The organism is Pseudoalteromonas sp. 2CM39R (genome assembly GCF_023161845.1).
In genome coordinates this window covers 1-57,671 of sequence record NZ_JALNTM010000030.1, presented here as the reverse complement: position 1 = coordinate 57,671, position 57,671 = coordinate 1, and the positions used below count along the sequence as shown (strand labels likewise).

Below are 57,671 nucleotides of genomic sequence, written 5' to 3'. Positions count from 1 at the left end.
TACCAGTCAACCACTTGGTTTGCAAACCAGGTTGACTCCTTATTGCTTAAATTCAAAATAACATCTTTACTTGCTGAAGCTCATTGCGGCCAAGTCTATTGCAGTTAGTTAGGCCAAGCAAGCCGAAGAAGCTCTGCTCTGTCTAAATTGCTCGTACATGGTCGCAATATTAATCCCGAAAGATAAACAGCCCCTGACTATTGTACTCAAGGCGCAGGTCAGGGATAATACGCAACCTTTTTCTATAGTCAGTATTTTAATCAGGCCAAAATATATGAGTGACTCAAGTAACCCAAACCTCGAGCAAGCAAAGCAAGAGGGTAAATACATCCGCACGATTCGTAGTTTCGTTAAGCGCGAAGGTCGCCTAACAAAAGGCCAAGCGGCAGCCATCGAGAAGTGTTGGCCAACTATGGGCCTTGAGCACAAAAATGGCATGCTAAACCTAGCAGAAGTGTTTGGTAACGATAACGACGTGGTACTAGAAATCGGTTTTGGTATGGGCAAATCGCTAGTTGAAATGGCTAAAAACGCACCAGAACTTAACTTCATTGGTATTGAAGTTCACCGCCCAGGTGTAGGTGCTTGTTTAATGGATGCCGATGAAGCTGGTGTAACAAACTTACGCGTATTCGAGCATGATGCGGTTGAAGTACTTGCTGACTGTATTGCCGATGAAAGCTTATCTAAGCTGCAATTATTCTTCCCTGATCCATGGCATAAAAAACGTCACCATAAGCGTCGTATCGTACAACCTGAGTTTGCACAAAAATTACGTAGCAAATTAAAAATTGGCGGTGTTTTCCATATGGCGACTGACTGGGAAAATTATGCAGAGCATATGCTTGAAGTAATGCAAGTGGCTGAAGGCTACAAAAACCAATCAGAAACTAACGATTACGTTCCTCGCCCAGATTCACGTCCACTGACAAAATTTGAGCAGCGCGGTCACCGTTTAGGTCACGGCGTATGGGATCTAATGTTCGAGCGTACTAAGTAATAAAAGGTAAAAGCAGCATGAGTAAGTTAACCAACCCAAGTTTATTATTGCTTCGTAATGAAGACGAACTTGTTGGGCAATCGATTTTAGTGGTTAACTTTGAGCAAGATGGCTTTTTACGCGAACTTAAAGCGCTAAATCCCGACGCAAAAATTACTGCGTTCAGTTATAACCACGCAAATGCCATGTATGCCAGCAAAATAGCCGGTATACATGCAGTGGTTGATCACACTATTCCAAATAATAACTACGATTTAGTTATCTACTATTACCCAAAAGCAAAGCCAGAAGCACAAATGTGCCTTGATAACATTCGTGCTGTTTGTCATCAAGATGCGCAACTATTTGTAGTGGGTGAAAATAAAAGCGGTGTTAAATCAGCAGAGAAACAACTTAAAGACCACTGTGGTTTTAGTAACAAAATCGATAGTGCCAAGCACTGTATTCTGTATTTGTTCTCAGAGCTTACGCTAAATGATAACTTTGCTATCAGCCGATACCACAAACAATTCCAAGTAAAAGCTGGCGATATTGAATTTACTGCGATCAGTGTACCAGGCGTATTTAACCACGGTGCGCTTGATGTAGGCACTGCGGTACTTCTGAATAATGCGCCAACTGTTAGCAAGGGTAAAGTACTCGACTTTGCTTGTGGCGCAGGCATTATTGCTACTTACTTAGGTTTAAAGCAGCCTGAGCTTGAATTTGTATGTAGCGATGTAAGTGCTCTTGCAACTTACGCCACTGAGCAAACACTTGCGTTAAATGACCTCAAAGGCCAAGCAATTTTGAGTGATGGCTTAACTGATATTAATGGTAAATTTGACCTAATCATCAGTAACCCACCGTTCCATACGGGGATTGCCACAGATTACACCATTGCCGAAGCATTTCTTAGCTCAGCAAAGCTACACTTGAGCAAGCAAGGTAAATTGACCATAGTTGCAAACAGCTTCTTAAAATACCCACCGATTTTAGAAGCACAATTTGGCCAATACAGTACAGATTTCAAAAATACTAAATTTGCCGTTTACTCAGCTAAATAAAAGTTGAGTAAATAGCTTATTCGTAGCAAAAATATTTTTTAAAATATTTAGTTACTTTCAAATGTCTTTGCTAGACTAAACTCTTACTAATAACAAAAATTCTGGCCTTCTATAGCGCATGCCGATATTTTCGACACAAACAAGTATTCGTAAAGCGTTGACCAATGCGGTAATGCTAGTCACTGCATTATGCTTGTCTTTGTCTATTTCTATTTCAACTTATCTAGACGTAAAAGAACAAAAAGCGCTGATTGTCGATAAAATCTCTATCCTATCGAAAATAATTGCCTACAACGCCCAAATCACTGTGTTATTTGACGATAACGAGACCGAATCTGAGCGCTTAAAGTCATTTGAATCTGTGCCGCTTATTAAAAACATCCATATTTATTCAATCGATGAGTTATCAAACGAGCCAGTATTTTTTAGTAGCTTTAATGCCAACCGAACCCCACCAGTACCCATTAAGGTTGGCAGTATAGATAACCTATTAGAGCCACGCTTTACGGATAAAGACATAGAGCTAATAACGCCTATCGTATACGAAGGGGATACCATAGGTTACGTGTATATTCGCGGTGGCTTAGACAGGTTAAACCAATATATTAATCGTAAAATTATCATTGATATTTTACTCACCCTATTCGTTTTAGTACTGGTGTATTTTGTTGCTAGACGTATTCAAAAACGCATTGCAAACCCTATTGATGAGCTAAGTAACCTACTGCAAGACGTGTCGAAAAACCATAACTATGATACTCGCGCACAAAAAACCAATATTGATGAAATAAACCAGCTAGCGGGCAGCTTAAATATCATGCTCTCGCGTACTCAAAAACAAATTGAGCGCCACGAAAAAGACAAACAAGAAATAAAACAACTTAACCAAAGCCTTGAAGAAAAAGTAAATCAACGCACAATCGCATTACGTGAGGCTAACCAAGAGCTGCTCAATACCCTTGAGCGTATGCACCAATACCAAAACCAAATCGTCGAAAATGAGAAAATGGCGTCACTGGGGCAAATGGTTGCAGGTGTTGCTCATGAGGTTAACACGCCTATTGGGCTAGGTATTACAGGCTCAACCCTGTTACGTGACAAGCTGGCAGAAATTCACGCGCAGTTTGAACAAAAAACTTTAACTTCAGCACACTTAAAACGCTTTATTAATGACGGCATTGAAAACCTAGATCTTATCTATCGCAATCTTAATCGTGCAGCAGAGCTCGTATCTAGCTTTAAGAAAGTGGCTGTTAATCAAGATGTAGAAGTCAGCACCAAAATAAATTTAAATGATTTATTAAATGATGTGGTGATGTCGATGCGCTCAGAGATTCAATATCGTAATCCTAAAATTACGATTAACTGTAGCAATGACGTTAGTATTGAAACCAAATCGGGGCCGTTACAACAAGTACTACAACAGCTGCTAAGCAACTCTGTTATACATGCATTTAGCGATAGCCAAGATAATGAAATCACCTTTAATGTTGATCGCAACGAAAGTAGCTTGAGTATTCACTACTTCGATAACGGTATTGGCGTTGAGAAATCAATTCGCAAACGTATTTTCGACCCATTTGTAACTACTAAACGTGGTGAAGGTGGCAGTGGTTTGGGCATGCACCTAGTTTATAACTTAGTGACTCAAGCACTTGGTGGTAGCATCGTATACGATGAACTAGCTGACGAAGGGGCTCACTTTATTATTACTCTGCCATTGCAAGAAGGTGCAGCGTAATGAGATTAGTGAGTTGTATCTTATTAGCTTTGCTTGTTGTATGCCCTGCATTTGCCAAATCACCGGACCAAGTTAAATCAGCCTTTTTGTATCAAATTGCTAAGTTCACGAAGTTTAATGACCAAGTGAACCCTCCCCCTATTTCATTTTGTTTTTATGACTTAGATAAAGGTCCTGGAGCGTTCCTTAAAGATAGAAATGAACTGCAAATTAACAAAAAACCAATTAACGTTATATTAGTGAAAAAAACCCAGCAAATTTCTGAACTTTCTCAAGTTTGTGATATCACATACATTGATGAAACATTAGAAAATGATATACTTCCACTTTGGACCGATACAATTTCATTGGATACTTTAACAATAGGTGAAAGTATCAGCTTTTTAGAAAATGGCGGCATAGCCTCTCTGGTTCAAGAAGGAAATAAAATCCGACTGTATATCAATAAGCAGCACGTATTGCAGCATAACTTTAAAGTGCAATCTCGATTGTTAGCTATGGCTAAGTTTTATCCAAATTGATTTTACTTGTTAACAATTGGATCTAATCCTATAATCTCTAGTATTCGGTTTTGCTTGATAATACCGAATTTTTGTAAATAAAATTTCCGAAAAGGTTAATATACAATGCAAACGCCAGTCATTCTGATCGTAGAGGATGAAGACGTAACTCGACTAAACCTCGTTAGTTTATTTGAAGCTGAAGGTTACAAAGTTATTGAAGCCATTGATGGCGATGATATGCATGACAAGCTTACAAATAATGATGATGTGAACCTTGTAGTTATGGACATCAACCTACCAGGTAAAAACGGGCTAATCTTAGCGCGTGAATTACGTCAAAAACGTAACGTTGGTTTAATTTTCTTAACAGGTCGTGACAACGACGTTGATCGCATTTTAGGTCTTGAAATTGGTGCTGATGATTACATCACAAAACCATTCAACCCTCGCGAATTAACTATTCGTGCTCGTAACCTTATTTCGCGCACAGCCCTTGGTGGCGAAGAAGCGAATATCGAAACAAATGGTGTTATCACATTTAACGGTTGGGAACTTGATGAAAATAGCCGTTGTTTAACATCTCCAAGCGGCGACGCTAAACGTTTACCTAAAGGTGAATACCGCGCGCTACGCTTAATGCTTGACTCACCGGGTCGTATCTTCAGCCGTGAGCAATTAATCAAGCACATGACTGGCCGTGAGCTTCGCGCTAACGACCGTACTGTAGACGTAACAATTCGTCGTATCAGAAAACACTTTGAAAGCGATAACAGCACATCTGAGCTGATCAGCACCATCCATGGTGAAGGCTATCGTTTCATTGGTAAAATCGACAGCTAATTTGAATTAATCTTCTAACTGTTGTAAGAATAATCGAAGGGCGTCAAGCCCTTCATTTATTTTAACTGCAAGTTCATCAAGCCACTGTTGTAACTCTTCACTACTTTCTTCAAGCGCGCCGTGTTCCATCTTCTTAGCATGTAACTGCACATCGTTTAAGCCTACGGACCCTGCTGCACCTTTTAATTTATGCGCCACCGATTTGTACTCTTCTCTATCATCTGCCGCTAACGCATCTCCAAGCTCAGTTTGGTACTGAGGGTTTAGCTTATTAAATAACTCACAGCTGCGATTAAAGATAACCAGCCCCATTGAGCCTACAAAGTCTTCGATGGTTTCTATATCGAGAAGCTCAACGCGAATACCCGATAAATCTTTTTCAGTCACGGCTTTGATTGGCTCAGGCTGACAGTTTTGTTGCTGCTTGATATCAAATAACTCACCGAGCATTTTATCGAGTTTTGTGGTGTTGATAGGCTTAGCGAGTGCGCCTTGAATGTTAATACCAGCAAGCTCTTCTTCGGCGCTACGCACGTTGGCAGTCAAGGCAACGATTGGTAAGTTATCAAAGTGTTCATCGTCACGAATTTGACGAGCAACTTCATCACCATTGATATCTGGTAATTGCATATCAAGTAAAACTAGGTCTAAGTCATCTTCTGTGTAGACAAACGACAGCGCATCCTCACCAGTTTCAGCCCAAATAACTTCGTGGCCACGCTGCTCAAGTAAGTTAGTAGCAATTTCAGCATTTAGCGGCACATCTTCTACTAAAAGAATGTTTAAGCTACGTACCGCATAACTTTGCTCGGTAGGCGCAATACAAAGCTTAAGCGGTATTTCAACAACAAAAACACTGCCCTCACCTTCAGTACTGCTGACATTAATTTCACCTTTCATTGCGCTAACTAGTGCTTTTGTTACCGCAAGGCCGATACCTGAGCCAATAGCATTAGTGCCGTTGATGTCCGGTGCTTTGTAGTACATGTCAAAAATACGATGCAGCTGCTCTTGTGGAATACCTTGACCCGTGTCGCTTACACGCATCACTAACCACGGACCATCAGCACGATTCTCACGGCGGCATTCAAGCTCTACATGGCCTTGCTGAGTGAACTTAACGGCATTGTTGATAAGGTTCCAAACAACTTGGCGTAAACGAGTTGGATCAAGGGACGCGTAAACATCCAGTGTGCCTTTACGTTTAATATTAAACTCAAGGCCTTTTTGTTCAGCAATTAAGCCTGCAAAATTCACTACGTCATTAATAAAGTCGGCCACATTGACTGAGTCAGCAACAATATCGAGCTGCTCACGGTCAATTTTATCCAAGTCGATAATATCGTTAAAAATATTGCCAAGGGTTTCAGCACTTGAAAACACCGTGTTACACCAACTTCGTTGCTGTTTATCGAGTTCAGTATCAAGTAGCATGCGGGTTAAACCCACAATACCGTTAAGCGGCGTTCTTAATTCATGGCTTAAAGTTGCAATGAATTTCCCTTTATCTTTGTAAGCTGCTTCAAGGGCTTGTGCTGCCTCTTTACGACTGGTGATATCACGGCCAAAGGCAAGTAAACCTATGTACTCACCTTTTTCATTAATAAAGGGTAACTTACGCATTTCAAACCAGCGCTTTTCACCATCAACAGGGTATTCAACGTCAAGCGTCAAAGCTTGGTGGGTTTGAGATACTTTTTTGTCGGTGCGCAGAACTTCAGGTAAATAATCACTCGGGTAGATTTCTTCGACACTTTTGCCGATTAACTCATCGCTGCTTTTACCTATCACTTGTTCAAACATTTTATTACAGCCAGCAAATACACCATTGTTATCGCGGTAATAAAATAAATCGGGAGATGAGTCGACAATAGAGCGTAATAGCATGCCTTGTTGCGCAAGCTCTTGTTGGGTTTTCTTACGCTCGGCGATTTCGCGTCTGAGCTCTTCTATTGCTCTGTGTTTGGCATGAAACGCCATTTTACGCTCATCAATCTCTTCGTTTAAGCGACTGATATTGTCTTTTAGCGTTTGGTTGAGCAGTTTTTCTTGTTTAGTTGCGCTATCTAGGTAGCTATAAGAGGCTTCTAATTGGCGAATTGAGTTAAGCAGTACAGTTATTAAAATCGGCGATACCACCGCAGTGAAGAACATCACCGCTAAAACATCAACTAAAGTTACCGTTCCAACTGCTACATAATAAAACATGCACGATAAGATCAGCGACATGACCAATAATAAGGCATAACAGGCAGCGGCAGTTTTAAACTCACCGTACTTAGAAATAAAGCTTGAGAGAGTGCGAGCCCACGGACTCAAAGAAGAATCAATCATATATAAAGCTTAGGCACATAATCGAAAAAAAACAGCATAGCTAATTTTATCACTATTCCTTTAGAAATATTCATATTGTGCGATAAACATAGAATTTTTTCATCAACGCCGCTTTTTTATATTTTTTCATGTAAAATACCGCGCTTTAATAATTGCAAAGAATGAGTATTACCATGCAAACCACAATGCCAGATATTGCTGATACGGCTCCCGCCTTACAAACAGGTAAATTAGACTGGGTTGGCATGGGCGAAATTGAACTTCCTTTCATTTTTGAAACTCGCAATATTGCCCCTGTAAATGTAATTGCCAAGGCACGCGCTTTTGTAAACTTGCATAAAGAAGACGCCAAAGGCATTCATATGTCGCGTTTATTTTTAGCCCTTGATACCTTATCAACCGAGCAGCAAGTTAATCCACAAACTCTCAAGCAAGCACTTGATGCCTTTATTAGCAGCCATGATGATTTAAGTGACCAAGCACAAATCGAATTCAAATTTGAGCTACCTCTGCGTCGTAAATCTTTATTAAGTGGCAAAGTAGGTTGGAAAAATTACCCTATTCATCTAATCGCTAAGATCAACCAAGGCATTGTAAGCTTTGAGTTAATGGTTGATGTTACTTACTCGTCTACATGCCCATGTTCAGCGGCTCTTGCTCGTCAATTAATTCAAAATGCCTTTAGCGAAAAGTTTGCAGAGCAAAATATTGATAAGCAAACTGTTTTAGAATGGCTAGGCACAACAGACGGCATTGTTGCTACACCACACTCACAGCGTTCAATTGCAAACGTGAAAGTAAAGCTCGACAGCAAAATTGACAGTTTTGATGTGGTTGGCTTAATTGATGCTTTAGAAGCTGAGCTAAAAACGCCTGTACAAGCGGCAGTTAAACGTGAAGATGAGCAAGAGTTTGCCCGCTTAAATGGTCAAAACCTCATGTTCTGCGAAGATGCTGCACGTAAAATTAAAGGTTTACTTGAACAGCAAAACTACGAAGATTACTGGCTGCAAATAAACCACTATGAATCACTTCATGCCCACGACGCAGTAGCTATCGCTGTTAAAGGGGTTGCTGGCGGATACACGGCTTAAAAATTTCGGGTGACTCCACACACTTAGGCACGCTAATTGCTATTAATTTTCAGTGTCAATTTGTTGTTGTGGAGTTACCGTATGGAATTCGCTTTATTATCAATTTTAGTATTAGTCGTAGTAGCCTCTGTTGTTGCGTCAAAGTTTACCGATGAAGGCGGAAACCCTTATCCTTTCACTCGTAAGCAAACTGTTTTTACGCAAGTTGAGAGTGCTTTTTTACATCTTCTAGAACGTGCTGTAGGCGACCAATATAAAATCGTCAGCCGCGTTAAACTCATTGATTTAATCGACTGTAAGCAAGGCTTATCTATCAAAGCTAAGCGTGCTGCAATGGCTAAAGCCAAAAACAAGCAGTTAGATTACGTGCTTATCGACAAAGACAAACTTACTATTGTTGCCGCAGTTGATTTAGTCAATAACACCAACCGCGACGGCCATAAAGCACAACGTGACTGGTTTGTTAGTGGCGCGTTAGAAGCGGCAGGCATCCCGCATATTCGCATGAAGGTAAAATCAGGCTATCAACCAAGAGAAGTGCGTGACGCAATCATGTTTAAGCTTGGTAAACCTGCAGCTGCACCTGCAAGACCTGCACGCAACCGCATTACTAAACCTGCGGTATTATCACCATCACAAGCAAAAGCACACTCTACGGCGCTTGCAGAAATATAACCTGTCATAATATTGGCAAAAGCAGACTTTAAGGTCTGCTTTTTTGTTTGTTTTAGACATTTTTAGGTATAATCATCCTATTCAATCTAAGGAATCAAATATTATGCACGTTGGTATTATTGGCGCGATGGAGCCAGAAGTAAAAATCTTACGCGAAGCGATGGCAAACCCAAGCATCATGACTAAAGCTGGTTTTACCTTTTACACCGGTGAACTAGCGGGTAACACAGTTACTTTAGTTCAATCTGGTATTGGTAAAGTAGCTTCTGCAGTAGCAACAACACTACTAATCGATAACTTCAGTCCAGATTGTGTGATCAACACAGGTTCTGCAGGTGGTTTTGAGCCATCGCTAAATGTAGGCGATGTGGTTATTTCTTCAGAAGTTCGTCACCACGATGTAGATGTAACTGCATTCGGTTACGAAATCGGTCAAGTACCACAAATGCCAGCTGGCTTTGCTGCGCACCCTAAACTGATTGAAGCGGCAGAGCAAAGCGTAAGTCAAATCAGCGATGTTAAAACCATGATTGGCCTAATTTGTACTGGTGATTCATTCATGTGTGACCCAGTACGAATTGAAAAAACACGTGCTGAATTCCCAACTATGCTTGCAGTAGAAATGGAAGGTGCAGCAATTGCACAAGCTTGTCATGTGCTAGAAACACCATTTGTTGTTATTCGTTCAATGTCTGATATTGCTGGCAAAGAGTCGCCGCAATCATTTGAAGAGTATATCGAAACGGCATCTATCAACTCATCTAAAATGGTTGTTGCTCTTTTAGAGAAGCTAACATCGGTGAGTTTATAAGGTGATTGCAAATATTGTTCAAAACCATTTGGACATTATTGTATTTTTTGTAGCGCTCTTAGCTGAGCGCTTCTTTCCTTTGGTTAGTTGGTATCATCCGAATACCTTTTTAACCGTTATTTTCTCTGCCCTCAGCGATCGTTTATACAACCCAACGAACCCCAAAAGCTATCAATATTTAGCCTCAACCTTGGCTTTTACTCTCACCATTTTAGTGATAGTGACATTGGTAGTGCTGTTTTTAGAGTTTGCTTTTTACCCTGAGCTATTAAATGGCTTAATTTTATATTTATTACTCAGTAGCCGCGCTCAAGAGAAGAAATCATTACGTATTGCCAGATTACTCAAGCTCAACCAAAAAGCGACGGCTAGAGAGCTACTAGCTAGCCTCGTTGCCCGTGATGTCTCACGTTTATCAGCCCCAGGCATTTGCAAAGCAACCATGGAGTCACTGGTGCTACAAAGTGCGCGGCATTATTTTGCCGTTATATTCTTTTATCTACTTAGCGGCGCTATCCTTGCTTTGGTTTATCGTTTACTCACATTAATTCATCAAGCATGGCGAAAAAACCTAAAACCAAACAACCCATTTTTGGCTCCCATTGCTAAGTTACTGTTTGTATTGGAGTGGTTACCCACTCGATTAGTTGCATTAACGATTGCAGCAACCAATGCCAGTAAACAATGTATTCATTATATAAAACACTATGGCAGACACTTTTATCAAACCAATACAGGATGGCTGTTAAGTGTTACATCGGCTGCTTTGCAAGTGCAGTTAGGCGGCCCTGCCCTTTACCAAGGTGAGCGCTTTAATAAAATGCGTGTTGGGACCGATCGCTTACCAGATGCCGATGATATTCCTGCTTTAGTGAATCGCTTAAATCAAGCGAAAGCATTTTGGTTACTACTGATAGTCGGGATTGAAGTAATTAGCCTTTTCACAAACTAGTCAAAATATAAGCACAAAAAAACCAGCCGCAGCTGGTTTTTTATACCAATTAGCTTTATTAAGCTAAGGTGATTTTAGCAAACTTACGTTTACCTACTTGGTAAATCTGTGTTGTGCCTTTAGCAACTTCAAGCTTAGTATCTGTTACTTTCTCTTCACCATTAATCTTTACAGCACCTTGTTTAATCATACGCATTGCTTCTGACGTACTAGCTACAAGGTTAGCTTCTTTTAATAGATTAGTAATAAACACAGTGTCTTCAGCAATTGTTACTGTCACTTCTGGGATCTCATCTGGTAATGCATTCTTTTGGAAACGCTTGATGAAATCTTGATGAGCACCTTGGGCTGCTTCTTCACTGTGGAAACGTGCAATCATTTCTTTTGCAAGTTCAATCTTGATGTCACGCGGGTTTGCACCGTCAGCAACACGCTGTTTAAGCGCAGCAATTTCTTCGATTGATAAAGCACTTAATAAGTCATAGTAACGCCACATTAGATCATCGCTGATAGACATCACTTTACCAAACATGTCGTTTGGCTCATCAGTAATACCAATGTAGTTTCCTAATGACTTAGACATTTTTTGAACGCCATCAGTACCTTCAAGCAGTGGCATCATAAGTACTGTTTGTGGCTTTTGACCTTCGTCTTTTTGTAATTCACGACCCATTAATAGGTTAAAGCGTTGGTCTGTACCGCCAAGCTCAACATCAGCTTCTAATGCAACTGAGTCCCAACCTTGTACCAGTGGATATAAAAATTCGTGGATAGCAATCGATTGACCGTTGGCATAACGCTTTTTAAAGTCATCACGTTCTAGCATACGTGCTACTGTTTGACGCGCAGCCAGTTTAATCATACCTGCTGCACCTAAGTTCTCCATCCAAGCAGAGTTGAATGCAACAGTTGTTTTAGCAGGATCAAGAATTTTAAATACTTGCTCTTTATAGGTTTCAGCATTAGCTAAAACATCTTCACGAGTTAACGGTTTACGCGTTACGTTTTTACCCGTTGGATCACCAATCATACCGGTGAAGTCACCGATTAAGAAAATCACTTCATGACCTAGGTCTTGGAAGGTTTTCATTTTGTTGATAAGAACTGTATGACCTAAATGCAGATCAGGCGCAGTTGGATCGAAACCCGCTTTGATCTTAAGTTTCTTACCAGACTTTAGCTTTTCGACTAATTCGTCTTCAATTAATATCTCTTCTGCACCGCGTTTTATCTCAGCTAGAGCGGTTTGTAAATCCACTGTGTATTACTCCAAAAATTCAGCTACCGGGGCGTGGTGGCCTGTCAGGGTTATAAATATAGAGCTAAAAACTTTAAAATTTAGCTAGTTAGCACCAAAAAGCGACACTAGAAAAAAGCCTAACTTAAATAGTTTAAGAAACAGCCCTGAAGGCAGCGCGCATGATTGTTCTTTATACCGCGTTATTGCAATTTAATGAAGGTACTTTAGTTAACTAATATAGATTTAGTTTAACCATAGGCATCTGCTGCAATTTTAACCAAAAAAGTTTAACGCGCTGAGCAATTCTAGCGTAAAATAGCGCCAGTTTAAATCTACAAAACACTGGTATTTGCTCTATTTTAGGTATATCCTGCGATATTAGTATTTAAATTTCTTGACAGCAGAAAAGGCACGATATGGTTCACGTAGTGCACAAACTTCCCAAAAAACACAAACTGCTTATTCTCGGTTTGGTTTCTGCTATTGTTGGCTTGGCATTATTGCCTTCTGAAAAAGCCACCGCTTCAAAGGATAACAGTGCAAAAGCACTTGAAATTGGCAAACGCTACGAATTACAAGTTAAAGTTGATGATAACGAAAAACTAACTGAGCTTAATTCACAGCAAGCAGCAGCAAAACTTCCAGAATACGAGCTTATCGACCATGAAGTACGAAATGGCGATAATTTAGCACTTATCTTTAAACGTGCGGGCTTCTCAGCGCAAACATTACACAAACTAGTTAACACCAACGCTGAAACTCGTAAGTTAACAAAAATTCACCCAGGCGAAATCTTAAGCTTTGCAACAGCTGAAGATGGCTCTCTAGCTCAGCTACGTTATGTGATCTCAAAAACAGATACCTTATACGTTACATTAAATGACGAAGGTAACTACGACACTTCTATCGATAGCAAAGAAATCGAAACGCTAAGTAAGTCGGCTGGCGGTGAGATCTCTAATAGCTTTTGGACGTCAGGCATTGCAGCAGGTTTAAGCGAGCGTCAAATTATGAATTTTGCTGACATCTTCGGTTGGGATGTCGACTTTGCTAATGACATTCGTAAAGGTGACCAATTTGGTCTCATTTATGAAGCTCACTATGTTGATGGTGAGTACATTGGTGATGGTAAAATTATTGCCGCAGAATTTATTAACCAAGGTGAGCGTTATACCGCTATTCGCCATACCGATGGTAACTTCTACACACCTGAAGGCCGTAGCATGAAAAAAGCCTTCTTACGCGCACCTGTTAACTTTAAGTATATTAGTTCAAGCTTTAACCCGCGTCGTTTACACCCAGTGACCAAAACGGTAAAACCACATAACGGTATCGATTACGCAGCGCGTACCGGTACACCAGTGGTATCATCGGGTAATGGTAAAGTGATTAAAGCAGGCTACAGTAAATACAACGGTAATTATGTATTTATTAGCCATGGCACACAGTATGTGACTAAGTATTTACACTTAAACAAAAAGATGGTTAGAACTGGTCAGAAAGTGAAACAAGGCCAGAAGATTGGTACTGTTGGTGCGACAGGTCGTGTGACGGGCCCACACTTACACTATGAATTCTTAGTAAACGGTGTTCACCGTAACCCTAAAACGGTCAAACTACCTAAATCAGAGCCTCTACCGCGCGATGAGTTAGCTAAGTTTAAACCGATTGCTGATAACTTCTTAGCTCAATTACAGCGTAACCGTGAGTTACAATTAGCGTTAAATAAGTAGTTAAGTAAACATGTAAAAGCCGCTTCAATTGAAGCGGCTTTTTTGTGCCAAATAAATCCGGCTAAAACTATTATAGACTTTACTAAAATCAGTACTGAAGGCACTGCGGGTTAATACTATTATTACCTTAAAAGAACATAAATAAGTTGAATAATCAGCGAAATCATCACCAGTGGCCAAATATACTTTGCATATTTTGTCGCGCCATCAAGCCCCATTTTAGACTGATACTTTTCAAGTAGCGGTATTAGAATAACCAAAGCAACAAAAAGGCATAATAAGATAATAAAAACATTCATGGCGGCTTTCTTAGTTGTTGAATATTAAGGTTTACTATACCTAATTTAAGGGCAAAAAAAAGCGCAGTAAAATTACTGCGCCAGTCGGTTGGAAGTAAATCGACTTAGCCAACAATCGCTAACAAAATACCTGCTGCAACGGCACTTCCTAATACCCCTGCTACGTTTGGTCCCATGGCATGCATTAACAAGAAGTTATGCGGGTTGCTCTCAAGACCTACCTTATTAACCACACGTGCTGCCATTGGTACCGCTGACACACCGGCTGCGCCTACTAATGGGTTTATTGGCGATTTTGAGATCTTATTCAGACCTTTTGCCATAAACACCCCTGAAGCTGTGCCAATTGCAAAGGCTAAAGCACCTAACACCAAAATACCAATTGTTTCTACGGTTAAGAACTTATCGGCTGCAAGCTTTGAGCCTACCGCTAAGCCTAAGAAAATGGTGGTAATGTTGATGATTTCGTTTTGTGCACTATTACTTAAACGATCAACCACACCTGATTCACGCATCAAGTTACCTAAGCAGAACATACCTACCAGCGGTGTTGCCGCAGGTAAAAACAAGATAGTTAAACTAAGCACCATTAACGGAAAAACAATTTTCTCTTTTTTCGATACTGTACGAAGTTGCGGCATTTGAATTTCGCGCTCTTCTTGCGTTGTTAGTGCGCGCATAATTGGCGGCTGAATAATTGGCACAAGTGCCATGTATGAATAAGCCGCTACAGCGATTGCACCAAGTAAATCAGGTGCCAGCTTAGATGCTAAGAAGATAGCTGTTGGACCATCTGCTCCACCAATAATGGCGATGGCCGATGCATCCTGTAGCGAAAATTCAAAGCCAGGAATAAAGTTAAGTAGAATTGCACCAAATAAAGTAGCAAAAATACCAAACTGCGCAGCCGCGCCTAACAGCAACATACGCGGATTTGCTATCAGGGCACTAAAGTCTGTAAGCGCCCCCACGCCCATAAAAATCAAAAGTGGGAATACCCCAGAGTCAATCCCGATATGGTAGACGTAATACAAAAGGCCACCCGGCTCAGATAACCCAGCAACTGGGATATTAGTTAAAATAGCCCCAAAACCAATAGGTAATAATAACAGTGGCTCAAATTTACGTGCGATTGCGAGATATAATAACCCGCAACCTACCGCAATCATTATTAATGCAGGAAAGGTAAAGTTAGCAATACCTGTCGCATGCCAGAGGTTTAAAACACCATCCATCCTCTGTCTCCTATGCTAGCGCGATTAGCGCATCGCCAGTGGCAACAGAGTCGCCCTCTGCTACTAATACTTCAGCTATTGTACCTGAGTGTGCGGCGCGAACTTCTGTTTCCATTTTCATCGCTTCCATAATGATAACCACATCACCTTCATTTACTGTTTGGCCAGCTTTTACCTTCACTTTGAAAATATTGCCTGCTAACGGCGCGTTTAAGGTTTCGCTAACAGACGCTGAAGCTGACTGAGGTATTAACTCACTGTCTTTTAGGGTTACTTCTTTGAGCTCACCACCTTGCGCTACAACTACATCGTAAACTTTGCCATCAACTTTAACGCTGTATTGCTCTGCTTTTGCAGGGCTTGTAGAGGCTGGCTTAGTTTCTGACTTAGCAACTTCACCCGTTGGAATTGCTTCAAACGCATCAGGGTTGTTACGGTTTTTAATAAACTTAAGGCCGATTTGAGGGAATAATGCGTAAGTAAGCACATCATCAATCACGTCATCAGCAAGCTCTAAACCTTGCTCCTTAGCTTCACTTAATAACTCTGCTTCAAGCTTCTCAAGCTCAGGCTCAAGCTTATCAGCAGGACGGCACGTAATTGCTTCAGCCCCCTCTAGTACACGCTCTTGTAGCTCTTTATTCATTGGCGCTGGTGTTGCACCATACTCGCCTTTGAGTACACCCGCAGTTTCTTTAGTGATGGTTTTATAACGCTCGCCAGTCAGTACATTAAGTACCGCTTGAGTACCAACAATTTGCGACGTTGGTGTAACTAGAGGAATGTAACCTAAGTCTTCACGTACACGCGGGATCTCAAGTAATACTTGATCAAGCTTATCAGCAGCACCTTGCTCTTTAAGCTGATTTTCCATGTTAGTTAACATACCGCCAGGTACTTGGGCTAGTAAGATACGACCATCAACACCTTTAAGGCTGCCTTCAAAAGCAGCGTATTTCTTGCGTACATCACGGAAGTAAGCGGCAATTTCTTCTAACTCATTTAAATTAAGACCGGTGTCACGCTCAGTGCCTTCTACAATTGAAACAATAGTTTCTGTGGCACTATGACCATAGGTCATACTCATTGACGAAATCGCCGTATCAAGCATATCGATACCCGCATCGATTGCTTTTTGGTAAGTTGCAGTACTTAAACCTGTCGTCGCGTGGCATTGCATTGCGATAGGAATAGATACAGTTTCTTTTAAGCCTTTGATCAACTGTTCGCAATCATATGGCTTTAATAAACCCGCCATATCTTTGATACAAATTGAATGACAACCAAGATCTTCTAGTTGTTTTGCAAGCTCAAGCCACATATCAAGCGTATGGACTGGGCTTACTGTGTACGAAATAGTACCTTGGGCATGAGCACCTACTTTAACAGCAGCTTTAATGGCAGTTTCAAGGTTACGCACATCGTTCATCGCATCGAAAATGCGGAAAACATCAACACCGTTTTTGTGGGCACGCTCAACAAACTTTTCGACTACATCATCAGCATAATGACGGTAACCTAAAAGATTTTGTCCGCGAAGTAGCATTTGTTGCTTAGTGTTTGGCATTGCCGCTTTTAGCTCGCGAATACGTTGCCAAGGATCTTCACCTAAATAACGGATACACGAGTCAAACGTCGCACCACCCCATGATTCAATTGACCAATAACCCGCATTATCGAGTTTTTCTGCCATGGGTAGCATGTCGTCTAAGCGCATACGCGTTGCCAAAAGAGACTGGTGTGCGTCACGCAATACTAATTCGGTTAATTTTAATTTAGCCATGTTTAAGCTGCCCCGTTATTTTTGTTTATTTCGAAATTGAGCAATTGCAGCGCTGATTGCTGCAATATGTGCCTGTGGCACACCCTGTTGAGGTTGAATTTTTGCTGTACGCGTAGGTTCTGCAGTTGCAGGATCATCAAATCGACCCACTACCTTTGACATTAAAGTGACTGCTGAAATCAAAATAGTCAGAAAAACAAACACGCCTACCATGCCTGTCACCATCAAACTGGCCGCAGTGGTGAGTAATCCACCTATATCCATACGACTCCCCTCGCTTACTTAAAATAAAAAGTTATTTTTGTTAAATAATTATGCACCAATAATAACAAACAAAATTCATTTGTATAGCACCATTGTAAATTGGTAAAACCAATTAGATTTAAAATAACATGACGCACATATAATTAACACCCTACTATTAGCGCATTTAAAGCCCCGTTATAGATGATATAAATAGTCAATATAGCCAGACGTTATATGTTCAGCTATTAACCAATCATAGTAAAAAGCCTAAAAACCACGCACAACAAGGTGTTAGAGCTATCCCCTTAAAATAAAGTTAAATTGGTCTTACCAATAATCACAGAAATACTCTTTTTCTTAATTCAGCTCAATATGAAAAAATATCACTATGAATAAGTTACATGCTTACTCGTAAAAGTTACCAAATGATGAACCCTCTCAAGAACAACAAAAACACTCAACCCGTTGAAATATATAAAATAAAACTTATGGCACAGAACTCGCTTCAGTTACATCGAACTTAAGAAAATTTAAATAGCCAAGGAGACCACTATGTTACGCTGGACAATTACTTTTTTAGTTATCGCGTTAATCGCAGCAGTGTTAGGTTTTGGCGGTATCGCAGGAGCCGCTGCAGGCATCGCTAAGATTATCTTTTTTATATTTTTAGTATTACTAGTTATTTCGCTGGTATCAGGAGCACTTAGAGGTAGTACCCCTAAGTAGTTAAAAGCAGATAACCACTTACTTTATTTTAAATTTACAAGGAATTTCATTATGAAAAATTCAACTTTAAAAGCCGCTACTATCGCCCTATTTTCAGGTTTATTCATCATGGGTTGTGAAGACAACTCTGCTGAAGACGCAGGTGAGCGTATTGATGAAGCAATTACTGATACACAAAATGCAGTTGAAGATGCATGTGAAGAAGTAAAAGAAGGTGTTAACGCAGAAGAAACTAACTGCTAATAACACACCTAACTTAAGAAAAGCGGCCAAGTGCCGCTTTTTTGTGTATGTAAGTTAGCGAGTTAGCGACTCTAGGCTGCAAGCTGCTTGTGTCAAGCAGTTTGCTAACTTTCCTCTTTCCCCTAGAAGCTCGTAACTTTACTCTTCCCCTAGAAGCTCGTAACTTTACTCTTCCCCTAGAAGCTCGTAACTTTACTCTTCCCCTACAAGCTCGCAACTTTACTCTTTCCCCTAGAAACTCGATAACTTTACTCTTTCCTCTAGAAACTCGCTAACTTGTTGGGTTAATCTGAAAGCTGATAGCTATGAGTGCGTTGGGTTTCGCTCCGCTCTACCCAACCTACGTTATTACTCACAAGACGTTGTGAGGGGCTTGTTTGTCGATACACTCGCTATATGCCACTGGCCGTCGGTAAAACTCACCTTTGCGACATCACTTACAGCAAAGTCACCAGGTACATTTAAGCGCGTTAAGTTGCTCGCTAACTGCTGCTGGCAATATGGGCCGGTATCGCCATGCATTACAAGTACAGGTTTATTGGTGTGCTTTGCGAAGTCGCTGATGGCATCTCGGTATATTTTAAATGCATCACAATTAGAACGTTGTGATTCACTGCAAGTGGGTTTACTGGTCGGGTGGTAAATATCAGCCTGAAAACCAAATACATAGGCCTTAGCATCTTGCTGAACAAGCGCTTGTTTTAACCAAGTTAAGTTGTACTTATCACGCTTGTCGGCGGCATCAAGTGCTGCGTTTTTGTCACTTTTTAAAATTTGCGAGCGACCATTAAAAGTACCCGGTATATGCAAAGTGCGAAACTCAATGCCATCAAACTGCCAGCGAGCATTTTCTAGCATTTCAGTTTGGGTTGCATAACCCTGAAGTTGCTGTGCTTTTTTTGTATAAGCATCATCGAACATCAAGCCTTTAACAAAGCTTAGCCGTTCAAGCTCATCAAAACGCACCGATAGCTTTTCTCGGTCGCAATCGGTCCATTCATTATCACCTGGGGTATAAATAAAAGGCTGTGTGGTCAACGACGTCAATAACGCTTTATTACTTTGCAAAAGTTTATTCGTGCAAGCAAGCGCTCCTGATTTCATATCACCTAAGTGCATTAAAAAGCCATGAGGTGTTGCTGCGATTGCCTTGGTGATTTTTCCGCCTTCTGCGAGATTGATTTCATCAATCGGGGTGTATGGCATATCGCCCATAACTAAAAAAGTATTTGTGGTCATTGCAAGTGCTAATGACATTGAACTAACAAACATACAACTTACACCTTTAAAATACACATATCTTAAGCTCTCACAATGACAACTAAATGAAAACCAACTACAGAAGATTTTTTCTATCAATGTTAAACTGCCGCCAGCAAATAAAGTGAGCCCACAAATGACTTTAAGTACAAGTTACAAATTAGATAAACCGTATTATTACGAATGCTTTGATGAGTCTTTACCTTATTCATCTCAAGCCAAACCTAAATACTCGTTGTTGGTATTATTAATAACCTTAGGCTTGTTGGCTTTTTATCAATTAGATAATCATTATTTAGGCAGCTTTATGATTATGCTTGCCGTGGTTGAGTGCTTATCTTTTTATTATAAACGCCCATGGTGGGTCGCAAGACAAATGATGAGTCGTGCATCGGGTAGCGAAGTGACTGTCGTATTTGATGATGAAGGCGTTAAAGCAGAAAACCCGCATAAAAGCTACCAATTAAGCTGGCAACAAATTAGTGAGATTATTGAAACTGAGCGAGGTTATATTTTAAAGGCTCAGCGCGGTATGCAATATATTTCTAAACAAGCGCTAAATGATGAAATGACAGCAGAACTAAATAAAAGAGCCACTCAGTGAGTGGCTCTTAAAAATATCTGTCGCTGATTAAACGTTGCCCGGATTTGGGTTAGATTTCTCTGCTTGAATTCGCATGTAGATTTCTTCACGATGTACTGATACATCTTTAGGTGCATTTACACCAATGCGAACTTGATTTCCTTTAACACCAAGAACAGTAACTGTTACTTCGTCACCGATCATAAGGGTTTCACCTACTCTACGAGTTAGTATTAGCATTCTCTTGCTCCCATGTTCCAAAAAATTAAAAGATTCCGCGTCAAAAACATTCTAATGAAATATAGACTTAAAAGTAAGTAAAAACTCTAGATCTTATTCATTTTCAGTTAAAAAAACTTTGTGTAGCGCACGTACAGCCAGTTCTAAATACTTTTCGTCAATTAAAACTGATATCTTTATTTCTGATGTCGATACAAGCATCACTTTGATGTTTTCATCGGCAAGGGCATTAAAAAATAAACTTGCCACACCAGAGTGAGATTTCATCCCTACACCTACTGCAGACACCTTGGCAACATTGCTGATCCCTTTAATAGATTCTGCGTTGATACCATCTTGGTTACTGGTCAAAATTTCAAGCGCTTGCTCAAAATCATTTGTGTGCACAGTAAAAGCATAGTCTATTTTTTCAAAGTTATGATTAACTTGATTAATCATATCTATTTCGATGCCGAATTCTGCAAAAAGTTTCAAAATTTTTGCAAGGTTTTCCGTTCCTTGGTGCACACCATTAACGTAAATCAGACTTTCGTCACGATTAAAGGCGATACCCGACACAATGTTTGCTTGCACATCCGGCTCCTCAAAACTGATCAAGGTCCCTTGATCCGGGTTAAAACTCGATAACACTCTGAGCGGTATATTATATTTTCCTGCAGCTTCGACACTACGAATATGCAGCACCTTAGCCCCAAGACTGGCCATTTCGAGCATTTCTTCGAAGGTGACATGGCTCATACGTCGTGCATTTGGTTCAATGCGAGGGTCAGTGGTGTATACCCCATCAACATCGGTGTAAATTTGACATTCATCGGCATTGATAGCGCCAGCAATTTCAACCGCAGAAGTATCAGTACCACCGCGACCAAGCGTGGTGATATTGCCTTCAATATCGCGGCCCTGAAAGCCCGCTATAATGGCAATCCGGTTATGTTCAAGTTCATGCTTAAGACGAGTCGCAGCAATCTCTTCAATACGCGCTTTGCCAAACATATTATCAGTGCGAATGTTGACCTGATCAGCAAGTAAGCTTACCGCTGAGTGGCCACGTTTGATGATAGCCATTGCCAGCAGAGAAACTGACACTTGCTCACCGGTAGTTAGCAATACATCAAGCTCACGAGCACTAGGGCGAGAATCGATTTGTTTAGCGAGTTTAATTAGACGGTTAGTTTCTCCCGACATAGCCGAGAGCACCACCACAACTTGATGGCCTTGTTGCTTGGTTTTTACAACAAGGTCGGCGACTGCCTCAATTCGCTCTATTGAGCCAACTGAGGTGCCACCGAATTTTTGGACGATAAGTGCCACTAGTAGTTAAGAACGCTCAGATAACCAACCAGTTACACTTTCTAAGGCTGCAGCTAGGTTCTCTGGCTGAGTACCACCAGCTTGTGCCATATCAGGACGACCACCGCCCTTACCGCCTACTTGTGCAGCCATGTGATTTACAAGCTCACCGGCTTTCACTTTACCTGTTAGGTCTTTAGTTACACCTGCAATTAGGCTTACTTTGTCGCCATTAGCTACGCCAAGGGCAATAACACCTGAGCCAATCTTCGTTTTCAGGTCATCAACCATGCCGCGTAGCGCTTTAGACTCAGTACCGGCAACATCAGCAACAAGTAGCTTAATACCGTTCACTTCAACAACAGAGTCAAGTAACGATGCACCTGCCGCACTTGCTAGCTTGTCGTTAAGCTGTGCAATTTGCTTCTCAAGGCCTTTTGATTTCTCAAGTAATGCAGTTACTTTTTCAAGTACTGTGCTGCTATCACCTTTTACTAGTGCTGCAACATCGTTTAGTTGTTGCTCTTGCTCACTTACATAAGCAACCGCTTCAGCACCTGTTACCGCTTCAATACGGCGGATACCGGCCGCGATACCGCTTTCTGATACGATTTTGAATAAACCGATATCACCTGCACGCTTAACGTGAGTACCACCACATAGCTCGATTGAGTAGTCACCAATGGTTACTACGCGAACTTCGTCGTCGTATTTTTCACCGAATAATGCCATTGCACCTTTTGCTTTAGCATCTTCGATAGCCATTAGCTCAGTTTCAAGTGCAAAGTTACGACGGATTTCATCGTTCACTGCGCGCTCGATTTGGCTTAATTCGTCTTTTGTTACCGCTTCAAAGTGAGAGAAGTCAAAACGTAAACGTTCAGGCTCAACAAGTGAACCTTTTTGATTTACGTGCTCACCTAAAATTTGACGTAACGTTTCATGCAGAATATGTGTTGCAGTGTGGTTTTTCTTGATGCTATCGCGACGAGCTGCATCAATTGTTGCCTCTGCTTTATCGTTTGTACCAATACGGCCTTGTACACGACCATGGTGTGCAAATGCATTACCAAGTTTCGTGGTGTTAGTCACTACAAACTCACCACCAGCAACTTTTAACACACCCGTGTCACCAACCTGACCACCTGATTCAGCGTAGAACGGTGTACGGTCTAAGATTGCGATACCTTCTTGACCATCTTCAAGTACAGAAACCGATTGACCTTCTGAGAAAAGCTCAACCACAGTACCTGTGTAATGCTCTGCATCGTAACCTTTAAAGTCTGTGTGTTTTTCAGATTTAAGTTGTTGGTTGTAATCAGCACCAAACTTACCAGCTTGTTGTGCTTGCTTACGCTGTACTGCCATACACTCTTGGAAGCCGTGCTCATCAATCGTCATAAAACGCTCACGCGCAACGTCTGCCGTTAAATCAGCAGGGAAACCGTAAGTGTCGTAAAGCTTAAACACTAATTCGCCCGGGATCACATCGCCTTTGATGTCAGTTAGGCTTTCTTCTAAAATAGCCAAACCACGCTCAAGTGTTTTACCAAACTGCTCTTCTTCAATACGCAGTACTTTTTCGATAATTTCTTGTTGCTTAGCAAGCTCTGGGTACGCTTGACCCATTTGCTCAATTAGTGCAGCAACTAGCTTGTAGAAGAATGCACCTTTCGCGCCTAACTTATTACCATGACGAACGGCACGACGAATAATACGACGTAGTACATAACCACGGCCTTCGTTTGATGGCATAACGCCGTCAGATACTAAGAACGCACACGAACGAATGTGGTCAGCCACAACACGTAACGATTTATCATTTAAATCTTGTGCGTTTGTTACTTTAGCCGCCGCAGCAATAAGCGCTTGGAATAAATCGATTTCGTAGTTTGAGTGCACGCCTTGTAAAATTGCAGAGATACGCTCAAGACCCATACCTGTATCAACAGACTGCTTAGGAAGCGGCTCCATTGTACCGTCGGCATGGCGGTTATACTGCATGAATACTAGGTTCCAGATCTCGATGAAACGGTCACCGTCTTCTTCAGGTGAACCTGGAGGACCACCCCAAATTTCTTCACCGTGATCGTAAAAGATTTCAGAACATGGACCACAAGGACCTGTATCACCCATTGACCAGAAGTTATCGCTGGTTGCAATGCGAATAATACGGTCTTCACTTAGACCCACTTCTTTATGCCAAATGTTGAAGGCTTCTTCATCATCGTGATAAATGGTAACAAGTAGCTTTTCTTGAGGTAGTTTTACAACATCAGTTAAAAACTCCCAAGCAAACTTGATTGCGTCTTGCTTGAAGTAATCGCCAAAGCTGAAGTTACCTAACATTTCGAAGAACGTATGGTGACGTGCAGTGTAGCCTACGTTTTCAAGGTCGTTATGTTTACCACCTGCGCGTACACAACGTTGAGAGCTAGTTGCACGTGAATAAGGGCGGCTTTCCGCACCTAAAAATACATCTTTAAATTGCACCATACCGGCGTTATTGAATAATAACGTGGCATCATTACCCGGGATCAGCGAGCTTGAAGGAACAATCTGGTGTTGTTTAGAGGCAAAAAAGTCTAAGAACTGTTGCCTGATCTGTGCGGTAGTCATATGCTGCATGTGAAAATCTCACCCGTTTATTGCTGTGCTTGCATTGCAAAATCAATTTGTTCGTAATTAAAGCCTCGATACATCAAGTAGCGTACACGTTTCGCTCTTTCTTTCTGGTCGAGTTCTTTACCTGAATATGAAAACTTCTTTAAATATGCGTCCTTTGCGAGTTCGAACCAATCGACTTCGAACTCCTCGAGCGTTTTATCTAATAGTGCTCGGTCTATCCCTTTTGCCATTGCTTCGCTCTGAATGCGTTTTACACCATGATACTTAGCCAAATGGCGGCGTACAAACCCTTCGCAATAGCGCTGTTCGTTAATAAAGTTGTGTGATTCACACCAATCTAACAAGCGCTCTGTGAACTCGGGTGTCGCCTCTTTTTGCTGTAACTTTCGCTTTAGATCCCGACGCGAATAATCTTGTCGAGACAATAACCAAAGTACGTAATTTTTTAACTTTTGTTCTTTATCATCCATTACGCGTCAAAGCGTCCTGATTGTGACGGCGCTTCGGGTGCTTTTGTTTGGTCATCACCTTTTGGCACAACCGGCATAAAAATAGCCTGAAAAGACACGAAGAAACTAATGTAACAAATTGGCATTAAAACCAATAGTGGAATAAACGATAAAGGAATACAGATCACCATTAAAACAGCGCAAATTAGGCCATAAACACTCAATGGCGCCATATTATGGTAAAACACCATGAATGAGGTTTTTAAAACCTGAAACATATTGCTTTGTTTTTGAAAATAAACCAAAGGCACTGCATAGGCAAAAGCGGTTAAATACACACAGATCGCCACTAAGAATACCGCAACTTGCCCCATTGAAATGGTTGCCAATAAATCCGCAATATGTGATTGGTTTTGTGGATCGAAAGTCTGACTCGAAATAACTGCGTAGGCATCTGCAAAAATGAAATTAGACAGTAAGGCCAATAAAATACCTGCCGCCATCTGATACACTGCAACGCGCACTAAACCTATACGGTTTCCCTTATTACTAAACGGCTTAAAAATATCAGCTTGGCTGACAGTCCCGCCTTGTTGCTTTGTTAACACAGCTTGATAAAAACCCGCCATCAAAAATGGCGTCACAAACGCACCAACAACTTGCAGTAAAGGTAGTAGCAATGCCAAAAAGCTAATTATCACGATTAGCAGATGCATTAAAATAAAAGTCAAAGGTTGCAGCTTAAAGATTTCCCATCCAGCTTTAAACCATTTAACGCCCGCATCAGCTTTAAAAATACGTACTTCGATCGACATAGTTTCTCATTCAATAACGACAAAACGCACCGAGTATAACTGGGTGCGCTACTTGTTTATAGTCACCTGTAGTGAAATTTACTCAGGCTTTTTAATTTTTTTAATATCAAGCATGTGCGAGCCATGTTTGATTTTCGTTTCGAGGTAAGCTCGGTTACCTACCACACCCGCTTTAATGTGCGCATGAGTGCCAACCACTGAATCAACTTCAATACCTGCATCACGCAGGGCTTTAAGCTTATTTGGGTTGTTAGTCATTAGCTTAACGTGCTTTTGATTGAGTGCTTCAAGCATTAATACCGCGTCTGAAAAGTCACGTAAATCATCAGCAAAACCCAAGTGGTTATTCGCTTCGTACGTATTCATACCTTGCGACTGTAATACGTAAGCATCAATTTTATTGTATAAACCAATGCCACGGCCCTCTTGGCGTAAATACAGTAAAATACCGCCTTGTTGGTGCATCATCTCGATACACTCATTTAATTGCTCACCACAATCACAACGTGATGAATGGAATACATCGCCCGTTAAACATTCTGAATGCATACGAATTAAAGGGACATCTTGCTCTGTGTCTGCTTGATTAAACACTAAAGCAACATGTTCTTGGCCATCATTTAAGCCACTGAAAGATACGATTTCTGCAGGGATATCACTGTTTTTGCCAACATTCAGCTGGACTCTTGCTCTTACTTGCGCCACGACAAATCCAAATTAAAAAATAAATGCGATACTGCAAATGTGATTACAACAGCTTGAAGGTTGTAAGGATGCAACATACGACGAGTGATAACTAATATTGAGGCAGTTACCAGCAATTCAAGTATTATACACTCAAACCACCCCAAGATACGAGCTTTGCGCCTCGCTTTAGTGACGCTAACAAAACACCTTAAAAGCTCTGCTTTTTAGAGCTAGACCTTTGAAATACAATAAATTACTAAACAAACCTTTGTAGATATTCGAAAAAATAGATTAGTTTAATCTCAATAAACCGCTAAGCCTTTAACAACCACCTATCAAAATAATAAAAATAACAGTGTAATGATGAGCTTCAGCGCTGATTAATAACGTACTTAAAGCGCTAAATAAAACAATTATGAGGAATAACCAAAAAGTGATGCTTGAAGCTTAAACTGCTCTGCTAACTCATCAATTATAACCCTTTGACTAAGCTTTAAATATCTTGAGCGTGGCCAAACAACATTGATTGGCATAACCGCACCTGAAAAGGTATCTAAAACACTAGTTAGTCTATTACTATCTAGCTGCTCTTGAATAAGCCATGTAGGTAATTGTGCAACACCTAAACCATTAAGTGCGGCATCTAGCATCGCATCTCCATCACTGAGCATATATCTGGAATTGATGAGCTGGTTAAATGACTGCTTTTTACTATCTTTGAACAACCATGTTGGCTGCGAAGAGCGCTTACTGCCAATAATACAATCATGAGTGAGCAAATCCGCTGGAGTGTCTGGCACACCATGTTGGTCAAAATAATCTTGACTACCACACACTGTTAGTTTTTGATAACCCAACAATTTTGCTACCAGATCGGCATCATCTTCTAATGTGCCGATACGTACCACCAAATCAACATTTTCATTTATTAAATTGATACGACTTTCACTAAAGTGAACCGCAAGCTCTAGTTTAGGATACTTGTTTGCTAATTTAGAAAGAATTGGCATTACATACTTACGGCCGAATGCCGCAGGTAAGTGAAGCTTTACTTGCCCCGAAACATTGTGGCTACCGGCAGTGACCGCTTGCTCTAGGCTATCTATTTCAGCCAGTATTTTTACCCAGCCTTCAAAATAATGCTGTCCTTCTGGGGTTGCCATAATTTTACGAGTTGTTCGATGCAATAACTTCGTACCTAACTTACTTTCAAGCCTAGTAACAGTTTTGCCAACAGCGGAGCCTGTTAAACCTAACCGATTACCAGCTGCTGTGAATGTACCCATGCGTAGTGTTTCAACAAACTCTCGAATACCAAAGAAAGGGCTATCTTCTGGTTTCATTATGGAATCTCAGGACAGAATAAATGGAATATTAGCTAGGTTATCATTTAAAAAGAAGATAATAAAATAGTGTTCACTTATTCAGCAATAGAGAAATATGATGAGCGAACGCAAACTTCTCGATTTACTCGAAAAAGAAGAGATCCGAACTCTTCGATTAAACTACAGTCAGCTTTTAGACTCTGGTCAAATTCATAAAATGGAAGAAGTATTTACTAGCGACGCACGAGTCGAAGTAATAGTGGGAGAAATGAATGGAATTGAACAGATAAAGCAAGGATTAAAAAATGCTTATGATGAATTCGATACCCACAATAGAAAGCACTTCCCTTTTGTTCATGCCGTGATGAACCATCAAATAGTGCTAACAGATAAAACGACAGCACAGGGTGAGTGCTATCTAATTGACTTTGTTACAAGTAGGGAGCAAAGCGAATCTCCGCTTTTATTAGTGGGCCGATACTTAGATCGCTATGAAAAAATCGACGGTCAATGGCGCATTAGCCACTCTAAACTTGATGTTGTCTGGCCAGCGAATTCGGGAGTTCAGTAACATGAATAATCTACCAACTAGCTTTACAAATGTATTTGCCGACAACAAATTAACGCTGGGATTGCTCACTCCCCTTGAAGCGTACCCTAGCAGCCCTTTCCCTACCCTTAATGCTGATATAGCAACTGCTAAGCAGGCTGAACAAGCAGGTATTGCCAGTATTTGGTTTAGGGATGTGCCTTTTTATGATCCTAATTTTGGTGATGCTGCGCAGATGCTTGATCCATTCACTTACGCAGGCTTCATTGCTGCGCATACAAATACAATTACTTTAGGCACCGCAGGGGCAGTTTTACCATTGCGCGATCCTATCATGGTTGCCAAACAAGCAACCTCAGTAGATCATCTAAGTAATGGTCGTTTTGTGTTAGGAGTTTCAACCGGAGATAGGCCAGTTGAATACCCGGCTTTTGGTGTCGATTTTAACGCGCGTGCTGAGCGCTACAGAGAGTCAGTTGAAATTATCAAAACATTACACCAACAAAGCTTTCCTAAACACATTAGCCAATATTACGGCGAGCTTGATGGTTCACTTGACCTTTATCCAAAACCAGTAAATCAGCAGCTCCCCGTTATGGCCGTTGGTCGTTCTAGGCAATCATTTGAGTGGTTGGCTAATAATGTTAATGCTTGGATTTGGGCTGTTGATAATGAACAAGCCATCAGTGAAATCATTAACAACCTATCAATTGCAAGCAATAGCAACACAAGCCCACATTACGGCTATGCGACATTTTTTGATTTAGATAAAAACCCAGACGCCCCGTATCAGCGTTTTTATAATGTTGTACGAATTGGTCGAAATGCCCTTATTGAGCGACTGTTAAAACACAGAGAGCTTGGCGTAAAACACATTGCGCTAAACTTAAAACCTTCTCGAAGGGCTGCCCAAGATGTAATTGATGAATTGGGTAGCTTTGTTATTCCTGCTCTTGAAAAAGAGCAAAGAGAGCCTGCTGTATGAGTACTCAAGAACAGCTCAAAAACTTAATATCTCAGTTTAAAGATAGCTGGTTACGCTCGGATAAGCACTCGTTAGCAAAGCTGTTTAGCTCTGATATCATTTTCAAAAGCCATCACCATGGCTCTATAAATGGGCAAAAGCATGTATCAACAACCTTGAGTGAAGATTTCAAAAACTATGCAACGAATGCTGAATTTACAAATACGTTTACTGCACACCAAAAGGATTTTGCTGCAGCAAGCAGCTACGCTTATGTAGATGTAAATCATGGGCAAAAACGCTTTTTATGTGGTTGTACGTTTATTTTTCATTTCGTTTATGAAAACCAGCAATGGCTTATTAACCACATTAAATTTCAGGTTAACTGGAATAAAGGACAACAATCCTTGCTTCCTAACTGGAACATGCTTCCTGGAGTTCAGGGCTGGCAGCTAGTTGATGGTGCACCAACAATAGTAAGTGAATTACACTCTCCATGGGCATTAATTCGTAAGTTTAAAGCCTCTGAGCCAAAGCAAGCTCTCATTGATCTCTATAACAAGTATGCATTTGCTGTTGATAACTGTGATATTAGTTTACTTATTGATTGCTACAGCCAAGATATACATGGCAGCTTTCCTCCTTTAGGTGATTTATCTGGTAGAGAAAGTGTTATAGGGAGTTTAAAAAACTTTAGACTGCTTGCGCCATTTTGGCAGCACTTTGCAGAGTTGGTCAAAATGGAGATTAGTCAAGATAAAAAAGCAGCTCGATTTATCATTGCCCGAATCATTCCCGAAAAACCAGTGAATGATGGCAATCAAAAAATCTATGCAGCTCACTATCAGTTAGCAGCAAGATTAGAGTCAGATAATTGTTGGCGACTTTACGAATCGCATTACATACCGGGTTGGTTTGATGAACAGAATTTGCCTGAGTTTATAATCTAACAATAAAGCGCTCAATGTGAGCGCTTTTTCATAAGTACCTACGACCGGTTAAGCTTAATCACTGTTTTTGCTTAAATTAAAAACAGTGATACATTAAAAATTATTAGATACCTTGTACCTCTTGATGATAATGATTATCATCAACAAGTATTAATTCCCTCTTCTCTGGGCAAAATAATAAGGAATATTATGAAAAAGAGCTCACTTGCCTTATGTGTTGCATTACTATTTAGTCAGCAAGGCATTGCCAATGAAACGACCACCCAAAAATTTAACGACACCTACCGCGCTTATGTCGCTGCTGTAGAAAATAAGCAAGACAGTAGTGAGCTTGCCAAAAAAGCGTTTGAGCTTGGCAAAGAAATTTATGGTGAAAGCGCCGACAACACCGCCAACCTTGCTATTAACTATGCAAACAGCCTAGATAAAAGCGAACAAGAACAACGCTTTGAGTTATATCGCACAGCCTACGAAATACTCGAAACGAACCACGGCAAGCTAAGTGTGCAAGTATATGATTCATTAATCGGCATGGCAGAATCAACTCCCTCAGCTAAGCGCGCTGATACGTATCTTGATGATGTCATTGCTATTGCTGAAAAACAAAACTCAGACAAGCTTGTTGCTGATGTAAAAATGACCGCAGCTCGTATCCTTGCTTATAAGGGCACTGGCGAGCGCTATTACACAGCAAAGGAATATCTTGAAGAAGCCGATAAGTACTACCAAGAAAACTTACCAAATAACGCTGTCGATCGTATTAGCGCTGACTTTTTAGTTGCCGCATTCGCAGAAAACCAACGTAAATACAGCACCGCTATTGAGCGATTGAATCACGTAGTAAGTGTATTTGATCAAGAGCTAGACTTTGATCATCAAACCGAATTAAACGCCCATTCGAAGTTGGTTCACTTATACGAAAAAACAGGTAAAAGCGACGAAGCAACCAAACATTGCTTAGCGATTGCGAAAATGGTGCCTTGGAAAGAAAGCCAAGAACAAGAGCCGTTGTACCGCGTACATCCTAAATATCCAAAATCAAAAGTTCAACGTATGGAAGATGGCAGTGTCGTAATGGAGTTTGAAGTAACCCCGTCAGGCTTTGTAGACAACATAACTGTGGTTGGCTCTGAGGGTGGCTCAGCATTTGAAAGAGAAGCTGTTAAAGCAGTAAAACAGTGGCGTTATGCCCCTAAGTTTGAAAATGGTCAAGCTATTGCTGCGACTTCTCGGGTGCAATTGGATTTTAAAATCAACAACTAAATAACAGGGTCGCAATGCGACCCTTTTTATAGCTTTTTATAGCTTTTTATAGCTTTTTAAGCAGGTTATCAGCTGCGTCCTCAATTAAATCGAGTACTTTTTCGAAGCCTTGATCGCCACCATAATAGGGATCTGGGATCTCACTCTCCCCTGCGTCACCATGACTTAAAAATAGCGACAACTTATATTGTAAGTGCTCTGGGCACTGGGCTTGTAAATCCGCAAGATTTTGCTTGTCGGCTGCGAGAATTATGTCAAACTCATGAAAATCAGCTTGAGTCACTGGTCGCGAATAGATGCCTTTAAAACTATAACCGCGCTTTTCAGCTGCTGCTTTTGAGCGTGAATCTGGTGGATTACCTTGGTGGTAACCAATGGTGCCAGCAGAATCAACTTTGACATTGACACCCAACGCCTTTGCACGACTACTAAGTACCGCTTCAGCGGTAGGTGAGCGACAGATATTGCCTAAGCAAACAATCAAAACCTTTTTCATTATTCGTCCTTAAAATTGCTTTAAGATTGACTCATCATAACGTTCTGCATCAAGCGAGAGATTGTATTTATCTGCAACACTATCAAGCTCTGCCTGCTTAATTGCCAACTCATCCATGGTAATAGTGTTGTCATCAAGCTGCCATAGCAAACGCGAACCCGCATAGCTATAATGAATTGCTAATAAAGCATCTGCATTGCCCTCACGCCCTGCTGCTTTTAACTTTGGCATTTTACGGGTGATTTTATTTAGCGCTTTTTTAAGCTCCCACACATAGACTATTTCAGTCATGTAATCATGATTGCGGTATTTATTAAGCACAAAGCCCACCAGCAAACTACACACAACAACACCTAATAGGTTCCAATGAAAATGGCTACCGCTTGGGTCAGGAAATAACGTTATTAACGTTTGTGAAATGGCTAAACTGCCAACGGCTAAAGCAATTACACAAGCAATAATTACTTGGTTTAAATGTTTACGGTAACGGGCTTTATCTATTTGAATAAGTTTCATAACAACCTAAAAAAACTTGTGAAAAATAAAAAGTGAAAAAAATTTCACCCCTTTTTTATTTGCCAGCCGTTTTAGCTATGAAAGCAATTATCCAAAGAGGAACGGCTATGCATACTTTACCACTAAACTCAGCAAGCTTGAATAACAGCAATGCTGCTTTGAAGACAACCGCAGCAATTCTTGGCGGCGGTGTCATGACCTTTGCAGCATTTGCATTTATGCAGTACTTAATTTCTGCTGAGCAAAGAGCCGATGTTAAAACAGGCCCAGATATCACGGTTGAAATTTATGAAGTACCGGAAGACTCAAAAGTGCAAGTAAAGCAAACACTGCCGCCACCGCCAGTTGCTAAAATGCCACCAAAAGTACCGCCACGCCCAACAATTGATTCGACCGATACAGTTGTAGTAGCGGATTTAACACCAACTATGACTTTCGATAACATTGGCGACACGCTTAGCAAAAGCATTAACCAACCAACGGGAGATGCAACACCAATTGTGCGTATAAACCCTAAGTACCCTCCGGTAGCAGCTCGTGATGGCATTGAAGGTTGGGTACAAATTAGCTTTAGCATTTCTCCGACTGGCGAAGTGATTGACCCTGTTATTATTGATGCCGAGCCCAAACGGGTATTTAACCGTGAAGCAATTCGCGCCATTAAACGTTGGAAATATCGCCCTAAAGTAGTTGAAGGTGTGGCACAATTACAAACAAACCAAAGCGTTCAACTTGATTTTAAAATAGATGGATAACTGCCTATGCTAATGAGCATCAAGACATGGTTATTTGACAAGCCAAACACAGATTGTTTGGCGCAGTATGCCAAAACGGGCGACAACCGTTACCTTAACCAACTCGTTGCTCAATACGGGAACGATCTTTATCACTATCTAGTTACACAAAGTGATAAAGATCTTGCCCTTGATATATGCCAACAAACCTGGTTAAAAGTCATTGATAAACGCGACTTTTACAATGATCAAAACAACCCAAAAGCGTGGCTTTTTCGGTTAGCACGTAATTTATTAATTGATGAATTTCGTAAGCAGCAAAAGTTCGTTGAATTAGAAGACAACCAACTATTTACTGAATCTCAGGATGCAAGTTATCACTACGACTACGAAGCCTTTGATAAAGCACTCATGGGACTTAGCTTTGTACAACGTGAAGCGCTGACCTTACAACAAGAAGGCTTTAGTCTCGAAGATATTGTTGCTATCACACAAAGTAACCAAGAGACTATTAAAACTCGGCTGCGATATGCCCGTCAAAACCTGAAACAACAACTAGGAGGCCATCATGAAGCGTAACGACGAGCAACTCGATGCTGATTTAAAAGCACATTTTCAAAAACGTAAGGCAGAGCACAGCTTAAGCAGCGACGAGCTTTCACACATGCAAAAGCCACAGTCGGCAACGCCAAGACCACAGCGCTTTTTAGGCCTGCAAATGACCGGTGTTTTTGCTGCTTTAGCGATTCTTGGTTTTGTCATGCTGCAATACAATAACCGTGAATTAACCCATGTTTATGCTGTAGATTTATCGGATTATCAATGGCTTGAGGTACATGAACTTGACGCCAAAGGCAGCTATGTGAGTAACCTTAAACAACAAAAACAAAACTTAGATGCGAACTACCAACAAGCATTAGCCAATCACCAAGCCCGCACCAGCTTCACCGGCCGTCTAGTCAGTGTTGACAATGACTGGTATATCGCCGACTGCGAGCAAAATGTCATAGTACAAATTAAACAATCACTCCTTGAAGAACTACAAAAACACGGCACCCTAGATACTCATATTCACCAAGGTGACCTACTCGCCCTAGACCAAAACAAGCAAGGCCAAATCATCGCACTCAAACAGCTAACCCATGAAGCGGAAAAGTGTACGAGTTAGCGAGCTCGTAGGTTGGGTAGAGCGTAGCGAAACCCAACACACTCAGAGCTATCAGATTTAAAAAAGTTAGCGAGCTACAAGGGGAAAGAGTAAAGGAGTTCGTAGGTTGGCTAGAACGTAGCGAAACCCAACACACTCAGAGCTGTCTGGTTTAAAAAAGTTAGCGAGCTACAAGGGGAAAGAGTAAAGGAGTACTGTAGGCGTGAAATTTATTTCGCGCGATGGTTCAACGAGCCATCAGCTTTCAGGTTTAAAACAAGTTAGCGAGCTACAAGAGTAAAGTTACAAGCTTTTAAGTAGCAGCGGGTTTACCCCGCGTAGGCGTGAAATTTATTTCGCGCGATGGTTTCCACGAGATTCCAGACTGACGGCTGACGGCTGACGGCTGACGGCTAATACTCCGCTCTTTACCTTGCTTTTCCTACCAATAATCGCACATTGCTCTAATGTTAATAACAATTTAATGCTGAACCAGCTAGGCTAGTAACATCGTGTTTAAATATTATGGAGTTACCATGAAAAGGTCTTTGTTTAACAGTTTAATCATTGCCTCAATTAGCTTGTCGAGCTTGCAAGCTTGTGCTCAGCCGGAGCAAAAGATTCCTCTGGATGCCAGCGCTAATAACTACGAACTAGAATTAGTAAGCGAAGGTATTCAAATTCCTTGGGGTATGGCTTGGCTTAACGAGCGTGACTTACTCGTTACTGATCGACGTGGCGAGCTTAGATTGATTCGTGATGGCAAACTCGTTGAGCAAGCAGTTAAAGGCACACCTAAAGTACATGATGAAGGTCAAGGGGGCTTATTAGATATAGAGCTTGATCCGAACTTTGCCGACAATGGTTGGATTTACTTTTCGTACTCGGGCTATGAAGGCGATGGTGAGGGTTACAATACCTCAATTATGCGTGCCCGCTTTAAAGATATGGCCCTTGTCGATCAGCAATTATTGTTTGATGGCGAGCCAAATATTGAAACAACAAAACACTATGGTTCGCGTATTGAGTTCGACAAACAAGGTTACTTGTACTTCTCTATTGGCGACCGTGGCAAAAGAGACGTTCACCCACAAAGCCTAGACTATGATGCAGGCAAAATTCACCGTATCAATAGCGATGGCTCTATCCCTAAATCAAACCCGTTTTATAACCATAAAACAACTCACAAAAGTATTTATTCGTATGGACACCGTAACCCACAAGGTATGGCAATGCACCCTGAGACGGGAGTTATTTGGAGCCATGAACATGGCCCTCGTGGCGGCGATGAAATCAACATAGTTAAAGCAGGTGCAAACTATGGTTGGCCTGAGATCACTTATGGGATCAACTACATTGGTACGAAAATTACCGACGAAACCAGTCGCGAGGGAATGGAACAACCTGATTGGTATTGGGTGCCTTCAATTGCCCCTTCTGGAATGGAATTTATCACCAGCGATAAATACCCACAGTGGCAAGGCCAAATTGCCGTAGGTTCGATGAAGTTTGGTCACCTTGTTTTGGTGAAACTTGATGGTGACAAAGTAACAGGCCACAGCAAGGTATTTGAAGGTGTAGGACGCGTTCGCAGCCTTGCCACTCACCCTAATGGTGATTTATACCTTGGCGTTGATGGTGTCGGTGTTTACAAGGTTGTACCGAAATCGTAGGTTGGGTAGAGCGGAGCGAAACCCAACGAGTTAGCGAGTTACAAGGGGAAAGAGTAAAGGAGTACCGTAGGCGTGAAATTTATTTCGCGCGATGGTTAAACGAGCCATCAGCTTTCAAACTGACGGCTGACGGCTGACGGCTATCAAACTTGAATATGCGAGTTATCGAAATTCAAGCAATAAAAAACCACAGACTTCTCTGTGGTTTTTTACTTATAACTTACAGCTTAAAGCTATTACTTATAAAACAATAATACTCGTTACAAGGTAAGCAATGAAGGTTAATGCGCCGCCGAATAAAGCGTATGGCATTTGGGTTTTTACGTGAGTTAATAAATCACACCCTGATGCAATGGCCGATACCGCGCTGGTATCTGAGATTGGTGAGCAGTGGTCGCCAAACACACCACCACCTAAAATAGCGGCAATAACCAATGAAGGTGGTAAACCTAAAGCTTGAATGAGCGGTACACCGATTGGAATAAGTATTGCGAATGTGCCCCATGAGGTACCTGTGGTAAATGAAATAACCGCACCTGTAATAAATAGCACTGGCACAACTAAATAAATAGGTAAGAAATCACCTACTAGGCCTGCTACAAACACACCGGTACCAAGGTCTTTCAAGCTTGCGCCTAACGTGAGTGATAGCAATACAATAGACACTAATGGCAGTAACTCACCCATTCCTTTAAAGCCAATATCTACCAGCTTATGGTGTGTAAATTCACGCGAGCTAATCATTAAGAAATAAGCCACAACACAGGCTAAAATAGTTGCATACAGCACTGATTTAGAACCACTACCGCTGGCAATATCGCCATCGCCAGTCCAGAACATAAAACCAACCATACTACCAATTAAGGTAATTAGAGGCACAAGCATGTAACGTGCTTTTGAGCCTTTCACTTCTTCTGTTAGTTCGGTTTCTTGTTGCTCTAGGTTTTCTTCTGCTTGCTTTAATGGGCCATGCACCTTGTCAAAGGTAATGGTGTAAAACACGATAAGTAAAGTGATAATGGCGTAAAAGTTATAGCCAATACTGCCCCACAATACCGAAACCGCAGACTCTTCCATTTCGTAGTTGCCAAGTAGGCCCAGTACGTATGCGCCCCATCCATTTAGCAAGATTAAAATACACACAGGTGCGCTGGTACTGTCGATAATGTAAGCAAGGCGTGCTCGGCTCATCTTAAACTTATCGAATAAACCACGCGATAAAATTCCCGAGGTTAATACGCTTAAGTTCGATTCAATGAATACCGCAATACCTGAGAACATGGTTAAGTAGCCCACTTGGCGCTTACTTTTAGCCACCCCTTTGTTCATCAGCAAATTAACGGTAGCGGCTACACCACCAGATTCACGAATATAGGCAAGTAAAGCACCTATTAAGATACTAAAAATAAGGATGCGGCTATTACCAGGGGAGCTGGCAACCTCAATGACTCGCTCAATAGTGTTGATAAAGGTGAAAAACAAGGTATTACCTTCACCATTCAGAGCAAGCAAAAACTCAGACGACGCAACCGCGACCAATAACGCCATGATCACTTCTTTGCGCCAAAACACAATTAAGATAGCAATCAAGGGTGGTAAAATTGAATACCAAGACATAAAAACCCTTTTAAATTAAGAACAACATTTTATTTTTATTATACGAAAACTCGCTAAGCTTAATGGCTTTGCCACCAAACTCAACTTAATTCGACTAGTGATTTAATATACTCTCATAAATCAGTGAGATAATAGAGCCATACTTACCTGTTTCGAAACGTTTGCCGACAAACTGGTAATTTTCTTGCGAACCTTCAATCGGTGAATGACGGGCATTGGTTAATAGCACAATAGCAAGGTCATACTCAGGGTCAATAACGGTCACGGTGCCTGTCCAGCCGGTATGACCAAAAGCCCGCGGGCTAGCATAAGGGCCAAAATGCCATTTACGCGCTTGATGCCCTGCTCTACGCCATCCTAAACCATAAGTCTCATCACTTGCTTGCGAGTTTGTGAATTGCTCAAGTACTTGTGGCGTAAAAATTTGCTTATTATCGTAGCCGCCACCATTGAGTAGTACCTGCATAAGCACGGATAAATCACCGACGGTACTAAAAAGCCCTGCATGCCCCGCTACACCACCTAAAGCATAAAATGCTTTTTCATCATGTACTTCACCTTGCAGTACATCAGTTCGAATATTTTCAAACTCGATGCGACCACCTCGGGTGTTGCCGTTAATCTCAGTGGCAGCAATTTGCGATGCTAAAAAACCTTTCTGTAATGGATTATAAACCGTATGTGTTAAACCAAGTGGCTGATAAATTTGGCTTTCTACATAGGTATCGAGGGCCATACCACTGATGCGTTCAACTAGTACACCAAGCAACATATAATCGATATCAGAATATAGGTGTTTTACGTTACGACCAGCCACGAAAGGGACACCTGTTAACAGTAGGTTTTTAGTTCGCAGGCTGTTTTGAGAAAAAAAGCGCTCACCAAATTTATTGTCTTTACGATGAAAATCAACCACCGCAGGGTAACCCGCACTGTGGGTGAGTAAATCTTTTACTAAACGCTGTTCACGACCACCGCCCCTAAATTCTGGTAGGTAATAAAACAGTGGTTTTTCTACGTCGAGTTTACCTTCGCTGGCAAGCTTCATCAGCGCAAAATTAGTGGCAAACATTTTTGAGTTTGAAGCTATATCAAACAAGGTATCGTTTTGCATAGCTTGTGGGCTTGCAAGTTCACTGCCATCAGCATGGTACTTTTTAGCCGCGCCATAATGGCTTAGTTTAATCAACTTGCCATCTTTAACAACGGCGAGTACCGCGCCCGGAAAGCCCTCTTTAATCTCTTGATTAATTAATTCATCAACGGCACTAAAACGCTTTTGAGTGCTGTTTTTATCAAGCGTTGGATAAGGAAAACGTAAGGTTAAGCTTGCTCCATCAGGCAATACATTTTCTACTTTATATGTGTTAATGCCATCATGGGTGCGTTTAGCCAAACTGTATTGATATATTTTTTCGGCTGTTAATGGCGAAGCAATATTAATTTTTTCACCATTTATGAAAATATCAGCACTGGTTGCATCTTGGTTTTCAATGATGATTTCACCGCGACCTTTATAGGCAGCAAATGTGCCTCGGTCGTTAACAAGCGCGCGACTACTTGGATCAAGAGCAGGAATACGCGCTATAACTTGTGCATTGGCCAGTGTTTTTGGCGCAGGCTCAACCGCTTGCTGTTGTTGCTGATATTCTTTAAATAACCGCTCTAGCTTTTTAGGAAAATACTTATCTAGTAATGCAAATAGCACAGCGGCACTTCTTGCATCACTATTACCGCTTACATGCCAGGGTAAAAAGTGCATTTGAAAGGCACTTAGGGCATCTAGCGTTTGCGAATCAAGCTGACCCGTTGCAATCACCTCATAGCCGTAACTGCGTAGTGCTTTTTGCATTAATTCAACAGAAGGTTTTGATGCACTAAATAACTGCCAATATTTATCAACGGTGTCGCTTTCATACCATGCACCGATGCCAGCTTTATACAGTTGATACCAAGGAAAACGCGGGCCTGGGTCGTTCTTACGGCTTGGAGCAATATCAGAATGGCCAATAACTTGAGTTGGCCCGATATCTGGGTTACGAGCAAGAATATCTTTGCTTAACTTTATTAGTAGTTCTATTTGCTTGGCATCATAGTCTGGAAAAATACATAACTTGCTGGCGTCATTTTCCATCGCAAGCTTAGTTTGCTCAGGAATATGACAGGTTGGTACATTCACTATTTCAATACCAATTGAATGATCATTTAAATCTTTGCGGCCTTGCCAAAAACTGCGTCCGGCGTGCCATGCCCTATCTTTCTCATCAACCAGCTGAATAATTTCTAATTCGTCTTTTGGATAACTAGGATCGCCTGATTCAGGTAATAAATAATGTGAACTTAAGCCCCCTTCATCCACGAGCGCACGCATTGATTTTTCGTAATCAATGGCGGTGTAATGCATCACTAAGAACTTAACACGATGACTGTAATTAGCTGATTGTGTATAGGTATATGGATTACTGGCACAGCTTACTAATAATGCCGCACTACTTAGATAACACAGCTGTTTAAGTAATGTTTTCAAAGGGGTAAAACTCATAACAGATTCATACCTGATGATTTAAGCGTTGACGATTCTCAGCAATACAGTAGCAACACCCACTTAACATGTAAAATATTTTATTTCACAAATAAAGAATAAAAAGCATACATTATCGCTAAGTTACTAAAAATAAGGCTTTCTCAATAATTAGAGTTGTATCTATTATGGAATAAAACTATATTATTCCATCTAAATTAAGAAAAATATTCCAAACTTAGGTTTGCTAAAACAAAAATAAGTCGTCGTGTTAAGCAAACAATGCGCCCAAGCCCTGTGTTTATAATAGAACCATCGCTTTGCGTTTTAACTAAGTTAAGCAAACAAAGTGAGCCCTATGTCTACTTTTGTAAAAATTAAAGCCCTACGTCAATCTCTATCGAGCAGCGAAGCTAAGCTTGCTGACTTTACGTTAAATTCAGCGAATGCCATTCGTAATTTATCATCGGTTGAACTAGCAAAAGTGGTTGGTGTAAGCCAATCAAGCGTGGTGAAGTTTTCACAAAAATTAGGTTATAAAGGCTTTCCTGCTTTTAAACTTGCGGTAATTGATGCACTTAACGATGAAAGCAGCGAACCTAAGCTACATGGCAAGATCACTCTGAATGACTCGCTAGAGCAAATCGCCGAAAAACTATTAAGCAGTAAATTGGCGGTGTTAACCGAAACCAAAAACCTCAACGAAGCGCCGGCAGTCGAAAAGGCGGTAGAGCTATTAAAATCTGCAAAGCGCATTTTAATTTGTGGTTTAGGTGGCTCAGCACTGGTCGCAAAAGATTTTTCTTATAAATTACAAAAACTAGGTATGCCAGCTATTGCAGAGCCAGATGGCCATGCACAACTTGCGTATGTTGCGACGTTTTCAAAAGGTGATTTGGTTATCGCGATAAGTGAGTCAGGTATGACTCGCGAAATTGCCGAAGTTGTTAAACAAGCTAAGAAAAACTCAAGCTCGGTGATCTCAGTGACTAAATTTGGTAGTAGCCTTGTTGCTGACTCAGCTGATGTAAAACTTTATTCGGTTGCTGAAGGCGAGTCTGTACGTTTATCGTCAATCTTAGCGCGTACGGCACAAGATTTTGTCATTGATATTTTGTTTATTGCTCTAACACAGTCAAGCCGCCAAGGTCGTAAGTTACTAGAACATTCTAATGAAGTTGTTGGCGAATTTAAGAATAACTAATTTCTTCAATAAGGTTACATAAATACTTTAAAGCAGCTCAGGCTGCTTTTTTTATGCCTAATTTAGGATGCAGTTTAACAATCCCCTTTCTCCTCTAAACTACCAAACAATTGCGATAAGCGACTGACTTTAAAATCATAATTTCTTACAAAATTGTACTAAGAATAAATTAGCACCCTGTTAAAGCAAGTCATTACTGATCTTTACCTAAAATCGGTTATATATTTTATTCCTAAAAACCAACCTTTAAATGAAAAAATATTCTTGACCAACTTAAATAACACCTGTTTAATATATGGGCAACATAATTTTAAAGTTCATAAGTCTCAATTGGGTAAGTAGTCCAGCAAAGCATATAAATATAAGGACGGGAAACAATGAAACAACATGCATCCACACTCGCAATGAGCTATATAGCGAAAGCGACTAGCAATGCACTTCGCGCAAAGAAAACAGCCTTTACAGGTGTTGTTATGGCCGCGGCGTTAGCCAGCGCGCCAGCCTTTGCAAATCTAACCGGGGGGATCAAAGGTAAAGTATCATCACCAGAAGCACAGCAGTCACTGGCAGGGATCACAGTAACAGCAAAAAGTAATGTGATGCCAAAACCACGTACCGTTGTTACGCGAGAAGACGGCAGCTACGACTTACCACAATTAAAACCGGGTACTTATGAACTGACCTTCACCGATAAAAACGGTGTAACTCAAACCATGACTGTGGATGTTTTACTTGAACAAACTTCAAGCCTAAACGTCACTATGGGTGGTGCTAACGAAAACGTTGAAGTCATCACGGTTACCGGCAGTAAATTATTCCGCCAAGGTAAGTCTGCACTGACTAACTCACTTGGTGAAGAAGCAATCAATAGCGTACCAGTTGGTCAAGATTACCGTGACCTATTAAAACTTGTACCAGGTGTTGAGCTATCTGAAAACTCAACTCTTGGTCCGTCTGCGGGTGGTTCAGGGGTTGATAACTCGTATGGTTTTGATGGTGTTGATGTATCTCTACCTATGTTTGGTAACTTAGCATCAGAGCCATCAACCCATGACGTTGCTTACGTAACTATGGACCGCGGTGGTGCAAAAGCCGTTGGTTTTAATCGCTCAGGCGGTTTCTCAATCAATACGGTATCAAAATCAGGTACTGACGAATTCCACGGTAATGTTGAATACAAAGTTCAACCTAAGAGTTTAGTGGCAACACCAACAGGTCAAGAAAGCTATGAGCTAGATAAAAGCTGGTTAACAGCAAGTTTAGGCGGCCCGCTTATTGAAGATACCTTGTATTTTTATACTTCTTATTATCGCCCAGAAGAAGAGCGTACCAATAAAGATACTGCCTATGGTGCTGTAAAAGACTATAAGAGTGTTCGTGATGAGTACTTTGGTAAATTAACTTGGGCGCCTACTGACGATATTTTAATTAATATTTCACAACGTACTTCAGAGAAAACAGTTGAAGGCCGTTCTGTTGGTGCTTACGAGGCTGATAGTGTTTCAGTAGGTGATACAGCTGATCAAGATATCTTTACTTTAGATGGTTCGTGGCTCTTAGGTGATGCAACAACTCTTTCATTTCAATACAGTAAGTTAGAGCTAGAAACCGCAGGTAGGCCAGATACTGAATTATCAGTAATGCCTTCATTAACGAGCCAGCTTGACTTAAGTAACCTAACTGAAATGGGTTATTTCAGTGTACCTAGCTTATTAGATGCTGATGATAACTACACAGCAGAGCAGATTGCGGCATATAATGCAGGAGCAGCACCACTAATTGCACAATACGGTTATACCGAAGATGGTGAAATGCGAGGCGGCGGTGGTGTTGGCGCTTACTCTCGATACGATAATATCGACTTTTACCGTGATAGCTTTGAATTAAACCTCGAGCATGAATTTAGCTGGGGCGATACTTACCACACGTTACATGTCGGCGGTGAGTGGAAAGAAGGTAAAGAAGTACTGTCTCGCCTTTCAAACGGTTGGGGAACTATCTCTTACATTGGCGGCCTCGATGAAAGCTTAGAAGAAGGCAGCTCTGCGCCGGTTATTTACCGTGCTCGCGTACAACAAATGAGCTTAGTAGCAGGTGGAGAGGCGGTTTCTGCTATTAATTCAGAAATGGAAACACTGAACTTTGAAATCAACGACACCATTGAAGTAGGTGATTGGACTTACAATGTGGGTGTACTTGTAAGCCGCGATACTTGGTATGGTCAAGGTCTTAAATCGGCTTCTGGCACGTTATCTGGTTATGAATTAGCACCAGGCGAAAAATACAAAATGTACCAAACAGATTGGTCAGATATGATCCAGCCTCGTTTAGGTGTGAATTGGAACTACGCTGATCAAGACGCCATATTCGCTAACTTCTCAATGTATAACCCAGAAGCAAGTTCATTAGCACGCGCAGCCTCTTGGGACCGTAATACTCGTGCCGAAATCGAAGTTGAATTTGATGAAGCTGGCAACGTAATTTACGCTGAACCGCGTCAAGGTTCATCAGGTAAAGTATTTGCTGATAACTTAAAACCTCGCCAAATCAAAGAGTTTACACTTGGTACCACTAAATATGTGGGTTCTGATTTAGTGTTACGCGCTCACGTTCGTCACCGTAAGGCATCGCATTTCTGGGAAGATATGCCAAACAATGCGCGTTTAACTGACTACTCTGGCGTTGATGCTGATGGCGTACCACAACATATTGCAGATAAAGGTTTATATGTAGATAACCTAGATGAAATCCGTGATGAAATTGGTGGTTCTTCTTATGTTATTGCCGAAGTAGATGGCGGCGAAACCAAATACTGGGAAGCTAGCATCGAAGCTGAATACCTAGGTGAAAACAGCTATATCAATGCTTCTTATGTTTGGAGTCATTACTACGGTAACTTCGACCAAGATAACACCACAGCAACAACAGATGCTAATACCTTCATTGGTTCTTCAAACTATGGTGATGGCCGTGGTCGTTACCCTTGGGATTACAAATACGGTACATTATCAGGTGATAAGCCACATAAAGTAAAAGTCTATGGTTACTACACTGTGCCATGGGATGCGAACATCGGTGCATACTTTGTATTCCAGTCGGGTAAACCTTGGGAAGCATGGGATGGTTCAATCTACGGTTACTCAAGTGGTACCACACGTTACAGCGAGCCTGCAGGTAGTCGCCGTAGCCCAAGCCACTGGCAACTTGACTTAAACTACACCCAAGACTTTAAATTCTCAGGTGACATGGAACTACAATTCCGTGCTGATATCTTCAACGTATTTGACCGTCAAACAGGTTACAACAATAACCCTTATGTATCGTCAGAAAACTTTGGTGAATATCGTAACTACTACAGCCCACGTCGCGTGCAGCTGTCGTTTAACTTCAAGTTCTAAGTTTATCAATCCTGTTGGGGGCCGCTATTGCGGCCCTTTTTTATGCATTAAAAACAGTAAAAGCTTAAATTGTACAAAATGCTTTTGCGGCATCCATATTACTCGCTTCTTTCATAAAGTAGTCGAGTTGCACAGTTCGAATAATCGCTCTCGATTCGCTGTTACTTTCCCTTGCCTGCCAGTGCCAAGTTTTAAGCGACTCTCGCGACACATCGACAAATAGTCCTTCTGGGAAGCTCTCTACAAAACGGATATCGGTGGTATTACCTTGTTTATCAATAGTAATAATAAAGCGCGCACAGCCCGTCTGCTTAGATATAAAAGCTGCTTTCGGGTAACTGGGCTTTGTTGCATGTTTAAGTGTCCACAGCTGCTCTGCTGCGTTTTTATCATCACGAAGATCGAGCACATCGGTTGAGTTACTTGTTGTAGTGTTTGGGAGTTGTGAGCAGCCAGCGAGTAAAGCGAGTGCGGCAATTAAATGAACTTTCATGCTATATCCTTGTAAATCAAGTCCCTGAATATACCACAATTAATTTTTAGAAATATTAAAAAACGAGGCAAGTGCCTCGTTCTTATTTATCTAGTTAGCTAATTATTATTGATAAAGCAAATACGGGGTTCGCTTTCGTTTATAGGCGCTTAAGTCGGCTTGCCAGCTTTGCTTTATTTGCTGCTCAGTTTGGCCTGCTTCAATGGCTAAACGCAATTTATCAGTACCTGCAAGTTTATCCATAAAATCAGCGCGTTCAAAAAACGTTTGCTCATTCGCACTTAGCTTTTGATAAACCGAAATAAACAAGCTTAAATCTAGGCCATGAATATCAGCATCTCGTAAGTCTTGACCAAATACTTCAACCCCTTTGAATTTAGGGTGCATTGAAGCGCCTTTAATCGCCCTTGGCGTAAAGCTAAATTCGCCGAGTTTAACTGGCGAGTAACCAACGACTTGAAACGGAAAATCAGTACCCCGGCCAATAGTCACAGGCGTTGCTTCAAAGAAACACAATGATGGATAAAGCGCAATTGATTGGGCATTTGGTAAGTTAGGACTTGGCTTTATTGGTAGCTCATAAGCCATAGTGCGGTCATAATTCGTAACAGGCACTACACTCAGCTCAAGCTTATCAGCGCCATTTATCCAGCCTTCGCCTTTGATCATCTGAGCAAGCTCAGCCACTGTCATACCGTGTAAAACAGGAATTTCGTGCATGCCAACAAATGAGCGAAATTGTAGGTCAAGGATAGGCCCATCAACATAGGCAATATTAGGGTTGGGTCTATCGAGTACCACTACCTGTTTACCATTTTCAGCGGCGGCTTCCATCACGTAGTGCATTGAGCTTATATAAGTGTAAAAACGAACACCAACATCTTGAATATCAAAAATAATAACGTCTAAATCAGCAAGCATCTCAGGACTTGGCTTTTTATTACTGCCATAAATCGACACAACCTCAATGCCGGTTTTAGCATCTACCGTGCTTTTAACGTGAGCTCCAGCATCATGATCGCCTCGAAAACCATGCTCTGGGGCAAATATTTTGCTAACGACAACGCCTTTATCAAGTAATGCATCAACCAAATGTTGACCATTAACAACTGATGTTTGATTAACGACCAAGCCAACACGTTTCCCTGTTAATGCTGGTACATAAGCTTGAAAATTGGCTGCGCCCACCTGTAAAGGCTGTGCATTTTTAGGCGCTTGTGCAGGTGTTTCTTGGCAACCTAAAAGCGCTAGACAACTAACAAATAAAACAGTAAAAAAACGCATTATTCTTCAACCGCCTTACGTAAAAAGCCACCCGCTTTTGACAATAACTGTTTTGCTTCAGGGGCTGGCTTTCCAGTTAACACAATTAAAATAGCCAGTTTTGCGCTTTGCTCTGCTTGCTTTAATGCATCCACAGCTTGCTGCTGTGTACAATCTGTTGCTTGCATCACAATACGAATAGCACGAGCGTGTAGCTTTTCGTTACTAGCATTTACATCAACCATCAGGTTTTTATACACCTTACCTGTGCGGATCATGCTAGCTGTGCTTAGCATATTCAGTACGAGTTTTTGTGCAGTACCCGATTTCATACGTGTAGAGCCAGTCACAGCTTCAGCACCCACCACGGGGCAAATGCCGATTTGTGGTAAACGCATCACTGCTGAATCAGGGTTACAAGTGACACCTACAGTGACACAACCAAGTGATTTAGCGTATTCAATTGCTGAGCAAACATAGGGTGTTCGGCCGCTTGCAGCAATGCCAACCACGACATCTTTACTGGTTAAATTAGCATTTTTTAAGTCTTCAATAGCAAACGTGGTGCTATCTTCAGCGCCTTCTACGGCTTTTTTAACCGCGGTGTCACCACCAGCGATAATACCGAGCACTTGCTGATCGCTTACGCTATAGGTTGGCGCACATTCAACCGCATCCAAAATACCTAAGCGACCACTAGTGCCAGCACCAATGTAAATTAATCTGCCGCCTTGTTTAAATGCTTCTACCACATGATCGACAGCTTCACTAATTTGTGGGATCACAAGTTTCACGGCACCCGCTACTTTGTGATCTTCATTATTGATTTTAGTGAGGATCTCAGTGGAGCTGAGCAGATCGATATCCAAAGTGTCTGGGTTTTGTCCTTCAGAGACAATACCGTTTAACTCTTCGAGTAACTCACGTTGTTGCTTAAAGACGTGCTCAGGGCTCATTGGGTTGTCCTTTTTCAATAATGTCATGGTAATGCTTTGCCGCTAAAATGGCGGCACCAGTTAATGAATCTCCCTTACAAGGAGATAATTCGTTTTGTAAGGCCAGTGGCAATAACGGTTGGCTGACTTTCGCCAAACCACCAATTAAAATCACCGGTAACGGCGAGTTACCTCGGCTTTTATTTATTAACCGAACCACCGATTGGGTGTGTTCCGTTAATACCGCTTTTGCCGCCTCACAGTCGTTTTGTAAGCTAAACACCAACGGGCTAAATGCTGCATAATCCGCGGGTTTTGCTTGTTTAAGCCAACTACTAATTGTTTGACGAGTGCATCCTAGCTGCTCACTCAAGCGAATCGTTAATCGGCTTTTTGGTAAATCATAAATATCTATATCGTTTAATAATTGCTGCACAGCCATCAGGCCGATGCGGGCACCACCGCCAAAATCATCGATGGTAAAGCCCCAGCCACTCACCAGCTTGGTTTGCTTTTGAGCGTTTAATCGTGCCCCGACGGAACCAGTGCCAAGGGCAATAACCACACATGGTTCACCAAGATTAGCACCATATAATGACGTAATTGCATCGCTGGTAATTTGCAAACTGGCAAATTCTATTTCGTAAATCAGCTTGAGCATCACTGTTAATTGCTCGGCTAGGCTCTTCGATGAGCCACCAGCAACCCCCATAACGGTGACAATTTCACTAGGCTCTGCGCCACTTTGCTGGCATACATCGCGGGTCACTTTAACAATGTTTTCTAACGCTAAATCAAGATCATTCGAAATTGATGCTGAACCCGCTTGGGCACGAAAAGTAGCGCCACTTGCCTGCTCTTTTAGCTCTGCTAACACTTTGGTGCCGCCACCATCGATGGCTAAAACATAGCGTACAGCCATTTACGCACTCTTCTCGTCTGCCGCTTTACCAAGGCAACACACCAATGTTGCGAGCAATGTACCTATGCATAGCTGCCAAGTAAATCCTAAGTAAAAGCGCATTGACTCAGGTAGTAACCAGTCAATCATGTACGGCTGCATTAATAAGGTCACCATAAAGCCTGCTATTAGCGCAGCTAACACAGAGCCTTCACTGCCTCGTTTGGTGAACAAGGTAGTAAAATACACACCTAACAAACCGCTGTACGAAAATACCATTACACTTAGCGCAAATTTTAATAATGGCATATCACTGTATTGCTGCCAGAAATAACAAAGAATAGCCATCAGCGCTAAGGCAAGGCTCACTAGTGCCATACCCACACGACCCGCTTTTACAAAGTGATGATCGCTTACTTGCTTGTTATGTTTTTCTAAATACGGGCGATAGATATCCTGTACGATGACTGAAGACATCGAACTAAGCCCAGAGTTCAAAGTAGAAATAGCCGCAGCAATAATACCCACGCTGACTAAACCTTTAACCCCGGCTGGTACTTCGTTTAATACGTAGTACATAAAGATAGTGATTTTTTCGCCGTTAAATTCTTGTACGACCGTTTGCCCAGCTTCGTTATTCATTAATGCAGGTTGCTGATAAACAATATAAAGCAGCAAACCAATAAAGATAAAAATAGCCATAACCGGGATCACCATCACTACCGATAGTAATAACGCTTTACTGCCTTCTTTTGGACTTTTACAGGTTAATAAGCGCTGCGTCATATCTTGGTCTAAACCAAATGCGGCGATGTTTAACAGCACAAACCCCGTTAACACAGAGGCCATGTTAAAGACCCCTGACGGGCCAAAATCTAAATCAAATTTAAACAGCGCGAGTTTTGAGTCTGCACCAGGACTTGGCTCACTCAAAGTTGCAATTATGGTTGAAAAATCAGCCGGAATAACATTCAGCAAGCACCAGATAACCGCAATAGCCGCACTGACATAAACGATACTTTGCAGTACATCAGAATAAATAACGCTGCGAATGCCCCCCAAAAAGGTATAAAGCAGACCTGCAAGCGCCAGTACTAAAGTTGCGATAACCACACTGTCGGCATCGATATTGCCATATAGAATCATCGCCACAGCAATCGCTGCCATATACAAACGGGCGCCACTCGCAAATACACGGCCAAATAAATACATCAAGCCACTACGGCGCTTAGCTTTTGGTCCGATACGTTTTTCAAGCAGTTCGTAAACGGTATACACTTTTTGCTGGTAAAACTTTGGAATTAAAAACGCCGATACAATAAATGCCGCAATAAACGCGCCGATATTGGTCGCAATATATGAAAAATCACCTTGATAGCCTTGATCAGGCCCACCAATAAACGTTGCCGCAGATTGCGAAGTCGCTAAAACAGAAATAGCCACCATCCACGTTGGCATGCTATTTCCGCCTAGAAAAAAATCTTGGCTTGAGTTAGCGCGTTTGCGATTAAACCACCAGCCACTTAGCAATAAAATTGCACCGTAACTTGCGAATACTAGCCAATCGAGAAAAGCGTAATTTGCACTCATTTATTATCCTAACCCAAACCTTGGTGGAATATATTATTCCACCATTATGACAAAATTAAAATACTTTTATTTTATTATTTTTATTTAGCTAAGTTAGGTAATTGCCACTGACTTTGCTTTTGTTGATATTGCGCTTTGGTTAAGCTGACTAATAACGGTTTTTTACGCTCATCTAACCAAGCAAGTAGAGCATCCATATCGCTTTCTGTCATTGCTGTACAACCAGCTGTAGGCTTACTTGGTGCCCGCCATAAATGCATAAAGATACAACTACCCGCACCATTGATATTGCTTGGATTATGCTTAACTACAATGCCTTTTTTATAAAGATTATCTTGGCTGTAAATATCACGACGCATCCATTCTGAAGAGTCTTTTACGGCATCTTCACCTACTTGTGCTTTATCAACCAATTGGTTGTAAAACGGTGAGCCTTTCACATCAATACAATAATCATTTGCTGTCATTGCTTGATAACTGAGGTTCGTTTGTAATGAATCTAAATAACCAAATGCAGTACCAAGCTCAAAAATACCCGCAGGCGCTTTACCATCGCCTTCTTGTTTTTGCTGACCAGGTTGTGCAGGGTGCAGCCCCACTCCCCACGCAAGACCAGTACGACCTAGTACCACCGCGTGTTGCTGACCTTGTTGTTGCCAGCTGCCAGCGGTTTTTTCAAAGCGATAAAGAGTGGCATCAATGGCATCACTATCATTAGCGACCACCACCACAAGTTGTTTATGACTGTTATCAATAACAGGTTTAGGTAACTCTTTGCTGGCACAAGCCGATAAACTCATAACTGCAATAAGACTGACTAGTTTTTTCATGCTGGCCATACTCCGTTTGTGATTAGTTCAAGCCCCGTTATTGATTCAATGCCAAGACCAGGGGCATCCGATAAGCGTATTTGTGGACCGCTAAATTCAACGCCCCCTTGCACTGGGTCATACTGACCAAGGGCTGGGCCATCTAAATCGATTTTACTGATTTGCTGCGCTTTGGCAGAGGCTAAATGTGCAGCACCAGCAACGGCAATACTGCCCTCTAGCATACAACCTATCATACACTCTGCTTGGTATTGGGCTGTGATATTAGCTATCTCAATTGCTCGGCTTAAACCGCCCGTTTTCATTAATTTAATATTGATAATATCAACTGCACCAAGTTCTAAAAGTTGTATTACTTGCTTCGGTGAAAAGGCGCTTTCATCGGCCATAATCGGGGTATTTACTCGCTCAGTAATATATTTGAGACCTTGAATATCGCTGCTTTTGACCGGTTGCTCAACCAACTCTAATACCACGCCTGCTTGCTCAAGTTGTTGCAACGCAAACACAGTTTGTTTGGCATTCCAACCTTGGTTTACATCTAAACGCAGCTGCGCCTTAGCGGCAAACCCTGCATGGATTGCTTTTACTCGTTCAATATCTTGATTAAGGTTATTGCCGATTTTTATTTTTAATACATCAAAACCTTGTTCAACCGCTCGATGACAATCACTAAGCATTTTATCTATGTTATCGACACTAATGGTGATATCGGTTTTCAGCGCTGACTTACCACCACCAAGTAGCTTATACAAAGGCGCTTGATAGAGCTTGCCCCACAAGTCGTAAACCGCTAACTCTAAAGCCGCTTTTGCACTACTGTTACCAACCACCGTTGATTGAATAATGTGGGTAAGCTGATTGATGTTTTCGATTTCTAGCCCCACTAATTTAGGGGCAATAAACTGCTGAATGACCGCTATCATTCCTTGATGGGTATCGCCTGTAATAACCGGTGTTGAAGCCGCAGAGCCATAGCCAATTTGGCCACATTCGGTGTCGATTAAAACCACTAAATCCTCAATAAAACTGACTTCTCTTAGTGCGGTTTTAAATGGGGTAACTAATGGCACTTTGAGCTTTGCAAAGCGAACAGCTTTAATTTTCATATTGGCCTCTAGCGAATACGTTTAATGTTATAAATACGGTCTAAGTAGCTGGTTTCTTGAGATAATCTAAGTGGCAATAATGGCGTGACCGACACCCCATTCAAGGCACTACTATAAAAACTACCATCGCCTTTGTTATAACCTAAGCCTTTAACGTCATGAATAACATAAGGCTCACCGTGATGCTCCCCTAGGTACATCATTACATGACCCGGAATATAAATTAGATCGCCAATCGCCATGTTTTTAACCTTTGGCAACTTAGCATCCGCCGCTGTATTTTTATCAAAGCGATTATTTTGCCCGTATTCACTACTGCCTTGCTGCCCTGAATTACGCGGCATTAGTAGGCCAAAGCTCTTATAAATTTCACCAACAAACCCTGTGCAGTCACGGCCATTATAATCATGACCCCAACCATAACGCTCACCTAAAAACTTAAAGCCTTGTTTAATCAGATTCTGTTCGTTGTAGTCTAGGTAGCCTAAATTTACATCGGCAGTTTTACTAATCATCGCAGGTTTAATAACAAGTTGGCCTTGCTCATCGCGGGTTGGTAGCTGTACAACATGGCTAGCATAGCTGTTTTGACCATTTAGCAAATACGGTACTTGCTCACTATCAACTAATGGTAAGCGTACTCCCATATCGAGCTGTACTTCTGAGAGGGTTTCATCGTTTGGTACATAGGCAGTATTGACTTTTGCACCGGTTACCACCAAGAAGTCACCTTGTTCGCGATAGGCTTTTATTTTATCTGCATCAGCAAAGGCAAGATCTTCTGCAGGCGTCCACGCTAGGTAGTTGTAAGCACGTACTAACAACCATTTTTTATCTGCGCTTTGATGCAATACAGCAACCGCTTCGCCCGGGAACATTCCGCTTTCTTGAAAGCGATCTAAGTCTTGATCAAGGCCGCTATTTAAAACCCGATCCCAAGTTGGAAAAGTACGTAATGCAGTGCGCTTAACGACTACAGCAAAACGTACCTCATTGTTATCTGCGACCTTGTTAAGGTTTAAGTTTTCCTGATATTTGGCAAAATCTTTCGCGGTGAGTTGGCGGCCATCGGTAAAAAAGCGCGGGCTTTTTGGAATTGAACTTGCTGAATGAATGGCGCTTGTTAGCTCGTCTTTAGTGAGCGATTTTTGAAATGACAGAGGATCAACAATGTATTTATTATCTTTTACTAGTTTTTTGTTGAAGGCCGCAATTTGCGCCTCTGTCATGATCACTTTTGCCGATGCACCTTGTGCTAGCCAGTAGCTGGGCGAAAGCTGTGACTGCGTGACCCCGATAACATCTGATTGCCAACCCTCAGCATGCATAGGTGCACTAAAAGCAACACCTAAAGTAATTGATAAAGAGATAATTGAACGACGCATAGCTATACCTTAATTCTTATTGAACGCGTTAACCTAATAATTTTGTAAAAGCATGCTGCAATTTTTGCTGCATTTGCTTACCGACTATTGGCAAATTGGCTTCGTCGGCCCCCGAAGTTGACTGCTGCACACTAAAAGTAAACTCACGGCCACCTTGGTAATTGCCTAAACACACGTGTGCCAACATTACGGTTTCTGTGGTGGAGCGCGTTTCACTTGGCCCCCAACCAATTTTTTGCCAAACACGCCATTGCCCATTCGTTGCGCTATCGAGCACTTCTTTTGCTGAGCGACTATCATTTGGCGCAATAACATTTGCCAATGCATTTGTAACGATATGACTGATACCTACCATCATGCCGCCTACAGGAGCATGCTCATCTGTATGACCTGTGCCGTTAAGTAGCACATCAACATCACTTGCTTGTAAATAAGGCATTTGCGTACTTGGTTCACGCTGATGACTAACCAGACGTTTTAACCATTCAGCTTGAGCAAGTGTGGTCATTGCTTTGTTGCCCGTTAAACCACAACTCTCACAACGATACCCTAAATAGCCAGGATCATCACTGCTTGCTTTGAACCGAGCTATCTTTGCATCAAGCTCATTATTGGCAGGGTTATGCCAGTATTCGTCTGATGGCATAAATTGCTCAGAGCCATATGCGCCGTTAAATAACAAACGCTCATCCTGTAGTTTTAGCCAGCCATCATTAAAAAGCCCACGTAAGTATTCGCGCCCTGCCACATTGACAAAATAACTGGCTATCGCATTTGAATTACCATCGGCTTTGCCAAATGCTTCGTAACTATTAATACTGCTGATCAAATCAGCCAGTGCAGTATCGCCGGCAAAAGAAGCTGCACCAAGCTCTGGGTGGGATTGCCTTGCTTTTGAAAGCGCACCACTAAACGCTTGAATTTTTGATGAGCTCCAAGGTTCATACAACTCATTATGGCTGCCGTCACTTAAATACCGGTAAGCTAATTGCCCTGCTCGAACTTGATAATCAATTAAAAGTAGCTTGCCCGGTTGCTCTGGGGCTAAAAAATACTGCCAATCGGCCGCAACTCTGTTTTGCCAACCCGCTTGCTGGTAATTAACCTCAGCCGCTGATTTATAACCTTGCAAGTTGCTTTCACTTTCTAGTGATAAACAGCCGCTATTAGCTAAGTCTTTTGGCAAAATGGCGGGTGCTAACATCACCTGCTCAAAGTATTGTTGGTCGGTTAATGGGGCTTTTTCTGTGTTCGCTTCACAACCGGTCAAAAGCATCAAGCCGCAACTTATAGCCAGCCGTTTTTGATATGCACCTTTCGCATACATAAAATAAAATTCCCACTTGTTATTATTTTTGGAATATTTTATTAAATCTAACACAAATTGACGATGAAGCAAATTAACTCGGTTTTAATGCGTAAAGGATTTATAACAGTGAGGATTTAGGTGACGTTGAGTGTGAAACTACACTCAACTTATAAAGAGATTACAGAACTTGCTCAGTGTATTTTTGTAAGTCAGTGATCAAATCACGATATAGCGTTGAGCTTTTATCCTTAATGCGGTCGAGAAAGAAATCGTCAGCAATACGGGTGATTTTTTGACGCTTCTTTTTATCACTTAACTTGCTTTGCGCGACATCCATCAGTTCGGCTATTTTCTCACGTTCATAGCCGTTTAAAGAGGGGTCTGTGCTGATATCTTTTAGCATGATTAATGAGTCTATTGTTGAGCCATTTAGGGCTACCGTTAACGCTTTTGCTAAGCTTGGTAACCAGGGTTTTTCAATCTGCTCACCAATCACAAAAAACATGTTTTGTGCTGTCGCTAAGTCACCATCACGTACTGCAACACTGCCAATAATGAGATAAGAAATAAGCTGCTCTTTTGGATAGCTCTGGCTCACTGTCGCAAACAAAGGATCGGTGCGAATAAAGTCAGCTTTTTGTTTAGCCATTTTACGCCAGCCTTTGTTATAAAAAGCTAAAGACTGAGCACTGTATGCTAAATATTTACCCCGCATATCAGTCGCTTTAGCAAGCGCTAAGTCGCTTTCTGCAATTGCAAAATCTTTACTTACACCAAGGCTCAAAATGTAGCTCATCATGGCATGAGTCAGTGTTGGCTCAATTGCACCTATTTGCTCTAACTGTTCTTTTTGCAGTTTGTTATAACCATAAGCAATGGTATCGACACTGGTATTCGACACTCCCCTGTACGTTTCATAACTAAAACTATCTTGTAGATCAGCATATTGTTGTTGCTCAGTCTTTGTTGATTTGCAACCACTTAGTAAAGCGACACAAAACAGCGAGCACGCTGCTAATTTAACAAAAGGGATGCTATTTAAAGCGGTCATCAATAATTCCTTTTTCTACTTCTATGGCATCATGTGCCAAACCTTGGTATATCGGGCTATGGATTCTACTTAACGAGAATATAATATTACTGTCATCGACAACGCTTATTGCATGCTCAGATGCATTGATTTGCACACCAGCACCATCAAATCGGCTTTCATTCAGTTTTACACCTTGTTGTGCCGTAATAGTGACATTGGTTAGTTCAACCACTGAACGCTTAATATTTAAAGCGAGTTTAGCCCCTGATAAGCTTACATTTTCTAATCTCACTAAAGAATCTTTAATACGGATAGATTCAGCAACCACATTTTTAAGTAACACATTATTACAGTCTTCAATGATCATATGACGATAATGGCCTGAAAACTCGCGGCTGTGTTGATCTTCACAATGAAATGTTTCGATTTGTTTATCAGAAACTTCTGCACTGGCTGCTTTTTTAACTTCCCCAGTTAATGCACGATTTAATAAAGCTAAAAACTGGCTGGGCTGTTGCTTCATTGGCACATGACCCACATCAGGCAAAGTAGCTAAATCACTATTGATTAGCTGGCTGTTCAATACTTTTGCAGTTCGTAATGGAGCTACTGCATCTTCTTCACCCCAAATAATATGTGTTTCAATTTTCAGATTGCTGACAATCTCGCTAAAGTCTTCTTCAACTAAACTCAGCGCTGCATTCATATTTGGTGTTTCACCCATTACTAGCTTCCACGCACCATCACTACGCTGCAATAACTCCGTCAGGTATGAATCAATCGCCCCTTCTTCAATGAGTCCGGTTGTAAAATCATTGAGCTGAGCTAACTTAGTTGAGAGAAATTTAGGTAGCTTAGTATTAGGCTTAGGTACGTTGGAGATAGGCTTTATAAATGCCACTTTATGTAAGATACCCGCTGCGTCGACTAACACCAATTTATTGAGTTTCTCGGGGTATTTGCCAGCAAAATACAGGCTGACCGCCCCCCCCATAGAGTGACCCACAACCGTGGTTGGTTCAGCAATATAGTGATCGACCACTTCCGCCAGTACAGCAGCATAATTGCGAGGAGAGTAACGCCCTTCGGGGCTTTCTGAGTGAGCAAAACCAGGTAAATCAATCGCAATAACATGATAATGTTTAGTGAGTTCAGGAATAACCCCAAACCAATCTTGCATACCTAATACGCCTAAACCATGTACGAGTAACAAAGGCGGCGCCTTTTTATCACCGGCCTCTAAGATCAAAATTGATGAATCAAATACGGACTCTTGGTAAGTACTAAACAACCAATCTGCTTTAATAGGGGATTCAAATTTGAGTGCTTGAATTTGTAGTTGGTTCAATGGTGTTGATTGCGATGAAACTGGCTCGCTTTGCGCAGCAAACGAACCAAGCAAAATGCAATAAAAAAAGAATAAGTGAAATAGACGCAAGGGATATTGGTTTAATTATTATTGTATTAGCAAGATTGTACCCTTTGTCGGTTAAATGTAAATAATGCATGAGCATGAACCTAATATTGAGAAATGGTTATTCTGGGATAGATAGCAAGATGTGGTAGATGGAGGTCATCATTTATGGCAACAGCATCTTTATACGCGCGAAACAAGTTTCACGCCTACGGGGTGCGTTTTTTGTATTTTGAGTTGGGGTTTAATTTGTGGTGTGGAAGCATGATGCTCGCCGAATTTCAGGCACAAAAAAACCGACTCTCCTCGGTTTATGTCACTTTCAAAGAGAAAGTGGCGGACGCGGGACGTATTTTGAAACAGTGAACCTCCGGCTGCGTGGTTCAAAGTCGCCTAAAGAATAATGAGGTGCAATAAAACGGTATTTTTATTCACGACTGAAGTCGCTCCTACAACCACACCTACGCGAATTGCGGGCACAAAAAAACCGACTTTCGTCGGTTTATGTCACTTTCAAGAAGAAAGTGGCGGACGCGGGAGGATTCGAACCTCCGACCGCCTGGTTCGTAGCCAGGTACTCTATCCAGCTGAGCTACGC

53 protein-coding genes (1 of these 53 running past the window's edge) are annotated in these 57,671 nt (G+C 41.4%); 24 read left to right on the top strand and 29 right to left on the bottom strand.

The features are described 5' to 3' along the window. A protein-coding gene (gene mutY, locus MTF66_RS34895) for an A/G-specific adenine glycosylase (RefSeq protein ID WP_282454243.1) crosses the window boundary here: on the bottom strand, window positions 1-56 show its start. 1,021 nt of this gene lie to the left of the window's left edge; only the first 56 of its 1,077 coding nucleotides appear in the window; it begins with the start codon at window positions 54-56; the stop codon falls past the left edge of the window. Between the two features lie 218 nt (window positions 57-274). On the opposite strand from mutY, the gene trmB reads away from it, so the two are divergent. The 5 genes from trmB to arcA all read left to right on the top strand — a co-directional run bounded on the left by trmB (window position 275) and on the right by arcA (window position 5,130). After that, a complete protein-coding gene (trmB, locus tag MTF66_RS34890) occupies window positions 275-1,000 on the top strand; it encodes a tRNA (guanosine(46)-N7)-methyltransferase TrmB (RefSeq protein WP_054560769.1) in 726 nt (241 codons plus the stop codon). A 17-nt stretch (window positions 1,001-1,017) separates the two neighbouring features. Continuing rightward, complete coding sequence (locus tag MTF66_RS34885; RefSeq protein WP_248530059.1) at window positions 1,018-2,046, top strand: methyltransferase; 1,029 nt, start codon at window positions 1,018-1,020, stop codon at window positions 2,044-2,046. Window positions 2,047-2,164: 118 nt separating this feature from the next. Further along, entirely contained in the window at window positions 2,165-3,787 is a 1,623-nt protein-coding gene (locus tag MTF66_RS34880; RefSeq protein WP_248530058.1) for an ATP-binding protein, read from the top strand. After that, complete coding sequence (locus MTF66_RS34875) at window positions 3,787-4,308, top strand: YfiR family protein (RefSeq protein WP_054560772.1); 522 nt, start codon at window positions 3,787-3,789, stop codon at window positions 4,306-4,308. The genes MTF66_RS34880 and MTF66_RS34875 overlap by 1 nt, the downstream gene beginning before the upstream one ends. 105 nt (window positions 4,309-4,413) lie before the next feature. After that, window positions 4,414-5,130, top strand: coding sequence for a two-component system response regulator ArcA (gene arcA, locus MTF66_RS34870; protein ID WP_054551295.1), 717 nt, complete (start codon window positions 4,414-4,416; stop codon window positions 5,128-5,130). Between the two features lie 6 nt (window positions 5,131-5,136). Here arcA and arcB read toward each other — a convergent pair whose 3' ends face one another. Then, window positions 5,137-7,464 carry an aerobic respiration two-component sensor histidine kinase ArcB gene (gene arcB, locus MTF66_RS34865; protein ID WP_248530057.1) on the bottom strand — a complete coding sequence of 776 codons (2,328 nt, stop codon included), beginning with the start codon at window positions 7,462-7,464 and terminating at the stop codon, window positions 5,137-5,139. Window positions 7,465-7,637: 173 nt separating this feature from the next. Here arcB and folE2 point away from each other — a divergent pair, with 173 nt between their 5' ends. The 4 genes from folE2 to MTF66_RS34845 all read left to right on the top strand — a co-directional run bounded on the left by folE2 (window position 7,638) and on the right by MTF66_RS34845 (window position 10,996). Beyond that, window positions 7,638-8,558: a GTP cyclohydrolase FolE2 gene (gene folE2, locus MTF66_RS34860; protein WP_248530056.1), complete on the top strand. Its 921-nt coding sequence runs from the start codon at window positions 7,638-7,640 to the stop codon at window positions 8,556-8,558. An 81-nt stretch (window positions 8,559-8,639) separates the two neighbouring features. After that, entirely contained in the window at window positions 8,640-9,233 is a 594-nt protein-coding gene (locus MTF66_RS34855; protein ID WP_248530055.1) for a DUF2726 domain-containing protein, read from the top strand. Window positions 9,234-9,336: 103 nt separating this feature from the next. Further along, complete coding sequence (mtnN, locus tag MTF66_RS34850; protein WP_248530054.1) at window positions 9,337-10,044, top strand: 5'-methylthioadenosine/S-adenosylhomocysteine nucleosidase; 708 nt, start codon at window positions 9,337-9,339, stop codon at window positions 10,042-10,044. 1 nt (window position 10,045) lies between these two features. Continuing rightward, a complete protein-coding gene (locus tag MTF66_RS34845) occupies window positions 10,046-10,996 on the top strand; it encodes a cobalamin biosynthesis protein (protein ID WP_248530053.1) in 951 nt (316 codons plus the stop codon). A 58-nt stretch (window positions 10,997-11,054) separates the two neighbouring features. On the opposite strand, the gene tyrS is transcribed toward MTF66_RS34845, so the two are convergent. Next, window positions 11,055-12,254, bottom strand: coding sequence for a tyrosine--tRNA ligase (gene tyrS, locus MTF66_RS34840; protein ID WP_058585664.1), 1,200 nt, complete (start codon window positions 12,252-12,254; stop codon window positions 11,055-11,057). 398 nt (window positions 12,255-12,652) lie between these two features. Here tyrS and MTF66_RS34835 point away from each other — a divergent pair, with 398 nt between their 5' ends. Beyond that, window positions 12,653-13,969 carry a peptidoglycan DD-metalloendopeptidase family protein gene (locus MTF66_RS34835; RefSeq protein ID WP_054560778.1) on the top strand — a complete coding sequence of 439 codons (1,317 nt, stop codon included), beginning with the start codon at window positions 12,653-12,655 and terminating at the stop codon, window positions 13,967-13,969. Between the two features lie 403 nt (window positions 13,970-14,372). Here the strand turns inward: MTF66_RS34835 and MTF66_RS34830 are convergent, their stop codons facing one another. The 3 genes from MTF66_RS34830 to MTF66_RS34820 are packed head-to-tail and all read right to left on the bottom strand — an operon-like array spanning window position 14,373 to window position 17,550. After that, the gene (locus MTF66_RS34830; RefSeq protein WP_058585665.1) at window positions 14,373-15,503 is read right to left on the bottom strand and encodes a sodium ion-translocating decarboxylase subunit beta; all 1,131 of its coding nucleotides are present in this window, start codon (window positions 15,501-15,503) and stop codon (window positions 14,373-14,375) included. A 10-nt stretch (window positions 15,504-15,513) separates the two neighbouring features. Next, entirely contained in the window at window positions 15,514-17,286 is a 1,773-nt protein-coding gene (gene oadA / locus MTF66_RS34825) for a sodium-extruding oxaloacetate decarboxylase subunit alpha (protein ID WP_055198140.1), read from the bottom strand. A 15-nt stretch (window positions 17,287-17,301) separates the two neighbouring features. After that, window positions 17,302-17,550 carry an OadG family protein gene (locus MTF66_RS34820; RefSeq protein WP_054560781.1) on the bottom strand — a complete coding sequence of 83 codons (249 nt, stop codon included), beginning with the start codon at window positions 17,548-17,550 and terminating at the stop codon, window positions 17,302-17,304. A gap of 534 nt (window positions 17,551-18,084) precedes the next feature. Here MTF66_RS34820 and MTF66_RS34815 point away from each other — a divergent pair. Together MTF66_RS34815 and MTF66_RS34810 are read left to right on the top strand one after the other, a co-directional pair. Beyond that, on the top strand, window positions 18,085-18,258 hold the full coding sequence (locus MTF66_RS34815; RefSeq protein WP_248530052.1) for a DUF1328 domain-containing protein: 174 nt from the start codon (window positions 18,085-18,087) through the stop codon (window positions 18,256-18,258). Window positions 18,259-18,309: 51 nt separating this feature from the next. Then, the gene (locus MTF66_RS34810) at window positions 18,310-18,501 is read left to right on the top strand and encodes a hypothetical protein (protein ID WP_054551284.1); all 192 of its coding nucleotides are present in this window, start codon (window positions 18,310-18,312) and stop codon (window positions 18,499-18,501) included. A 348-nt stretch (window positions 18,502-18,849) separates the two neighbouring features. Here the strand turns inward: MTF66_RS34810 and MTF66_RS34805 are convergent, their stop codons facing one another. Continuing rightward, on the bottom strand, window positions 18,850-19,773 hold the full coding sequence (locus MTF66_RS34805; protein WP_248530051.1) for a hypothetical protein: 924 nt from the start codon (window positions 19,771-19,773) through the stop codon (window positions 18,850-18,852). Between the two features lie 124 nt (window positions 19,774-19,897). Here MTF66_RS34805 and MTF66_RS34800 point away from each other — a divergent pair, with 124 nt between their 5' ends. Beyond that, a complete protein-coding gene (locus MTF66_RS34800) occupies window positions 19,898-20,365 on the top strand; it encodes a YcxB family protein (protein ID WP_248530050.1) in 468 nt (155 codons plus the stop codon). A gap of 27 nt (window positions 20,366-20,392) precedes the next feature. Here the strand turns inward: MTF66_RS34800 and csrA are convergent, their stop codons facing one another. From csrA to MTF66_RS34765, 7 genes are all read right to left on the bottom strand, one after another. Continuing rightward, window positions 20,393-20,584 (bottom strand): carbon storage regulator CsrA, encoded by a 192-nt coding sequence (csrA, locus tag MTF66_RS34795; protein ID WP_036970495.1) that lies wholly within the window; start codon window positions 20,582-20,584, stop codon window positions 20,393-20,395. Between the two features lie 93 nt (window positions 20,585-20,677). Next, the gene (locus tag MTF66_RS34790; RefSeq protein ID WP_248530049.1) at window positions 20,678-21,895 is read right to left on the bottom strand and encodes an aspartate kinase; all 1,218 of its coding nucleotides are present in this window, start codon (window positions 21,893-21,895) and stop codon (window positions 20,678-20,680) included. Window positions 21,896-21,901: 6 nt separating this feature from the next. Continuing rightward, window positions 21,902-24,502 carry an alanine--tRNA ligase gene (gene alaS / locus MTF66_RS34785; RefSeq protein WP_248530048.1) on the bottom strand — a complete coding sequence of 867 codons (2,601 nt, stop codon included), beginning with the start codon at window positions 24,500-24,502 and terminating at the stop codon, window positions 21,902-21,904. Window positions 24,503-24,519: 17 nt separating this feature from the next. Continuing rightward, the gene (locus MTF66_RS34780; protein WP_248530047.1) at window positions 24,520-24,972 is read right to left on the bottom strand and encodes a regulatory protein RecX; all 453 of its coding nucleotides are present in this window, start codon (window positions 24,970-24,972) and stop codon (window positions 24,520-24,522) included. Then, window positions 24,972-25,766 carry a BPSS1780 family membrane protein gene (locus MTF66_RS34775; RefSeq protein WP_054560784.1) on the bottom strand — a complete coding sequence of 265 codons (795 nt, stop codon included), beginning with the start codon at window positions 25,764-25,766 and terminating at the stop codon, window positions 24,972-24,974. Before MTF66_RS34775 ends, MTF66_RS34780 begins: the two co-directional genes overlap by 1 nt. Window positions 25,767-25,844: 78 nt before the next feature. Further along, entirely contained in the window at window positions 25,845-26,471 is a 627-nt protein-coding gene (ribA, locus tag MTF66_RS34770) for a GTP cyclohydrolase II (RefSeq protein WP_054551277.1), read from the bottom strand. Window positions 26,472-26,866: 395 nt separating this feature from the next. Next, window positions 26,867-27,796: a LysR family transcriptional regulator gene (locus MTF66_RS34765; protein WP_248530046.1), complete on the bottom strand. Its 930-nt coding sequence runs from the start codon at window positions 27,794-27,796 to the stop codon at window positions 26,867-26,869. A gap of 97 nt (window positions 27,797-27,893) precedes the next feature. On the opposite strand from MTF66_RS34765, the gene MTF66_RS34760 reads away from it, so the two are divergent. From MTF66_RS34760 to MTF66_RS34745, 4 genes are all read left to right on the top strand, one after another. Then, window positions 27,894-28,349: a nuclear transport factor 2 family protein gene (locus MTF66_RS34760; protein ID WP_248530045.1), complete on the top strand. Its 456-nt coding sequence runs from the start codon at window positions 27,894-27,896 to the stop codon at window positions 28,347-28,349. A 1-nt stretch (window position 28,350) separates the two neighbouring features. After that, window positions 28,351-29,313 (top strand): TIGR03571 family LLM class oxidoreductase, encoded by a 963-nt coding sequence (locus MTF66_RS34755; RefSeq protein WP_248530044.1) that lies wholly within the window; start codon window positions 28,351-28,353, stop codon window positions 29,311-29,313. Next, window positions 29,310-30,242 (top strand): nuclear transport factor 2 family protein, encoded by a 933-nt coding sequence (locus MTF66_RS34750; RefSeq protein WP_248530043.1) that lies wholly within the window; start codon window positions 29,310-29,312, stop codon window positions 30,240-30,242. Before MTF66_RS34755 ends, MTF66_RS34750 begins: the two co-directional genes overlap by 4 nt. Window positions 30,243-30,431: 189 nt before the next feature. Next, a complete protein-coding gene (locus tag MTF66_RS34745) occupies window positions 30,432-31,505 on the top strand; it encodes an energy transducer TonB (protein ID WP_248530042.1) in 1,074 nt (357 codons plus the stop codon). 46 nt (window positions 31,506-31,551) lie between these two features. Here MTF66_RS34745 and MTF66_RS34740 read toward each other — a convergent pair whose 3' ends face one another. Further along, window positions 31,552-32,001, bottom strand: coding sequence for a low molecular weight protein-tyrosine-phosphatase (locus MTF66_RS34740; protein ID WP_248530041.1), 450 nt, complete (start codon window positions 31,999-32,001; stop codon window positions 31,552-31,554). Between the two features lie 9 nt (window positions 32,002-32,010). Continuing rightward, a complete protein-coding gene (locus tag MTF66_RS34735) occupies window positions 32,011-32,517 on the bottom strand; it encodes a DUF3087 domain-containing protein (RefSeq protein ID WP_248530040.1) in 507 nt (168 codons plus the stop codon). Window positions 32,518-32,624: 107 nt separating this feature from the next. Here MTF66_RS34735 and MTF66_RS34730 point away from each other — a divergent pair, with 107 nt between their 5' ends. The 4 genes from MTF66_RS34730 (at window position 32,625) to MTF66_RS34715 (ending at window position 36,071) form a co-directional block, all read left to right on the top strand. Then, on the top strand, window positions 32,625-33,272 hold the full coding sequence (locus MTF66_RS34730; RefSeq protein ID WP_248530039.1) for an energy transducer TonB: 648 nt from the start codon (window positions 32,625-32,627) through the stop codon (window positions 33,270-33,272). A gap of 6 nt (window positions 33,273-33,278) precedes the next feature. Further along, window positions 33,279-33,830, top strand: a complete 552-nt coding sequence (locus tag MTF66_RS34725) for an RNA polymerase sigma factor (protein ID WP_248530038.1) — start codon at window positions 33,279-33,281, stop codon at window positions 33,828-33,830. After that, complete coding sequence (locus MTF66_RS34720) at window positions 33,820-34,419, top strand: hypothetical protein (RefSeq protein ID WP_248530037.1); 600 nt, start codon at window positions 33,820-33,822, stop codon at window positions 34,417-34,419. The genes MTF66_RS34725 and MTF66_RS34720 overlap by 11 nt, the downstream gene beginning before the upstream one ends. A gap of 515 nt (window positions 34,420-34,934) precedes the next feature. Continuing rightward, a complete protein-coding gene (locus MTF66_RS34715; protein ID WP_248530036.1) occupies window positions 34,935-36,071 on the top strand; it encodes a PQQ-dependent sugar dehydrogenase in 1,137 nt (378 codons plus the stop codon). Between the two features lie 240 nt (window positions 36,072-36,311). On the opposite strand, the gene MTF66_RS34710 is transcribed toward MTF66_RS34715, so the two are convergent. Beyond that, window positions 36,312-37,688: a Na+/H+ antiporter NhaC family protein gene (locus MTF66_RS34710; protein WP_054560796.1), complete on the bottom strand. Its 1,377-nt coding sequence runs from the start codon at window positions 37,686-37,688 to the stop codon at window positions 36,312-36,314. Between the two features lie 94 nt (window positions 37,689-37,782). Then, entirely contained in the window at window positions 37,783-40,230 is a 2,448-nt protein-coding gene (pbp4b, locus tag MTF66_RS34705) for a penicillin binding protein PBP4B (RefSeq protein ID WP_248530035.1), read from the bottom strand. A gap of 337 nt (window positions 40,231-40,567) precedes the next feature. Here pbp4b and MTF66_RS34700 point away from each other — a divergent pair, with 337 nt between their 5' ends. Together MTF66_RS34700 and MTF66_RS34695 are read left to right on the top strand one after the other, a co-directional pair. Then, window positions 40,568-41,413 (top strand): MurR/RpiR family transcriptional regulator, encoded by an 846-nt coding sequence (locus tag MTF66_RS34700; protein WP_054560797.1) that lies wholly within the window; start codon window positions 40,568-40,570, stop codon window positions 41,411-41,413. Window positions 41,414-41,790: 377 nt separating this feature from the next. Beyond that, window positions 41,791-44,811, top strand: coding sequence for a carboxypeptidase regulatory-like domain-containing protein (locus MTF66_RS34695; protein WP_248530034.1), 3,021 nt, complete (start codon window positions 41,791-41,793; stop codon window positions 44,809-44,811). 64 nt (window positions 44,812-44,875) lie between these two features. Here the strand turns inward: MTF66_RS34695 and MTF66_RS34690 are convergent, their stop codons facing one another. The 11 genes from MTF66_RS34690 to MTF66_RS34640 form a co-directional block, all read right to left on the bottom strand. Then, window positions 44,876-45,304, bottom strand: coding sequence for an energy transducer TonB (locus tag MTF66_RS34690; protein ID WP_248530033.1), 429 nt, complete (start codon window positions 45,302-45,304; stop codon window positions 44,876-44,878). Window positions 45,305-45,409: 105 nt separating this feature from the next. Further along, the gene (locus MTF66_RS34685) at window positions 45,410-46,588 is read right to left on the bottom strand and encodes an exo-beta-N-acetylmuramidase NamZ domain-containing protein (protein WP_248530032.1); all 1,179 of its coding nucleotides are present in this window, start codon (window positions 46,586-46,588) and stop codon (window positions 45,410-45,412) included. Then, complete coding sequence (gene murQ, locus MTF66_RS34680) at window positions 46,588-47,523, bottom strand: N-acetylmuramic acid 6-phosphate etherase (protein WP_248530031.1); 936 nt, start codon at window positions 47,521-47,523, stop codon at window positions 46,588-46,590. Before murQ ends, MTF66_RS34685 begins: the two co-directional genes overlap by 1 nt. Then, on the bottom strand, window positions 47,513-48,424 hold the full coding sequence (locus MTF66_RS34675) for a BadF/BadG/BcrA/BcrD ATPase family protein (RefSeq protein WP_248530030.1): 912 nt from the start codon (window positions 48,422-48,424) through the stop codon (window positions 47,513-47,515). The genes murQ and MTF66_RS34675 overlap by 11 nt, the downstream gene beginning before the upstream one ends. Continuing rightward, window positions 48,425-49,993, bottom strand: coding sequence for a sodium:solute symporter (locus tag MTF66_RS34670; protein WP_130166563.1), 1,569 nt, complete (start codon window positions 49,991-49,993; stop codon window positions 48,425-48,427). An 80-nt stretch (window positions 49,994-50,073) separates the two neighbouring features. Continuing rightward, complete coding sequence (locus tag MTF66_RS34665) at window positions 50,074-50,823, bottom strand: L,D-transpeptidase (protein ID WP_248530029.1); 750 nt, start codon at window positions 50,821-50,823, stop codon at window positions 50,074-50,076. Then, the gene (locus MTF66_RS34660) at window positions 50,820-51,932 is read right to left on the bottom strand and encodes a dipeptide epimerase (RefSeq protein WP_248530028.1); all 1,113 of its coding nucleotides are present in this window, start codon (window positions 51,930-51,932) and stop codon (window positions 50,820-50,822) included. Before MTF66_RS34660 ends, MTF66_RS34665 begins: the two co-directional genes overlap by 4 nt. 8 nt (window positions 51,933-51,940) lie before the next feature. Then, window positions 51,941-53,317: an SH3 domain-containing protein gene (locus MTF66_RS34655; protein ID WP_248530027.1), complete on the bottom strand. Its 1,377-nt coding sequence runs from the start codon at window positions 53,315-53,317 to the stop codon at window positions 51,941-51,943. Between the two features lie 28 nt (window positions 53,318-53,345). Then, complete coding sequence (locus MTF66_RS34650; protein ID WP_248530026.1) at window positions 53,346-54,596, bottom strand: hypothetical protein; 1,251 nt, start codon at window positions 54,594-54,596, stop codon at window positions 53,346-53,348. Between the two features lie 208 nt (window positions 54,597-54,804). After that, window positions 54,805-55,677, bottom strand: a complete 873-nt coding sequence (locus tag MTF66_RS34645; RefSeq protein ID WP_248530025.1) for a hypothetical protein — start codon at window positions 55,675-55,677, stop codon at window positions 54,805-54,807. Next, window positions 55,661-57,097: an alpha/beta fold hydrolase gene (locus tag MTF66_RS34640; RefSeq protein ID WP_248530024.1), complete on the bottom strand. Its 1,437-nt coding sequence runs from the start codon at window positions 57,095-57,097 to the stop codon at window positions 55,661-55,663. Before MTF66_RS34640 ends, MTF66_RS34645 begins: the two co-directional genes overlap by 17 nt. 144 nt (window positions 57,098-57,241) lie before the next feature. Between MTF66_RS34640 and MTF66_RS34635 the strand changes: the two genes are divergently transcribed. After that, window positions 57,242-57,439 (top strand): hypothetical protein, encoded by a 198-nt coding sequence (locus MTF66_RS34635; RefSeq protein ID WP_248530023.1) that lies wholly within the window; start codon window positions 57,242-57,244, stop codon window positions 57,437-57,439. Window positions 57,440-57,671: the final 232 nt, after the last annotated feature.

What these genes read in the sequence shown, in the direction of transcription:
- trmB (WP_054560769.1), top strand. Translation starts at nt 275, where the DNA reads ATGAGTGACTCAAGTAACCCAAACCTCGAGCAAGCAAAGCAAGAGGGT.
- MTF66_RS34885 (WP_248530059.1), top strand. Translation starts at nt 1,018, where the DNA reads ATGAGTAAGTTAACCAACCCAAGTTTATTATTGCTTCGTAATGAAGAC.
- MTF66_RS34880 (WP_248530058.1), top strand. Translation starts at nt 2,165, where the DNA reads ATGCCGATATTTTCGACACAAACAAGTATTCGTAAAGCGTTGACCAAT.
- MTF66_RS34875 (WP_054560772.1), top strand. Translation starts at nt 3,787, where the DNA reads ATGAGATTAGTGAGTTGTATCTTATTAGCTTTGCTTGTTGTATGCCCT.
- arcA (WP_054551295.1), top strand. Translation starts at nt 4,414, where the DNA reads ATGCAAACGCCAGTCATTCTGATCGTAGAGGATGAAGACGTAACTCGA.
- arcB (WP_248530057.1), bottom strand. Translation starts at nt 7,464, where the DNA reads ATGATTGATTCTTCTTTGAGTCCGTGGGCTCGCACTCTCTCAAGCTTT.
- folE2 (WP_248530056.1), top strand. Translation starts at nt 7,638, where the DNA reads ATGCAAACCACAATGCCAGATATTGCTGATACGGCTCCCGCCTTACAA.
- MTF66_RS34855 (WP_248530055.1), top strand. Translation starts at nt 8,640, where the DNA reads ATGGAATTCGCTTTATTATCAATTTTAGTATTAGTCGTAGTAGCCTCT.
- mtnN (WP_248530054.1), top strand. Translation starts at nt 9,337, where the DNA reads ATGCACGTTGGTATTATTGGCGCGATGGAGCCAGAAGTAAAAATCTTA.
- MTF66_RS34835 (WP_054560778.1), top strand. Translation starts at nt 12,653, where the DNA reads ATGGTTCACGTAGTGCACAAACTTCCCAAAAAACACAAACTGCTTATT.
- MTF66_RS34830 (WP_058585665.1), bottom strand. Translation starts at nt 15,503, where the DNA reads ATGGATGGTGTTTTAAACCTCTGGCATGCGACAGGTATTGCTAACTTT.
- oadA (WP_055198140.1), bottom strand. Translation starts at nt 17,286, where the DNA reads ATGGCTAAATTAAAATTAACCGAATTAGTATTGCGTGACGCACACCAG.
- MTF66_RS34820 (WP_054560781.1), bottom strand. Translation starts at nt 17,550, where the DNA reads ATGGATATAGGTGGATTACTCACCACTGCGGCCAGTTTGATGGTGACA.
- MTF66_RS34815 (WP_248530052.1), top strand. Translation starts at nt 18,085, where the DNA reads ATGTTACGCTGGACAATTACTTTTTTAGTTATCGCGTTAATCGCAGCA.
- MTF66_RS34810 (WP_054551284.1), top strand. Translation starts at nt 18,310, where the DNA reads ATGAAAAATTCAACTTTAAAAGCCGCTACTATCGCCCTATTTTCAGGT.
- MTF66_RS34805 (WP_248530051.1), bottom strand. Translation starts at nt 19,773, where the DNA reads ATGTTTGTTAGTTCAATGTCATTAGCACTTGCAATGACCACAAATACT.
- MTF66_RS34800 (WP_248530050.1), top strand. Translation starts at nt 19,898, where the DNA reads ATGACTTTAAGTACAAGTTACAAATTAGATAAACCGTATTATTACGAA.
- csrA (WP_036970495.1), bottom strand. Translation starts at nt 20,584, where the DNA reads ATGCTAATACTAACTCGTAGAGTAGGTGAAACCCTTATGATCGGTGAC.
- alaS (WP_248530048.1), bottom strand. Translation starts at nt 24,502, where the DNA reads ATGCAGCATATGACTACCGCACAGATCAGGCAACAGTTCTTAGACTTT.
- MTF66_RS34780 (WP_248530047.1), bottom strand. Translation starts at nt 24,972, where the DNA reads ATGGATGATAAAGAACAAAAGTTAAAAAATTACGTACTTTGGTTATTG.
- MTF66_RS34775 (WP_054560784.1), bottom strand. Translation starts at nt 25,766, where the DNA reads ATGTCGATCGAAGTACGTATTTTTAAAGCTGATGCGGGCGTTAAATGG.
- MTF66_RS34765 (WP_248530046.1), bottom strand. Translation starts at nt 27,796, where the DNA reads ATGAAACCAGAAGATAGCCCTTTCTTTGGTATTCGAGAGTTTGTTGAA.
- MTF66_RS34760 (WP_248530045.1), top strand. Translation starts at nt 27,894, where the DNA reads ATGATGAGCGAACGCAAACTTCTCGATTTACTCGAAAAAGAAGAGATC.
- MTF66_RS34755 (WP_248530044.1), top strand. Translation starts at nt 28,351, where the DNA reads ATGAATAATCTACCAACTAGCTTTACAAATGTATTTGCCGACAACAAA.
- MTF66_RS34750 (WP_248530043.1), top strand. Translation starts at nt 29,310, where the DNA reads ATGAGTACTCAAGAACAGCTCAAAAACTTAATATCTCAGTTTAAAGAT.
- MTF66_RS34745 (WP_248530042.1), top strand. Translation starts at nt 30,432, where the DNA reads ATGAAAAAGAGCTCACTTGCCTTATGTGTTGCATTACTATTTAGTCAG.
- MTF66_RS34740 (WP_248530041.1), bottom strand. Translation starts at nt 32,001, where the DNA reads ATGAAAAAGGTTTTGATTGTTTGCTTAGGCAATATCTGTCGCTCACCT.
- MTF66_RS34735 (WP_248530040.1), bottom strand. Translation starts at nt 32,517, where the DNA reads ATGAAACTTATTCAAATAGATAAAGCCCGTTACCGTAAACATTTAAAC.
- MTF66_RS34730 (WP_248530039.1), top strand. Translation starts at nt 32,625, where the DNA reads ATGCATACTTTACCACTAAACTCAGCAAGCTTGAATAACAGCAATGCT.
- MTF66_RS34725 (WP_248530038.1), top strand. Translation starts at nt 33,279, where the DNA reads ATGCTAATGAGCATCAAGACATGGTTATTTGACAAGCCAAACACAGAT.
- MTF66_RS34720 (WP_248530037.1), top strand. Translation starts at nt 33,820, where the DNA reads ATGAAGCGTAACGACGAGCAACTCGATGCTGATTTAAAAGCACATTTT.
- MTF66_RS34715 (WP_248530036.1), top strand. Translation starts at nt 34,935, where the DNA reads ATGAAAAGGTCTTTGTTTAACAGTTTAATCATTGCCTCAATTAGCTTG.
- MTF66_RS34710 (WP_054560796.1), bottom strand. Translation starts at nt 37,688, where the DNA reads ATGTCTTGGTATTCAATTTTACCACCCTTGATTGCTATCTTAATTGTG.
- pbp4b (WP_248530035.1), bottom strand. Translation starts at nt 40,230, where the DNA reads ATGAGTTTTACCCCTTTGAAAACATTACTTAAACAGCTGTGTTATCTA.
- MTF66_RS34700 (WP_054560797.1), top strand. Translation starts at nt 40,568, where the DNA reads ATGTCTACTTTTGTAAAAATTAAAGCCCTACGTCAATCTCTATCGAGC.
- MTF66_RS34695 (WP_248530034.1), top strand. Translation starts at nt 41,791, where the DNA reads ATGAAACAACATGCATCCACACTCGCAATGAGCTATATAGCGAAAGCG.
- MTF66_RS34690 (WP_248530033.1), bottom strand. Translation starts at nt 45,304, where the DNA reads ATGAAAGTTCATTTAATTGCCGCACTCGCTTTACTCGCTGGCTGCTCA.
- MTF66_RS34685 (WP_248530032.1), bottom strand. Translation starts at nt 46,588, where the DNA reads ATGCGTTTTTTTACTGTTTTATTTGTTAGTTGTCTAGCGCTTTTAGGT.
- murQ (WP_248530031.1), bottom strand. Translation starts at nt 47,523, where the DNA reads ATGAGCCCTGAGCACGTCTTTAAGCAACAACGTGAGTTACTCGAAGAG.
- MTF66_RS34675 (WP_248530030.1), bottom strand. Translation starts at nt 48,424, where the DNA reads ATGGCTGTACGCTATGTTTTAGCCATCGATGGTGGCGGCACCAAAGTG.
- MTF66_RS34670 (WP_130166563.1), bottom strand. Translation starts at nt 49,993, where the DNA reads ATGAGTGCAAATTACGCTTTTCTCGATTGGCTAGTATTCGCAAGTTAC.
- MTF66_RS34665 (WP_248530029.1), bottom strand. Translation starts at nt 50,823, where the DNA reads ATGAAAAAACTAGTCAGTCTTATTGCAGTTATGAGTTTATCGGCTTGT.
- MTF66_RS34660 (WP_248530028.1), bottom strand. Translation starts at nt 51,932, where the DNA reads ATGAAAATTAAAGCTGTTCGCTTTGCAAAGCTCAAAGTGCCATTAGTT.
- MTF66_RS34655 (WP_248530027.1), bottom strand. Translation starts at nt 53,317, where the DNA reads ATGCGTCGTTCAATTATCTCTTTATCAATTACTTTAGGTGTTGCTTTT.
- MTF66_RS34645 (WP_248530025.1), bottom strand. Translation starts at nt 55,677, where the DNA reads ATGACCGCTTTAAATAGCATCCCTTTTGTTAAATTAGCAGCGTGCTCG.
- MTF66_RS34635 (WP_248530023.1), top strand. Translation starts at nt 57,242, where the DNA reads ATGGCAACAGCATCTTTATACGCGCGAAACAAGTTTCACGCCTACGGG.